Source organism: Erwinia sp. 009765445, from assembly GCF_058137865.1.
In genome coordinates this window covers 111102-168646 of the sequence record NZ_JBYUWC010000011.1, presented here as the reverse complement: position 1 = coordinate 168646, position 57545 = coordinate 111102, and the positions used below count along the sequence as shown (strand labels likewise).

General features: G+C 53.6%; 53 protein-coding genes and 1 pseudogene (2 of these 54 cut by a window edge). 43 read left to right on the top strand and 11 right to left on the bottom strand.

Annotated elements, in window-relative coordinates:
• The 5 genes from AC3Y5R_RS14150 to rlmB form a co-directional block, all read left to right on the top strand.
• Window positions 1-3 carry the final stretch of a DUF2065 domain-containing protein gene (locus AC3Y5R_RS14150; RefSeq protein WP_158781176.1) on the top strand. Its footprint begins 198 nt before the window's first position, so 3 of the gene's 201 nt are visible here — the last part of the coding sequence; the start codon falls outside the window, past its left edge; its stop codon occupies window positions 1-3.
• A gap of 110 nt (window positions 4-113) precedes the next feature.
• Window positions 114-1412: an adenylosuccinate synthase gene (locus AC3Y5R_RS14145; RefSeq protein WP_489921871.1), complete on the top strand. Its 1299-nt coding sequence runs from the start codon at window positions 114-116 to the stop codon at window positions 1410-1412.
• 195 nt (window positions 1413-1607) lie between these two features.
• Window positions 1608-2045 (top strand): nitric oxide-sensing transcriptional repressor NsrR, encoded by a 438-nt coding sequence (gene nsrR, locus AC3Y5R_RS14140; protein WP_489921870.1) that lies wholly within the window; start codon window positions 1608-1610, stop codon window positions 2043-2045.
• Window positions 2046-2064: 19 nt separating this feature from the next.
• A complete protein-coding gene (gene rnr / locus AC3Y5R_RS14135) occupies window positions 2065-4512 on the top strand; it encodes a ribonuclease R (RefSeq protein WP_489921869.1) in 2448 nt (815 codons plus the stop codon).
• A gap of 113 nt (window positions 4513-4625) precedes the next feature.
• Window positions 4626-5360 carry a 23S rRNA (guanosine(2251)-2'-O)-methyltransferase RlmB gene (rlmB, locus tag AC3Y5R_RS14130; RefSeq protein ID WP_158781184.1) on the top strand — a complete coding sequence of 245 codons (735 nt, stop codon included), beginning with the start codon at window positions 4626-4628 and terminating at the stop codon, window positions 5358-5360.
• A gap of 38 nt (window positions 5361-5398) precedes the next feature.
• On the opposite strand, the gene AC3Y5R_RS14125 is transcribed toward rlmB, so the two are convergent.
• Entirely contained in the window at window positions 5399-6271 is an 873-nt protein-coding gene (locus AC3Y5R_RS14125) for a helix-turn-helix domain-containing protein (protein WP_489921892.1), read from the bottom strand.
• A gap of 174 nt (window positions 6272-6445) precedes the next feature.
• Here AC3Y5R_RS14125 and AC3Y5R_RS14120 point away from each other — a divergent pair, with 174 nt between their 5' ends.
• The 6 genes from AC3Y5R_RS14120 to AC3Y5R_RS14095 are packed head-to-tail and all read left to right on the top strand — an operon-like array spanning window position 6446 to window position 13242.
• A complete protein-coding gene (locus tag AC3Y5R_RS14120) occupies window positions 6446-8158 on the top strand; it encodes a solute:sodium symporter family transporter (protein WP_489921868.1) in 1713 nt (570 codons plus the stop codon).
• Window positions 8158-9657, top strand: coding sequence for a sulfatase-like hydrolase/transferase (locus AC3Y5R_RS14115; protein WP_489921867.1), 1500 nt, complete (start codon window positions 8158-8160; stop codon window positions 9655-9657). Before AC3Y5R_RS14120 ends, AC3Y5R_RS14115 begins: the two co-directional genes overlap by 1 nt.
• A gap of 44 nt (window positions 9658-9701) precedes the next feature.
• Window positions 9702-10049, top strand: coding sequence for a YidH family protein (locus AC3Y5R_RS14110; protein WP_489921866.1), 348 nt, complete (start codon window positions 9702-9704; stop codon window positions 10047-10049).
• Entirely contained in the window at window positions 10039-10392 is a 354-nt protein-coding gene (locus AC3Y5R_RS14105) for a DUF202 domain-containing protein (protein WP_158781193.1), read from the top strand. The genes AC3Y5R_RS14110 and AC3Y5R_RS14105 overlap by 11 nt, the downstream gene beginning before the upstream one ends.
• Entirely contained in the window at window positions 10389-11564 is a 1176-nt protein-coding gene (locus AC3Y5R_RS14100; RefSeq protein ID WP_489921865.1) for an anaerobic sulfatase maturase, read from the top strand. Before AC3Y5R_RS14105 ends, AC3Y5R_RS14100 begins: the two co-directional genes overlap by 4 nt.
• A 46-nt stretch (window positions 11565-11610) precedes the next feature.
• Window positions 11611-13242, top strand: coding sequence for an isovaleryl-CoA dehydrogenase (locus AC3Y5R_RS14095; RefSeq protein ID WP_489921864.1), 1632 nt, complete (start codon window positions 11611-11613; stop codon window positions 13240-13242).
• Here AC3Y5R_RS14095 and bsmA read toward each other — a convergent pair.
• Both bsmA and AC3Y5R_RS14085 read right to left on the bottom strand, forming a co-directional pair.
• On the bottom strand, window positions 13216-13542 hold the full coding sequence (bsmA, locus tag AC3Y5R_RS14090; protein WP_489921863.1) for a biofilm peroxide resistance protein BsmA: 327 nt from the start codon (window positions 13540-13542) through the stop codon (window positions 13216-13218). The genes AC3Y5R_RS14095 and bsmA overlap by 27 nt on opposite strands.
• A 53-nt stretch (window positions 13543-13595) precedes the next feature.
• Window positions 13596-15530 (bottom strand): methyl-accepting chemotaxis protein, encoded by a 1935-nt coding sequence (locus AC3Y5R_RS14085; protein WP_489921862.1) that lies wholly within the window; start codon window positions 15528-15530, stop codon window positions 13596-13598.
• A 173-nt stretch (window positions 15531-15703) separates the two neighbouring features.
• Between AC3Y5R_RS14085 and yjfP the strand changes: the two genes are divergently transcribed.
• Window positions 15704-16453, top strand: a complete 750-nt coding sequence (gene yjfP, locus AC3Y5R_RS14080) for an esterase (RefSeq protein WP_489921861.1) — start codon at window positions 15704-15706, stop codon at window positions 16451-16453.
• A gap of 38 nt (window positions 16454-16491) precedes the next feature.
• On the opposite strand, the gene AC3Y5R_RS14075 is transcribed toward yjfP, so the two are convergent.
• Entirely contained in the window at window positions 16492-16701 is a 210-nt protein-coding gene (locus AC3Y5R_RS14075) for a hypothetical protein (protein WP_489921860.1), read from the bottom strand.
• A gap of 366 nt (window positions 16702-17067) precedes the next feature.
• Here AC3Y5R_RS14075 and rpsF point away from each other — a divergent pair, with 366 nt between their 5' ends.
• From rpsF to rplI, 4 genes are read left to right on the top strand one after another with little or no spacing between them, the layout of a single operon-like run.
• On the top strand, window positions 17068-17463 hold the full coding sequence (rpsF, locus tag AC3Y5R_RS14070) for a 30S ribosomal protein S6 (protein ID WP_158781206.1): 396 nt from the start codon (window positions 17068-17070) through the stop codon (window positions 17461-17463).
• Window positions 17464-17469: 6 nt separating this feature from the next.
• Window positions 17470-17787, top strand: coding sequence for a primosomal replication protein N (gene priB, locus AC3Y5R_RS14065; RefSeq protein WP_489921891.1), 318 nt, complete (start codon window positions 17470-17472; stop codon window positions 17785-17787).
• A gap of 4 nt (window positions 17788-17791) precedes the next feature.
• A complete protein-coding gene (gene rpsR / locus AC3Y5R_RS14060) occupies window positions 17792-18019 on the top strand; it encodes a 30S ribosomal protein S18 (protein ID WP_002210155.1) in 228 nt (75 codons plus the stop codon).
• Between the two features lie 39 nt (window positions 18020-18058).
• Window positions 18059-18511, top strand: coding sequence for a 50S ribosomal protein L9 (rplI, locus tag AC3Y5R_RS14055; RefSeq protein ID WP_158781208.1), 453 nt, complete (start codon window positions 18059-18061; stop codon window positions 18509-18511).
• 103 nt (window positions 18512-18614) lie between these two features.
• On the opposite strand, the gene AC3Y5R_RS14050 is transcribed toward rplI, so the two are convergent.
• Window positions 18615-19289 (bottom strand): OapA family protein, encoded by a 675-nt coding sequence (locus AC3Y5R_RS14050; protein WP_489921859.1) that lies wholly within the window; start codon window positions 19287-19289, stop codon window positions 18615-18617.
• Between the two features lie 183 nt (window positions 19290-19472).
• Between AC3Y5R_RS14050 and bamJ the strand changes: the two genes are divergently transcribed.
• On the top strand, window positions 19473-20093 hold the full coding sequence (gene bamJ / locus AC3Y5R_RS14045; protein ID WP_489921858.1) for a BamJ family beta-barrel-assembly machinery protein: 621 nt from the start codon (window positions 19473-19475) through the stop codon (window positions 20091-20093).
• 324 nt (window positions 20094-20417) lie between these two features.
• On the top strand, window positions 20418-20708 hold the full coding sequence (locus AC3Y5R_RS14040) for a hypothetical protein (RefSeq protein ID WP_489921857.1): 291 nt from the start codon (window positions 20418-20420) through the stop codon (window positions 20706-20708).
• 109 nt (window positions 20709-20817) lie between these two features.
• Here AC3Y5R_RS14040 and AC3Y5R_RS14035 read toward each other — a convergent pair whose 3' ends face one another.
• The gene (locus tag AC3Y5R_RS14035; RefSeq protein ID WP_489921856.1) at window positions 20818-22755 is read right to left on the bottom strand and encodes a bifunctional 2',3'-cyclic-nucleotide 2'-phosphodiesterase/3'-nucleotidase; all 1938 of its coding nucleotides are present in this window, start codon (window positions 22753-22755) and stop codon (window positions 20818-20820) included.
• A 388-nt stretch (window positions 22756-23143) separates the two neighbouring features.
• Between AC3Y5R_RS14035 and cysQ the strand changes: the two genes are divergently transcribed.
• Complete coding sequence (cysQ, locus tag AC3Y5R_RS14030) at window positions 23144-23884, top strand: 3'(2'),5'-bisphosphate nucleotidase CysQ (RefSeq protein ID WP_489921855.1); 741 nt, start codon at window positions 23144-23146, stop codon at window positions 23882-23884.
• Window positions 23885-23938: 54 nt separating this feature from the next.
• Here the strand turns inward: cysQ and AC3Y5R_RS14025 are convergent, their stop codons facing one another.
• Entirely contained in the window at window positions 23939-24505 is a 567-nt protein-coding gene (locus AC3Y5R_RS14025; protein ID WP_489921854.1) for a YtfJ family protein, read from the bottom strand.
• 314 nt (window positions 24506-24819) lie between these two features.
• On the opposite strand from AC3Y5R_RS14025, the gene AC3Y5R_RS14020 reads away from it, so the two are divergent.
• The gene (locus AC3Y5R_RS14020) at window positions 24820-25026 is read left to right on the top strand and encodes a DUF1107 domain-containing protein (RefSeq protein WP_052898849.1); all 207 of its coding nucleotides are present in this window, start codon (window positions 24820-24822) and stop codon (window positions 25024-25026) included.
• An 87-nt stretch (window positions 25027-25113) separates the two neighbouring features.
• Here AC3Y5R_RS14020 and paeA read toward each other — a convergent pair whose 3' ends face one another.
• Complete coding sequence (gene paeA, locus AC3Y5R_RS14015) at window positions 25114-26442, bottom strand: polyamine export protein PaeA (protein ID WP_158781229.1); 1329 nt, start codon at window positions 26440-26442, stop codon at window positions 25114-25116.
• Window positions 26443-26999: 557 nt separating this feature from the next.
• Between paeA and tamA the strand changes: the two genes are divergently transcribed.
• The 3 genes from tamA to AC3Y5R_RS14000 are packed head-to-tail and all read left to right on the top strand — an operon-like array spanning window position 27000 to window position 32841.
• Window positions 27000-28715: an autotransporter assembly complex protein TamA gene (tamA, locus tag AC3Y5R_RS14010; protein ID WP_489921890.1), complete on the top strand. Its 1716-nt coding sequence runs from the start codon at window positions 27000-27002 to the stop codon at window positions 28713-28715.
• Complete coding sequence (tamB, locus tag AC3Y5R_RS14005; RefSeq protein WP_489921853.1) at window positions 28712-32485, top strand: autotransporter assembly complex protein TamB; 3774 nt, start codon at window positions 28712-28714, stop codon at window positions 32483-32485. Before tamA ends, tamB begins: the two co-directional genes overlap by 4 nt.
• A gap of 2 nt (window positions 32486-32487) precedes the next feature.
• On the top strand, window positions 32488-32841 hold the full coding sequence (locus tag AC3Y5R_RS14000; RefSeq protein ID WP_158781233.1) for a gamma-glutamylcyclotransferase family protein: 354 nt from the start codon (window positions 32488-32490) through the stop codon (window positions 32839-32841).
• 61 nt (window positions 32842-32902) lie between these two features.
• Here the strand turns inward: AC3Y5R_RS14000 and ppa are convergent, their stop codons facing one another.
• Window positions 32903-33433 carry an inorganic diphosphatase gene (gene ppa, locus AC3Y5R_RS13995; protein ID WP_158781235.1) on the bottom strand — a complete coding sequence of 177 codons (531 nt, stop codon included), beginning with the start codon at window positions 33431-33433 and terminating at the stop codon, window positions 32903-32905.
• 324 nt (window positions 33434-33757) lie between these two features.
• Here ppa and AC3Y5R_RS13990 point away from each other — a divergent pair, with 324 nt between their 5' ends.
• On the top strand, window positions 33758-35320 hold the full coding sequence (locus AC3Y5R_RS13990; protein WP_489921852.1) for a methyl-accepting chemotaxis protein: 1563 nt from the start codon (window positions 33758-33760) through the stop codon (window positions 35318-35320).
• A 363-nt stretch (window positions 35321-35683) separates the two neighbouring features.
• Window positions 35684-35905 (top strand): annotated as a pseudogene (locus tag AC3Y5R_RS13985) (Tar ligand binding domain-containing protein); the annotation flags it as partial.
• A gap of 148 nt (window positions 35906-36053) precedes the next feature.
• On the opposite strand, the gene fbp reads toward AC3Y5R_RS13985, so the two are convergent.
• A complete protein-coding gene (gene fbp / locus AC3Y5R_RS13980; RefSeq protein ID WP_158781239.1) occupies window positions 36054-37052 on the bottom strand; it encodes a class 1 fructose-bisphosphatase in 999 nt (332 codons plus the stop codon).
• A gap of 168 nt (window positions 37053-37220) precedes the next feature.
• Here fbp and mpl point away from each other — a divergent pair, with 168 nt between their 5' ends.
• Entirely contained in the window at window positions 37221-38576 is a 1356-nt protein-coding gene (gene mpl / locus AC3Y5R_RS13975) for a UDP-N-acetylmuramate:L-alanyl-gamma-D-glutamyl-meso-diaminopimelate ligase (RefSeq protein WP_489921851.1), read from the top strand.
• 118 nt (window positions 38577-38694) lie between these two features.
• Here the strand turns inward: mpl and yjgA are convergent, their stop codons facing one another.
• Entirely contained in the window at window positions 38695-39237 is a 543-nt protein-coding gene (gene yjgA / locus AC3Y5R_RS13970) for a ribosome biogenesis factor YjgA (RefSeq protein ID WP_158781243.1), read from the bottom strand.
• A 165-nt stretch (window positions 39238-39402) separates the two neighbouring features.
• Between yjgA and pmbA the strand changes: the two genes are divergently transcribed.
• The 17 genes from pmbA to AC3Y5R_RS13885 all read left to right on the top strand — a co-directional run.
• Window positions 39403-40743 carry a metalloprotease PmbA gene (gene pmbA / locus AC3Y5R_RS13965; RefSeq protein WP_489921850.1) on the top strand — a complete coding sequence of 447 codons (1341 nt, stop codon included), beginning with the start codon at window positions 39403-39405 and terminating at the stop codon, window positions 40741-40743.
• Between the two features lie 435 nt (window positions 40744-41178).
• Window positions 41179-43749, top strand: coding sequence for a BapA/Bap/LapF family prefix-like domain-containing protein (locus AC3Y5R_RS13960; protein WP_489921849.1), 2571 nt, complete (start codon window positions 41179-41181; stop codon window positions 43747-43749).
• A gap of 93 nt (window positions 43750-43842) precedes the next feature.
• On the top strand, window positions 43843-45531 hold the full coding sequence (locus AC3Y5R_RS13955; RefSeq protein WP_489921848.1) for a TolC family protein: 1689 nt from the start codon (window positions 43843-43845) through the stop codon (window positions 45529-45531).
• Between the two features lie 25 nt (window positions 45532-45556).
• Window positions 45557-47683, top strand: a complete 2127-nt coding sequence (locus AC3Y5R_RS13950) for a type I secretion system permease/ATPase (protein ID WP_489921889.1) — start codon at window positions 45557-45559, stop codon at window positions 47681-47683.
• A gap of 12 nt (window positions 47684-47695) precedes the next feature.
• Window positions 47696-48991: a beta-barrel domain-containing protein gene (locus tag AC3Y5R_RS13945; RefSeq protein WP_489921847.1), complete on the top strand. Its 1296-nt coding sequence runs from the start codon at window positions 47696-47698 to the stop codon at window positions 48989-48991.
• 34 nt (window positions 48992-49025) lie between these two features.
• On the top strand, window positions 49026-49481 hold the full coding sequence (locus AC3Y5R_RS13940) for a phage tail assembly chaperone (RefSeq protein ID WP_489921846.1): 456 nt from the start codon (window positions 49026-49028) through the stop codon (window positions 49479-49481).
• Between the two features lie 173 nt (window positions 49482-49654).
• Window positions 49655-50038: a cytochrome b562 gene (gene cybC, locus AC3Y5R_RS13935; RefSeq protein WP_489921845.1), complete on the top strand. Its 384-nt coding sequence runs from the start codon at window positions 49655-49657 to the stop codon at window positions 50036-50038.
• A 430-nt stretch (window positions 50039-50468) separates the two neighbouring features.
• A complete protein-coding gene (locus AC3Y5R_RS13930) occupies window positions 50469-50807 on the top strand; it encodes a glycine dehydrogenase (RefSeq protein WP_489921844.1) in 339 nt (112 codons plus the stop codon).
• A 68-nt stretch (window positions 50808-50875) separates the two neighbouring features.
• Window positions 50876-51238: an SFCGS family glycine-rich protein gene (locus AC3Y5R_RS13925; protein ID WP_489921843.1), complete on the top strand. Its 363-nt coding sequence runs from the start codon at window positions 50876-50878 to the stop codon at window positions 51236-51238.
• A gap of 3 nt (window positions 51239-51241) precedes the next feature.
• On the top strand, window positions 51242-51538 hold the full coding sequence (locus tag AC3Y5R_RS13920; RefSeq protein WP_489921842.1) for a DUF4312 family protein: 297 nt from the start codon (window positions 51242-51244) through the stop codon (window positions 51536-51538).
• A gap of 69 nt (window positions 51539-51607) precedes the next feature.
• A complete protein-coding gene (locus AC3Y5R_RS13915; RefSeq protein WP_158781281.1) occupies window positions 51608-52384 on the top strand; it encodes a DUF4311 domain-containing protein in 777 nt (258 codons plus the stop codon).
• Between the two features lie 13 nt (window positions 52385-52397).
• Window positions 52398-53042 carry a DUF4310 family protein gene (locus AC3Y5R_RS13910; protein WP_158781284.1) on the top strand — a complete coding sequence of 215 codons (645 nt, stop codon included), beginning with the start codon at window positions 52398-52400 and terminating at the stop codon, window positions 53040-53042.
• A gap of 77 nt (window positions 53043-53119) precedes the next feature.
• A complete protein-coding gene (locus tag AC3Y5R_RS13905) occupies window positions 53120-54253 on the top strand; it encodes an amidohydrolase/deacetylase family metallohydrolase (RefSeq protein WP_489921841.1) in 1134 nt (377 codons plus the stop codon).
• A complete protein-coding gene (locus AC3Y5R_RS13900; RefSeq protein ID WP_489921840.1) occupies window positions 54237-55358 on the top strand; it encodes a DgaE family pyridoxal phosphate-dependent ammonia lyase in 1122 nt (373 codons plus the stop codon). Before AC3Y5R_RS13905 ends, AC3Y5R_RS13900 begins: the two co-directional genes overlap by 17 nt.
• Window positions 55355-56095: a 2-dehydro-3-deoxy-phosphogluconate aldolase gene (dagF, locus tag AC3Y5R_RS13895; RefSeq protein ID WP_489921839.1), complete on the top strand. Its 741-nt coding sequence runs from the start codon at window positions 55355-55357 to the stop codon at window positions 56093-56095. The genes AC3Y5R_RS13900 and dagF overlap by 4 nt, the downstream gene beginning before the upstream one ends.
• Window positions 56096-56159: 64 nt before the next feature.
• A complete protein-coding gene (locus AC3Y5R_RS13890) occupies window positions 56160-57305 on the top strand; it encodes a lactonase family protein (protein ID WP_489921838.1) in 1146 nt (381 codons plus the stop codon).
• A gap of 144 nt (window positions 57306-57449) precedes the next feature.
• On the top strand, window positions 57450-57545 hold the start of the coding sequence (locus tag AC3Y5R_RS13885) for a BglG family transcription antiterminator (RefSeq protein WP_489921837.1). 1815 nt of this gene lie beyond the right edge of the window; the window shows 96 of its 1911 coding nt (coding positions 1-96); the start codon lies at window positions 57450-57452; the stop codon falls past the right edge of the window.

Genomic DNA, 57545 nt, shown 5'->3' with positions numbered 1-57545 from the left:
TAAAACTGCGCACAGCTCCGCGGTAAAAAAGTCCGCAATCGTATGCTAAAAGAGCTGAAAGACGTGTTTTACGGTGGTAGAATCCATTTTTAAGCAATCGGTGATTTTGAGAAATGGGTAAGAACGTCGTCGTACTGGGCACCCAATGGGGTGACGAAGGTAAAGGAAAGATTGTTGACCTCCTGACTGAACGTGCAAAATATGTTGTTCGCTATCAGGGCGGCCATAATGCTGGCCATACGCTAGTCATCAACGGTGAGAAAACCGTCCTCCACTTAATTCCCTCTGGCATCCTGCGTGAAAACGTGACCAGCATCATCGGCAACGGTGTGGTGCTGTCTCCTGCTGCGTTGATGAAAGAGATGAAGGGTCTGGAAGACCGCGGCTTCCCTGTACGCGAACGTCTGTTCATTTCTGAAGCCTGCCCGCTGATCCTCGAATATCACGTAGCACTCGACGTGGCTCGTGAGAAAGCGCGTGGTGCGAAAGCGATCGGTACCACCGGTCGTGGTATCGGCCCGGCTTACGAAGATAAAGTAGCGCGTCGTGGCCTGCGCGTAGGTGACCTGTTCAACAAGGAAACCTTCGCCGCCAAGCTGAAAGAAGTGATGGATTATCACAACTTCCAGCTGGTTAACTACTACAAAGAAGAAGCGGTTGATTACGACAAAGTGCTTGGCGATATGATGGCAGTAGCCGATATCCTGACCGGCATGGTGGTTGACGTTTCCGACCTGCTGGACAACGCGCGTCAGCGTGGCGACCTGATCATGTTTGAAGGTGCACAGGGTACGCTGCTGGATATCGACCACGGTACCTATCCGTATGTCACCTCTTCCAACACCACTGCGGGTGGCGTGGCAACAGGTTCAGGTATTGGTCCACGTTACGTGGATTACGTGCTTGGCATCGTGAAGGCCTACTCCACCCGCGTGGGTGCAGGTCCTTTCCCTACTGAGCTGTTCGATGAAACCGGTGAGTTCCTGTGCAAGCAGGGTAACGAGTTTGGTGCTACTACCGGTCGTCGCCGTCGTACTGGCTGGCTGGATGCGGTTGCCGTGCGCCGTGCGGTGCAGATCAACTCCCTCTCCGGCTTCTGCATGACCAAACTTGACGTGCTGGACGGCCTGAAAGAAGTGAAAATCTGCGTGGGCTATAAAATGCCTGACGGACGTGAAGTAACCACCACCCCGCTGGCAGCAGAAGGTTGGGAAGGCATTGAGCCAATCTACGAAAGCATGCCGGGCTGGTCAGAGACCACTTTTGGTGTGAAAACGCTGGAAGACCTGCCACAGGCAGCGCGTAACTACATCAAGCGTGTTGAAGAAGTGACTGGCGTCCCGGTTGATATTATTTCGACCGGTCCGGATCGCAGCGAGACAATGATCCTGCGTGACCCATTTGACGCATAAATGCTGTCTTCAGGGCCGGAGCAATCCGGCCTTACTCATTCCTCCACGTTTTCCTGCCCTGCATTCTCTTATCTCTTGCTTGCTGAAATAAAATGGCCTCGAATGCTAAGGCTGGTTTATCATCATTTATAACACACTCATTTTTGAGCGGATTACGGCGACTTTACCGGCGCTGGTCAGGCTTTTGAGGTAACTGTGCAGCTAACGAGTTTCACCGATTATGGTTTACGTGCGCTGATCTTTATGGCCGTACTCCCTGCAGGTCAGATGACCAGTATTACTGAGGTTACAGAGGCTTACGGTGTCTCACGTAATCATATGGTCAAAATAATCAATCAACTTAGTCGTGCAGGCTATGTAGCCGCAGTGCGTGGAAAAAACGGCGGCATCCGGCTGGGTAAAGCGCCGGGCGAGATTGTGATTGGTCAGGTGGTTCGGAATATGGAGCCGTTGCTGCTGGTGAACTGTGAGTCCTGCCTGATCACCCCGGCCTGCCGCCTGAAAAAGGCGCTGAATGACGCCGTGCAGAGTTTCCTGGCCGTACTGGATGACTACACGCTGGCCGACCTGGTTACCGACAACCATCCGCTCTACCAAATATTGCAGATTGAACGTCCTTCAATCCGCAACTGATGACAACGGAGGAACCGCAATGTCAAAAGATCCTTTTAAGGAACGGGAAGCTGAGAAATACGAAAATCCCATTCCCAGTCGCGAATTTATCCTGGCACACCTGGATAAACGCGAAAAACCAGCCAGCCGTGAAGAACTGGCTGCTGAGCTGTCTATTTCCGGCGAAGAGCAGACTGAAGCGCTGCGTCGCCGCCTGCGCGCCATGGAGCGTGACGGACAGCTGGTCTTCACCCGCCGGCAGTGCTACGCATTGCCAGAACGTCTGGATCTGCTGCGCGGCAAGGTAATCGGCCACCGCGATGGCTTCGGCTTTTTACGCATTGAAGGCAGCAAAGACGACCTGTACCTCTCTGCCGAGCAGATGAAAATGTGCATGCACGGCGATGTGATCCTCGCCCAGGCTATGGGTGCCGATCGTAAAGGCCGCCGTGAAGCGCGCGTTGTTCGCGTACTTGAACCGCGCAATAACGAGATTGTTGGCCGTTACTTTACCGAAGCGGGCGTTGGTTTTGTGGTGCCGGATGACAGCCGACTGAGCTTCGATATTCTGATCCCACAGGAAGAGCTGATGGGAGCCAGAATGGGCTTTGTGGTGGTGGTGGAGCTGATGCAGCGTCCAACCCGCCGCAGCAAAGCAGTCGGTAAAGTGGTGGAAGTGCTGGGTGACAACATGGGTACCGGCATGGCCGTCGAAATGGCGCTGCGCACCCATGATATTCCTCACAGCTGGCCGGAAGCGCTTGAAAACCAGATTGCCAGACTGAAAGAGGAAGTGCCGGAAGAGGCGAAAATTGGCCGGGTGGATCTGCGCGATCTGCCGCTGGTGACCATTGATGGTGAAGATGCCCGTGACTTCGATGATGCTGTGTTCTGTGAAAGGAAACGCGGCGGCGGCTGGCGCTTGTGGGTGGCTATTGCCGACGTAAGCTACTACGTGCGTCCGGGCACGCCGTTGGACGATGAGGCGGTTAACCGGGGGACATCAGTCTACTTCCCATCGCAGGTTGTGCCGATGCTGCCGGAAGTGCTGTCTAATGGCCTGTGTTCGCTGAATCCGCAGGTAGACCGTCTCTGTATGGTCTGTGAGATGACCATCTCCGCCACCGGTAAACTCACCGGCTATAAACATTACGAAGCGGTGATGAACTCATGGGCGCGTCTGACCTATAACAAAGTCTGGAGCATTTTGCAGGGCAACCAGGAGCTGCGTGAGCAATACGAGCCGCTGGTACAGGACCTGGAAGAGCTGCACCGCATGTATCTGGTGCTGGAGAAGTCCCGCGAGCAGCGCGGCGGCATCTCGTTCGAAACTGATGAAGCCAAGTTTGTCTTCAACGCCGATCGTCGCATTGAGCGCGTGGAGCAGGTTTCCCGTAACGATGCGCACAAACTGATCGAAGAGTGCATGATCCTCGCCAACATCGCTTCGGCTCGTTACGTTGAGAAGAACAACGAACCAGCGCTGTTCCGCGACCACGACCGTCCAAGTGAAGAGAACATCAAGAGCTTCCGCTCGGTGCTGAACGAGCTGGGGCTGACGCTGGGCGGCGGCAACAAACCGCATCCGCTGGATTATGCCGGACTGTTGACCCAAATCTCCAGCCGTCCTGACGCTGAGATGCTGCAAACCATGCTGCTGCGCTCAATGAAGCAGGCAGTGTACGATCCGGAAAACCGTGGCCACTTTGGCCTGGCGCTGGCCTCGTATGCCCACTTCACTTCGCCAATCCGTCGCTATCCGGATCTGCTGCTGCACCGTGCGATCAAGTATCTGCTGGCGAAAGAGAATGGCACTCTGCAAGGCAATACCACGCCGACCGGCGGCTTCCATTACGACCTGCAGCAGATGTTGCAGTTCGGTCAGCACTGCTCGATGACCGAGCGCCGTGCCGATGAAGCCACGCGCGACGTGGCCGACTGGCTGAAGTGTGACTTTATGCAGGATCAGGTGGGCGAAACCTTTACCGGCGTGATCTCCAGCGTGACCGGCTTTGGTTTCTTTGTGCGTCTGACCGACCTCTTTATCGATGGGCTGGTGCATGTCTCCACGCTCGACAATGACTATTACCGCTTTGACGCGGTTGGGCAACGTCTGATCGGCGAGTCCAGTGGCAAAACCTACCGCCTGGGCGATACGGTCGAAGTGCGTGTTGATGCTGTCCATATGGATGAGCGCAAAATCGACTTTGCTCTGATTTCAGGCTCACGTAAACCGCGTGGCGAAGGTAAAACAGAGCGCGAACGGGCGAAAAAGAGCGCACCGCTGCAACAAGGTAAACGTCGTCGTGACCAGGCTAAGAAGGCGAACTTTGAGCCGGACAGCGCCTTCCGTGCAGGGAGCGGTAGGCAGGATGCCAGCGCGAAGAAAGATAAAAAACCGAAAAAATCTTCGGATAAAACCCGTAAAATTGCAGCCGCGACCCGCTCCAAACGCGCAGCGAAGAAGAAATCTGACACAACGGCCTGACATCTGATGTCCTCCGTGGGGGAAGAAATGCGTCCCCCGTGGGGGCGAAGATCGTTGCAGGGGCGGAATTTATTCCGCCTCTCTGTAAAAATTATCTACTGAGTACTTGATTAATGAGTGAGATTGTTTTTGGACTTCACGCCGTGCAGGCGCTGCTCGATAGCGACCCGCAGCGCTTTCAGGAAGTGTTCATCCTTAAAGGCCGTGACGACCGTCGTCTGCAGCCGCTGGTGAAGGCGCTGGAAGCCCAGGGGATCGTCATCCAGCTCGCCAGCCGTCAGTGGCTGGACAGCCAGGTGGAAGGAGGCGTGCACCAGGGGATCGTGGCGAAGGTGAAAGCCGGTCGTCAGTATCAGGAAAACGACCTGCCGGACCTGCTGGCCAGCCTGGATTCACCGTTCCTGCTGATCCTGGATGGCGTGACCGACCCGCATAACCTCGGAGCCTGCCTGCGCAGTGCTGATGCTGCTGGTGTCCACGCGGTTATCGTCCCTCGTGACCGTTCTGCGCAACTGAATGCCACGGCGAAAAAGGTCGCCAGTGGTGCAGCCGAGCATGTGCCGCTGATCCGCGTGACTAACCTGGCGCGCACTATGCGCCTGCTGCAGGAAGCAAACATCTGGATCGTGGGCACGGCTGGCGAAGCCGACCATGATGTCTATCAGAGCAAAATGACCGGCCCGATGGCGCTGGTGATGGGTGCGGAAGGGGAAGGCATGCGTCGTCTGACCCGCGAACACTGTGATGAACTGATCAGTATTCCGATGGCGGGCAGCGTCTCCTCGCTGAACGTTTCGGTGGCGACCGGGGTCTGCCTGTTTGAGGCGGTGCGCCAGCGCAAAGCCTGATCCTCTGACCGGCTGCCTCTGGCGGCCGGTCTGCTGCTTTACAGCGCTGACTGACGAAGCGTGATCACGGCGGAAGGGGTATAACCAAACTTCTGTTTAAACGCTTTGCTGAAGTGAAAAGAGTCAAAAAAATTCAGTCTTTCGGCCACCAGACTGACGCTGTACCCTTCCTGCTGCAACAGCGACTGGGCCAGCTCCAGCCTCGCGTCCAGATAATACTCTTTTGGTGATTTACCTGTATATTTCAGAAATAGTTTCCGCAGATATTGTTCGCTACATTCCATCCATTCCGCCATTTCCGTTACGCTCCAGTGTTTTTGTATATCGGCGTGTAGTATCGAGAGCAACTTCTCAATTTTAATTAATTTTGTGGGCTTAATCCCATTTTCTGCAATAAGACAAATCCACTGGTAAATCATTTTAGTCAGAAAGGCCACCGCCAGGTTCTTTTTATTCGAATTTTGATTCCCCAACAGTTCTCCAACTTCCAGCAATTCCTGGTTATAACCGTCACCATTGTGAATAACGGCTTTTTGCCTTAAAGGAATATCCATTGCACAATTCGGTATAAACTCCATCCAGTATTGTTCCCACACCAGCCCTTCGCAGTGATAGGAAAGGATATCGACAGGTTTAAGAAAGATCACACAGTTACCGTTTAGCGTAACCTCCTCGCCGCCGTGCAGCAGGATCTTGCCGCTGCCCTGCAGGGTATAGATCGCCACCCATGAGCTGGCAATCAGCGGCTTCTTTTTATCCTGTGGCCAGAAAACACGATAGGTTTTATCGGCAAGAGTGTGCCAAAGGGAAAGCAGAATAATGCCGCTGGAGATCACATTTTCTTCAAGAACCAGCGGAATATTATAGGTGGTTTCGTTTTTTACATCGGAAAGGGCGTTTTTTCCATTCATTTTATTCTCCCTCCAGTCAATGATGACGCGAACCCAAATGTGAAATTTAGCAAAAAAAATCTCCGTCGGGTAAACAGGATGCATTATCTGTGATTTCAAACCGCCTCGACCCGAGTGCTGCAATATTCCTTTGTGCCGTTATTGCATCGGGACATAATAATCTAAGGGCATGAAATGAATATTCAGCAAATTGTGAGCTTCCTGGCTTTCACCTTTCTGGTGGCGTTTATCACCTGGTGGAAGCTGCGAAAGTCTGACACCCAGTCACAACAGGGGTACTTCCTCGCCGGACGCTCCCTGAAAGCGCCCATTATTGCTGCTTCGCTGATGCTGACCAACCTGTCGACTGAACAGCTGGTTGGTCTGACCGGGCAGGCATACCGCAGCGGGATGTCGGTCATGGCCTGGGAAGTGATCTCCGCTATTCCCCTGATCTTCCTTGCGCTGATCTTTCTGCCCCGCTATCTGCAGCGCGGCATTGCCACCATTCCGCAGTTCATTGAAGAGCGTTATGACAAAACCACCCGCATCATCGTCGACTGCTGCTTTCTGATCGCCACCGGGATCTGTTTTCTGCCGGTAGTGCTTTACTCCGGAGCACTGGCTTTTAACAGTATCTTCCATATCAGTGAAACCTTTGGCATTTCGCAGTCGGACTCGATTTGGACAATGGTGGTGGTACTCGGGCTGTCGGGGATCCTCTACGCGGTCATCGGCGGCATGAAAGCGATTGCTATCGCCGATATGATCAACGGCATCGGCCTGGTGATTGGTGGCCTGATGGTGCCGGTGTTTGGCCTGATGGTGATGGGTGATGGCAGCCTGCTGAAAGGGCTGGATCGCCTGACCACCGACCACAGCGAGATGCTGAATTCGATTGGTGGGGCTAACGATCCGGTGCCGATCGGGGCCGCGCTGACCGGGCTGGTGCTGGTGAACACCTTCTACTGGTGTACCAATCAGGGGATCGTGCAGCGCACGCTCGGCTCGCGCAATCTGGCCGAAGGACAGAAGGGCGCATTGCTGACGGCGGTGCTGAAAATGCTCGATCCGCTGATCCTGGTGCTGCCGGGGATCATCGCCTTCCACCTGTTTCGTGAACTGCCCTCAGCGGACATGGCCTATCCGGCGCTGGTCAACCGGGTAATGCCGCTGCCGCTGATCGGCTTCTTCAGCGCCGTGCTGTTCGGGGCGATTATCAGCGCCTTCTGCGGCTTTCTTAACAGCGCCTCCACGCTGTTCAGCCTTGGCATCTATAACCGCATCATCAATCAGGACGCCTCTTCGGAGAAGCTGGTGAGAGTTGGCCGTCAGTTCGGTCTGGTGGTCACCATGATTTCGGTGCTGGTCGCGCCGTGGATTGCCCACGCGCCCGAAGGACTCTACTCCTGGATGAAGCAGCTGAACGGTATTTATAACGTGCCGCTGGTCACCATCATCATTATGGGCTTCTTCTTTCCGCGTATTCCTGCGGTGGCCGCGAAAGCCGCGCTGCTGTTCGGCATCTGCAGCTATATCGTGATCAACTATCTGGTGGATCTGCATTTCCACTTCCTCTACACGCTGGCATTCACCTTTTGTATCAACGTGGTGCTGATGCTGACCATTGGCTGGCTGTGGCCGCAGGCGGAGCCTTTCCGCTTCCGTGATGCTTTTGCGGTGGATATGACGCCGTGGAAAAACGCCAAAATCGCCTCTGTCGGCGTGCTTTTCGCGATGATTGGCGTCTATTCCGGCTTTGCCCGGTTTGGCGGCTATAACAGCCACCTGCTGACGGTGTTCTGTTATCTGGTGGTGGCGGGTGTGGTGATTTACCTCTTTGTGGACAGCCGACGCCAGCGTCGCGTGGCTTCTGCAGTCCCTCTTTCTGAAGCTAAGGATGACTAATGCAACGTCCCAATATCGTTTTGATCATGACCGATACCCAGGCCACCAATATGGTGGGCTGTTACAGCGGTAAGCCACTGAATACCAATCATATTGATACCCTGGCGGAGGAGGGGATTCGTTTTAACTCGGCTTACACCTGCACGCCAGTCTGTACGCCAGCGCGTGCCGGGCTGTTTACAGGCATTTATGCCAACCAGTCCGGGCCGTGGACCAACAACGTCGCGCCGGGGAAAAACATCAGCACTATGGGGCGCTACTTTAAGGATGCGGGCTATCACACCTGTTTTATCGGCAAGTGGCATCTCGACGGGCATGACTACTTCGGCACCGGCGCCTGCCCGCCGGAGTGGGATGCCGACTACTGGTTTGATGGCGCTAACTACCTGGCGGAGCTGAGCGAGGAGCAAACTGGGCTGTGGCGCAACGGGCTGAACAGCGCGGAAGATATCCGTGCACATAATATTGATGAAACCTTCACCTGGGCCTGGCGGATCAGCAAACGGGCGATCGACTTTGTCCGGCGTCCGGAACGGGAAGAGCAGCCGTTCCTGATGGTGATCTCCTATGATGAGCCGCACCATCCTTTTACCTGCCCGGCTGAGTACATCGACAAGTACGAGGATTTTTATTACGACCTTGGCCCGCGCGCGCAGGACGACCTGCGGAAGAAGCCGGAGCACCATCAGCTCTGGGCAGATGCCATGCCTTCGCCGGTCGGTGAGGATGGCCGCTACCATCACCCGCTCTATTTTGCCTGCAACGATTTCGTCGATGACCAGATTGGTAAGGTCGTGGCGGCATTAACCCCGGAGCAGCGTGAGAACACCTGGCTGGTTTACACCTCCGATCACGGTGAGATGATGGGCGCGCACCAGTTAATCAGCAAAGGGGCCGCGATGTATGACGATATTACCCGCGTGCCGCTGATTGTCTGCCCGCCGACGGGTGAGCAGCCACCGCGTCAGGTGGATACACCTGTCAGCCATATCGACGTGCTGCCAACCCTGATGGCGCTGGCAGGTATTGAGCAGCCCGATATTCTGCCAGGCGGCAACTTCCTGCAGGTGGAAGGGGATCGCGGCGTGATGGTGGAGTTCAACCGTTACGAAATCGAACACGACAGCTTCGGCGGTTTTATTCCGGTGCGCTGCTGGGTCACCTCGCGCTTCAAGCTGGTGATCAACCTTTTCACCAGCGATGAGCTGTACGATCGCGACGCCGATCCGGAGGAGGTCTGTAACCTGATTGACGATCCCCGCTTCGCCACAGAGCGCAATCAGTTGCATGATCAGTTGCTGAATTATATGGAGCGCATCCGCGATCCGTTCCGCTCTTATCAGTGGGCATGTCGTACATGGAGAACAGATGCAGAGCCGCGCTGGATGGGGCCGTTCCGCCCACGTCCGGAGGATGGCTATTCGCCGGTGGTGCGCGACTATGACACCGGGATGCCGACCCAGGGTGTGAAGATGGAAGAGAAAAAACAGAAGTTCTGAGGTTGTCCGGGTCCGACAGCATGGCCCCGAAGCAAGGAGAAAAGATGAATCTGTCACGGATTGGTGAAGCGCCGGATTACCGTTTTTCACTGGCGAATGAGCGGACGTTCCTGGCGTGGATCCGCACGGCTCTGGGGTTTCTGGCCGCCGGAGTGGGGCTGGACCAGTTTGCCCCGGACATTGCCACACCACCGGTTCGTCAGGCGCTGGCACTGCTGCTGTGCCTGTTTGCCGCGCTGCTGGCGGCGATGGGTTACCTGCGCTGGCTGCGCAACGAGCGGGCAATGCGTCTGAAGGAAGATTTGCCTTACACGCGCATACTGCAACTGGTGGCACTGGCGATGGTTGCCGCGGCCGTGGTGCTGACAGGTGTGCTGCTCCATGCCCGCTAAGCGCCACGCCCGGCGACTGGCCGACCCGGGATTGCAGCCGGAAAGAACCTCGCTGGCCTGGTTTCGTACGCTGCTCGGCTGCGGGGTGCTGATGGCCCTGGCGCTGCGGCATCATCGCGAACTTTCCGGCCCGCCGTTCTGGAGCGTGATGGCCGTTCTGATCGGCATCTGGCTGATGCTGTGCGGCTACACCCGGCAGCGTGGAAGAATGGATATTGCGCACGATTTCACCGGCTGGCCAGCCCGGATGGCGAAACTGGGGATTGCCCTTGCTGTGCTGCTGCTGGCACTGCTCTTTTGCTGCCGTCATCTTTTGCAGCTGTTGTCCGGTGGTCTGCGATGAAGGGCTGCCACGTTATGGCGAAACCGGCAGGCTCGCGTTGCAACCTCAGCTGCCACTACTGTTTTTATCTTGATAAGCCTGCGCTGCCGGTGATGGATGACGAAACGCTGCGTCTGTATATCAGCCAGCACATCGCCGCGCAGCCTGGTGAAGAGGTGGCGTTTGCCTGGCAGGGCGGCGAACCCACACTGTGTGGTTTGCCGTTCTTCAAAAAAGTGGTGGCGCTGCAGGCGCGTTATGCAGCAGGAAAGCGCATCCACAATTCTCTGCAGACTAACGGCCTGCTGCTGAATGATGAGTGGTGCGCTTTCCTGCACCAACATCAGTGGCTGGTGGGGTTGTCGCTGGATGGCCCGGCAGAAATGCATGACCGTTATCGGGTGACGCGGCGCGGATTGCCGTCTCATCATCGGGTGATCGCTACCCTTAATCGCCTGCACGAGCATAAGGTCGCCTTTAACCTGATGGTGGTGGTGAACCATCTTAACGGCCAGCAGCCGGAGCAAATGTATGTGTATCTGCGCCAGCTGGGCACGCCGTGGCTGCAGTTTCTTCCGCTGGTGGAGTGGGATGCAGCGGGAAATCTGACGCCGGAATCGGTCACCGCTGAAGTGTGGGGAAGCTTTCTGACTGACGTTTTTATGCGCTGGGGCAGGCAGGATATTGGCCGCATCCATATTCAGCTGTTTGAATCCACGCTGGGGATCTGGAATGGTTTTCCGTCACAGATGTGCGTGCTGAGTGAAACCTGTGGCCATGCTTTTGCGCTGGAAGCGAATGGTGACCTCTACCAGTGTGACCATTTTGTCGGGCCGCAGTGGTTTGTGGGCAATTTGCACCAGACGCCGCTGAGTCAGCTGAATACCAGCCAGCAGGTTATCACATTTGGTATGGACAAAAAGGCGCAGCTGCCAGCGGAATGCCTGACGTGCCGGGAGCGGCCTTTCTGCCACGGTGACTGCCCGAAACACCGGCCACCCGGCGGAAAAAGTGCGCTGTGCGGGGGCTATCGCCGCTTTTTCCGCGAGAGCGCGCCATGGATGGCGATGATGCGTGATTTGATTCGCCGCCGACGCTCGCCAGCCGAACTGATGGGAGCATTTCCGGAACTGACCGACTCGCGGGGACAGGTTGTGATCCCCTGCACAAATTCTCATCAGGGCCAGGCATAACCCTGCCAGGCTCCCATACTTACCCTGAATGTGAAAGGGTGCAGATATGGACTGGAAAACCCACAGCGTATTTAATCAGCCCCGCCCTCTGGCGAACAGCAACCTGTTTCTGTCGGACACGCCGCTGCGCGAAGCAGTGCAGCGCCAGGGCGCAGGTTGGGACAGCAATCTGCTGGCTTCGGTCGGTCAACAGTTGGGGAGCGCTGAGTCGCTGGAGTTAGGGCGTCTGGCGAACAGCAATCCGCCGGAGCTGCTGCGCTTTGATCCCTGCGGCGAACGGCTGGATGACGTGCGCTTTCACCCGGCCTGGCATTTGCTGATGCAGGGCCTGTGCGCCAACCGCGTGCACAACCTTCCCTGGCAGGAACAGCCTCCTCCTGCGGCATTTGTTGCCCGCACCGCCCGCTTTATCCTTCATACTCAGGTTGAGGCGGGCACTCTCTGTCCGGTGACGATGACCTTTGGTGCCATTCCACTGCTGCAAAAGTACCTGCCTGCTGAATTTCGTGACTGGCTGCAGCCGCTGCTTTCCGACCGTTATGACCCACATCTGCAATCCGGCAGCCTTAAGCGCGGCCTGCTGATTGGCATGGGGATGACCGAAAAGCAGGGCGGGACTGACGTGCTGAGCAACACCACGCGGGCAGAACCGGTGGCCGGGCGGGGAAGTGGCGCAGCCTATCGCCTCACCGGCCACAAATGGTTTTTCTCGGTGCCGCAAAGTGATGCTCATCTGGTTCTTGCTCAGGCACAGGGAGGCATTTCCTGCTTCTTTTTGCCGCGGGTATTGCCGGACGGTGAGCGTAATGCCGTCCATATCGAACGGCTGAAAGACAAGCTAGGCAACCGCTCAAATGCCAGCAGCGAGGTCGAATTTTTTGCCGCCACCGGCTGGTTGATCGGCGAAGAGGGAGAGGGCGTCAGGCAGATCCTTAAAATGGGTGGTTACACGCGCTTCGACTGCGCACTGGGCAGCCATGCCATGATGCGGCGGGCATTCTCTGTTGCGCTGTATCATGCTCATCAGCGGCAGGTACTGGGTAAAAACCTGGTCGATCAGCCGCTGATGCGCCAGGTGCTCAGCTCTCAGGCGCTGCTGCTGGAAGGGCAGACGGCAATGCTGTTCCGGCTGGCACGTGCCTGGTCATCGGTGAGTGAGGAAGAGGGGAAAATCTTCAGCCGGTTGTTTACCCCGGCGGCTAAATTCGCCGTTTGCCGGCGAGGTATGGGTTTTGTGGCCGAATCGATGGAAGTGCTCGGCGGCATTGGCTACTGCGAAGAGAGCGAACTGCCGAGGCTGTACCGTGAAATGCCGGTCAACAGCATCTGGGAAGGATCGGGAAACGTGATGTGCCTGGACGTGCTACGGGTGCTGACCCGGCAACCGGGCACTCTGGAGCTGCTGACCAGAGAGTTTGACGTGGTGAAAGGGCAGAACCGGCATTTTGACAGCCGCTGGCGACAGCTAAAGCTGATGTTACGCAAACCGCAGGAGGGGCAGGCGCGTCACCTTTGTGAAACGCTGTTTACTCTTGCCAGCAGCGTGGAGGTGATGACCAGCCTGGAACCGGGGATTGCCGATGCCTGGTGCCGCCAGATGTTGGATCCGCGCGGCGCCAGTACCCTGACGGAAAAAGTCTGTGAGCGGCTGTTACTTCGCGCCGGTGGCGGGAACTGACGGGCCATAGAGGATCGCCGTGGAGTACCAGTTGCCGGGCATTACCGTTTCGCTGACCATCTGGATAACATACCAGGTAGCCCCGGCGGCATTAGCCTTATCGGCGATGGCCCGTTCTGCATCATCAGGCGAGCCGCGCACGGTAACGCTGATGGTTCCCAGCCGGTTGAGGGCCGTACTCTGCGCCCGGGTGATCTCCTGAGCCTTCGGCCCTGCTGGTGGCGGTGGTTCGGGGGTAGTTTTAAACTGGCTGCAGCTTGCAAGCAGCAGAGTGAACAACAAAGGCAGTAACCGGCGCATCATCATGTCTCAGCAGTGGGATAGCTTGAAGTGTAAGCTATCCCGGCTTTTTTTTAAGCTTTTACGGTAAATACCTGTACCAGCTGGGTGAGGTGGCGGCCCTTGCGGCTCAGTTCCTGCGCTGTCTGTTCAGAGTTGCCAATCAGCTCGCTGCTCTGATGGGTAGCATGACCAATCTGGTTCATCGCCAGATTCACCTGGCCAATTCCCGCAGACTGCTCCTTCGAGGCAACGTTGATTTCACTCATCAGCACCTTAACCTGCTCAATCCGGCCGACGATATCCTCCATCGCCTGACGGGTTTGTTCAGACAGGTCATGCCCCTGAACCACTTTACTCAATGAGTTTTCGATCAGGCCATCAATCTCTTTGGCCGCCTGTGCACTGCGCTGAGCCAGCGCCCGCACTTCAGCAGCGACCACCGCAAACCCTTTACCATGCTCACCCGCACGGGCGGCTTCCACCGCGGCATTGAGCGCCAGAATATTGGTCTGGAATGCAATGGATTCAATGACCTGGGTGATGTCGGCGATGCTCTGCGAAGCATTTTTAATGTCGCTCATCGTCACCACGGATTGCGAAACGGTTTCTCCCCCATTCTCTACCGCGCTGGCTGCTTCACCGACCAGCGTCAGCGCCTGCGAAACGTTGGCAGCATTCTGCGCAACGGTGGCACTCAGTTGCTCCATGCTGGCCGAGGTTTCTTCCACGCTGCTGGCCTGCCGGGTGATCTGCTCGCTGATGTTTTCACTGCTCAGCGCGATGGCATCAGTGCCGCTGCTGATATCCTGGGCGGCTTCGCGTACCTCAGAGACAATGCGGTTCAGGCCGTCGCCGATGCCGTTGATGGCCACAATCAGTTGCCCAACCTCATCATGACGGCGAGTGTGCAGCATGGCCTGCAGGTTGCCTGCGGAGTAATGGCGGGCCAGCTCGATGACCTGCTGCAGCGGCCTGCTCAGCCAGATGCGGGTGGTGAGCACAAAGCTCAAAGCGAACAGCAGTACCAGTGCGGCACCCAGCGACAGGAACAGATTGCGCGTATGACGGATTGGAGCCAGCAGGCTGGCTTTATCCACTTCACCCAGGATGATCCAGTCCCAGTCCGGCAGATGTTGCCAGGCCATGATCTGCATTTCACCGCTCTGATCGGGCGCTTCAATCGTACCGCTGTTCTGGCTTAATAACTGCTGCTGCAGCGAGTCCGGCCAGGTGGGCAGCTTGCCTTCTTCGGTGGGATGGAACACAAAATGCCCGCGATTTTTACCTTCGGCATTATTCAGCACGGTGAATCGTCCGCTGTCGCCCAGTGTTTTCGACAGCACCTTATCGCGGATTAATGCATATTGCTTGGTGATGTCGACGCCGACAAACAGAATGGCGATAACGCTGCCGGAGCTGTCTTTAACGGGCTGATACTGAGTGATATAGCGTTTACCAAACAGCATGCTGACACCCTGGTAAATCTCCCCGTTCAGCGCCCGCTTCCAGGCCGGACTGCTGTGATCTAGGCGGGTGCCAATGGCACGTTCACCATCCTGTTTGCGCAGAGAGGTGGAGACACGGACAAAATCATCGCCCATGCGCACAAAGATGGTTGAGATGGCCGCTGTTCTCTGCTGGAAGTCGTCCACCAGCACCTGATCCAGGTTCAGCGTTTTCAGTCCGGCGCGCAGAGTTGGCGTCTGCTCATCGCCCACGGCGATGATTTGCGAGTCATCAAGGGAAAAACGCTTCGGCAAAAAGCTCTGGAACAGCGCTGTATAGTTGGCGACCTCTTCGCTCAGCGTGCTGTTAAACATAGAGGCCATATTGCCAATGCCGCTGACCTGGTTCTCCATGTTTTCCAGCGTCAGCGATTGCAACTGTTTTGCGGCGTTCTGGGTCAGTGCCAGAGTCAGGATCAGGAACAGAATGGCAACGGTTGCCGAGGTGATCACTGACAGCTTGACCCCCAGGCTCCAGCGGCGAAAAGATAAAAGTTTCATTGGCAGGCTCATTATATTTATACGATGGGTTATAACGGTTAACGGCAATGCGGCTGAAACATTTAGTCCTTAATTTTGTGAGCAGGCTAACGATTCTGACCTTAAACTCAGCGTAGTGCGTTGTTAAACCCCTGCTCAGGGGCTGACTCAAATCATAAAATCAGGGAGATACCATGATTGAAATTATCACCGGGACTTTTGCCGATATTGATTGCCTGCAGGCTACTCCGGCCGGTAAACGTCACGATCCTCTGCCAACCATCCTTTTTTATCATGGCTTTACCTCGTCTAAAGAGGTCTATTCCTACTTCGGTGTGGCGCTGGCGCAGGCCGGATTCCGCGCGGTGCTGCCCGATGCCGATCTGCACGGTGCACGCTACAACGGGGAGACCGAATACCGCTTCAGCCATTTCTGGGAAATCCTGCGCAGCAATATTGATGAAGTGCCGCTGCTGGAGGCCGCTCTGCGGGAACAAAACCTGATTGATGGGCGGCGTATTGCGGTGGCGGGTGCCTCAATGGGCGGTATGACCGCACTGGGCGCGATGGCGCGGAACCCCCATTTTGCCAGCGTTGCCTGCATGATGGGATCGGGTTATTTCACCTCGCTGTGCCACACGTTGTTCCCACCGCTGGTGGCGAAAACGCCAGATCAGAAGAAAGAGTTTGCAGAGCGCACGGCCCCGCTGGCTGACTATGATGTCAGCAGCAGACTGGAGAATATTGCCGATCGGCCGCTATTGATCTGGCATGGTGAAGCGGATGAGGTGGTGCCTCTCGCGGAGAGCGTCAGGCTGGAAAAGGCGCTGAGGGAAGCGAAACTCGATACCCATCTGACGTACATCACCGAGAAAGGTATCGGGCATCGCATTACACCGCCTGCGCTGGATGCATTAGTGACTTTCTTTAAACATCATTTATAGCTCTGTTTTGGCGGGGCGAAATTTATTCCGCCAGGCTTCTACAGCTGTTTAGAAAGCTGCTCTGCGGCAGTGGTCGGCACTTTAGTGGCTGACTTATCAATCGGGGACGCGATACGGTTAACAAAGACGTAGCTGTTCGCCGCTTTGCTGGTGTAGCTTTTCACCTGCTGCGCGTTACCAAAATTGCTGGCAAGGGCGGACGTGGAAAGTAAGAGACCGAGTAGAGTGGCGATTGCGATGGTTTTCATGGTTCAACTCCACAATCAGGTAATACATCTGACGCGGACGTCAGGGTCGTGTCATAAGCAACTTCTCTAGTTTAGTCTGCCTTCTGCTAAAAGGTATTAGTAATTCTTGCTCATTTCGAACAGGAAATTTGAACGATATTTCACCTAAGTGGATGATCTTCATCCGTTAGCACGGAATGCTCACCAGAATGGCCCGGAAAATAACAAATAATGTCCCCTCCCCGGTGACTTTGCCTTGTGTTATCCCCCCGACGACAGTATGATTATGCGTCAATTTTTCGGCCGCACAAACATACACGTTCCTTGCTTCCATGGGCCGCGGCTGACCCTGACAGGAGGCTGAATAATCCGTAAGGAGCAAATTCGATGCGTCATTACGAAATCGTATTTATGGTTCATCCTGACCAGAGCGAACAGGTTCCTGGCATGATCGAGCGTTACTCTGCCACCATCACTGGTGCAGAAGGCACGATCCACCGCCTGGAAGACTGGGGCCGCCGTCAGCTGGCTTACCCGATCAACAAACTGCACAAAGCCCACTACGTTCTGCTGAACGTTGAAGCTCCGCAGGAAGCGATCGATGAGCTGGAAACTAACTTCCGCTTCAACGACGCCGTTATCCGCAGCATGGTTATGCGCGTTAAGCACGCGGTAACTGAAGCATCTCCGATGGTTAAAGCGAAAGATGAGCGACGTGACCGTCGTGAAGATTTCTCTAACGAAACCTCTGATGATGCAGATGCTGGGGATTCTGAAGAGTAATTGACCGTGACGGCTAATCGGCTGACGTTGTCTGGCACTGTGTGCAAGACACCGATGCGTAAAGTAAGCCCGTCAGGTATTCCACACTGCCAGTTCGTGCTTGAGCACCGTTCGGAGCAGGTGGAAGCCGGTTTTAGCCGGCAAGCCTGGTGTCGGATGCCGGTGATTATCAGCGGCAAAGCCCATCAGGCCATTACTCAAAGTATAACGGTCGGCACGCCTCTAACCGTTTCAGGTTTTATTAGCAGCCATCAAGGTCGCAATGGACTGAACAAAACGGTGTTGCATGCCGAGCAGATTGAATTGATAGATTCTGGAGACTAGCCAAATGGCACGTTATTTCCGTCGTCGCAAGTTCTGCCGTTTCACAGCGGAAGGCGTTGTTGAGATTGATTACAAAGATATCGCAACGTTGAAAAACTATATTACTGAAAGCGGTAAAATTGTCCCGAGCCGTATTACCGGTACTCGTGCAAAATACCAGCGTCAGCTGGCTCGCTGCATCAAGCGTGCTCGCTACCTGTCCCTGCTGCCATATACCGATCGTCATCAGTAATCGGCCGCTGTCTATTAACGACTTTAAGAGGATAAGGTAATGCAAGTTATTCTGCTTGATAAAGTAGCAAACCTGGGCAGCCTGGGTGATCAGGTTAACGTTAAAGCGGGCTACGCTCGTAACTTCCTGGTTCCACAGGGTAAAGCTGTTCCTGCTACCAAGAAAAACGTTGAGTTCTTCGAAGCACGTCGTGCAGATCTGGAAGCCAAACTGGCTGACGTTCTGTCTGCGGCTAACGCACGCGCTGAGAAAATCAACGCACTGGGCACCGTTACCATCGCGTCTAAAGCAGGCGACGAAGGTAAACTGTTCGGTTCCATCGGTACTCGCGACATCGCTGACGCTGTAACTGCAGCTGGCGTTGAAGTGGCCAAGAGCGAAGTTCGTCTGCCGAACGGCGTTCTGCGTAATACCGGTGAGCATGAAGTGGACTTCCAGGTTCACAGCGAAGTTTTCGCGAAGCTGACTGTAAGCATCGTTTCTGAAGCTTAAGTGCAACAGTAACGAATAAAAACGCCGGCCTCGTGCCGGCGTTTTTGTTTTTGTGCACAGAAAGATTGCCCGATTCATGCGCCCGTGAGCCGCAGGAAAAAACTTACTGTGCGCGGATGAAAGATCCATCCGGCTGGCGGGTAAACAGGATCTGGCCGTTATCGGTATCAACGGTTAACCCGGTCACCACCCCCTGAGCATTCTGCCTGATTTTCACCGCCTGCCCGGTTTGCAGATTGCTGAGCGGCTTGTCATTCCCCTCGACCTGCGCCATCGCGAATACGTCATTTACCGGCAGATTATTGTCGCGGAACAGCTGCGCCAGCGTCTGGCCTGAAGCGATCTGATAGCTCCGCCACTGCCCCTGTGAATCGGCAGACGGCTGAGCGGGCTGTCGGGCGTTGGTGTCCGGCTGGCGGTCACTCAGCTCAGCCTGCATTGGAATGTTGGTTCCCGTTGAGTGTCCGGCGTTCACGGGTCTTGCGGCCTGCTGAGGAGCAGGAGAAGGCCAGAGGAAAGCCAGCAAAATGACCACCACGGCAAGAATGATACCGCGGCGGTGGAAAGGTGGAAGGGGATCCATCCAGCTCACCGAATCCGGCAGATGCCAGATCTGGCTGAACAGTTGCGGTACTCGTGCTGCTGAAGACGCTTTGGGCATGGCGTCATCCTCCTGGCGCGAACCTCGCGCGAATAGTGAGCTTTTACTTAACCGTTGCAACAACCCGTTTAGTGAAAGCGGCTGGCTTTTCCGTCGCCTGCGGGCAAGATGGCCCATGTTGACCTCGATATAAAATATAGCTGATAAACCCTTGTCCGTGCGGAGTTAATTCCGTCATCGGGATCCGGGTATTGTTTCCTTTTGCCGGGGAAAAGTCACCTAAAGAAGATGGCATTTTACGCCCGTTGCCTGCGCTGTTATGCTTCGTCTTCGGTTTTATCAATGATGAAAGGAAAATCCATGACTACCCCTTCTTTTGACAGCGTAGAAGCGCAAGCAAGTTACGGTATCGGTTTACAGGTTGGCCAGCAGCTGCTGGAATCTGGATTGCAGGGTCTGCAGCCAGAAGCATTGCTGGCGGGTCTGCGCGATGCGCTGGAAGGGAACGCTCCGGCAGTACCTGTTGATGTGGTGCACCGTGCGCTGCGCGAAGTCCACGAGCGTGCCGATGCCGTTCGTCGTGAGCGTCAGCAGGAGATGGCCGCTGAAGGTCAGAAATTCCTGGAAGAGAACAGACAGCGTGAAGGCGTGAGCAGCACCGAATCCGGCCTGCAGTTCAGCGTGATTTCTCAGGGTGAAGGCCCAATCCCATCCCGTCAGGATCGCGTTCGTGTTCATTACACTGGCAAGCTGATCGATGGCTCCGTGTTCGACAGCTCTGTACAGCGTGGCGAACCGGCTGAATTCCCGGTCAGTGGCGTCATCCCGGGCTGGATCGAAGCGCTGACGCTGATGCCGGTGGGTTCCAAATGGGAGCTGGTTATTCCTCAGAATCTTGCCTACGGTGAGCGCGGTGCTGGTGCCTCAATTCCCCCTTTCAGTACGTTGATTTTTGAAGTCGAGCTGCTGGAAATTCTGTAAATTCAACCAGCTGGCAGGACGCAGTGGAGAGTGAAACTCCGCTGTTTCTTAAATGTGATACATAATATTTTTGGTATTATGCATCACATTATTAACTCAATGATTTGGATTTAATTAACTGGTATTTATTTATTACAATTTAACTCTTATCTTATCGTAATCTATCGCTTGTTTTTTTAATTAATGCCGTTATTTCGTGGTTAATTCTGATTCCTTTTTTTATATTTAAGATGTGTTTGATTTATCAATTTTTGTGAAATATATTATCTTTGCGGCGAAGGAAGCCGTTTTTTAGGTAATGTATATTTTATAAAGGGAATAATCATGCGTGAATTAAATAATACTGAAATTGAATCTGTAGCAGGTGCCTGGCTTTTTGCTGATATCGGTTCAGCTATCGGTTTTGTTGCCGGCTCACTGATCAACTCAGGTGCCTCTTCAGGCGGCGTGACCATTGATTCAACCACGGCTTCACAGCAGATTGGTTCTGGTATTGGTAAAATTCTGGAACTGAACCTGTCAGGTGCTCTGAGCGACCTGGGACAGGGCGTTATTGGACTGATCAAAGTAGCTTCTGATGCTATCAGCCAGGCTACCGCTACGCCAACAGCGTAATAGCCCGGTCGTTAATATTTTAATAGCTGAATAAACAAAGCCAGCCTTTGGGTTTGCATACCGGGGCTGGCTTTTTTTCAGGTTAATATTTTTCTCTCTTTAAAAATTATTAATTGAGTTTTATCTGATATACAGCAAAGCCAATATCATCGTGACTCACTTTATGAGCAGGATAAACAGCATACTGTTTGATAAATGCGGCAGCTTTCTCCGTGGGTGACGTTTCAAAGCGAATATCCAGTGGTGTTTTACTGTCAATACTGGTCAGCTGCCAGTTATTGTCGGCCTGCGGCCTCACTTCGCCGTGTGCTTTGGTCTGGGCCTCAATATAAGCGGCGACCACTGAACGGTTCTCATCTGGTGAGGCAAAGGCTACGTGGCTTTCTCCTGTACCAGCGAACTTCCCACCGTAAGCACGATAGTTGTTGGTCGCCACCAGGAATATGGCATCAGGATCTATCGGTTTGCCTTTAAATGTCAGATCGCGGATGCGTGAGGCTTTACTGTTAATCTGCTGGCATTCAGCGTCATAGCGGGCGGGCTGTGTGACATCATTGCGGTAATTCACTCCGTCAATCACGTCAAAATTATAGGTGCGGAAGTCCCAGTTAATCAGCGCCTGCGGCTTGCTGCTGCTCGGGTCAATCTGGTTGAACTGCCCCGCCGAGCACTCAAGCCACTCTTTCACTTCCCTGCCTGTCACCTTCATTACCACCAGCGTATTCGGGTAGAGGTAGAGATCGGCGGCATTGCGGAAGGTCAGCTGGCCTTTTTCAACTTCGACATAGCTGGCCGGGTCGTTTTTACGGCCACCGGCTTTAAAAGGTGCAGCGGCTGAAAGCACCGGCAGGTCTGCCAGATCCGGATCGCCCTGGATAAAGCGTTCAACGTAGTCGCGCTGAGCATTGTTAACGATCTGCACGGTGGGATCGTCCTGAACCAGTGACAGATAGCTGTACATCACGTCCGCTGATTTGCCGATCGGTTTGCTGACAAATTCTCGCGTGGCTTTATGGTCATGCTCCAGCACTTTCACCAGGGCGGGATCTTCCGCGGCGAGCGATTTCTTTGTTGCAGCGTCATAAATGGGGCGGGCTTCCGCTTTTGCACTGCTTACCTGCCATTTCCCTGCCTCATTATTCAGCACCAGATCGACCACGCCGAGATGGTCTCCCCACATGCCGGGCATCACGGCAGGGATGCCATTCAGCGTGCCTTTGGCGATATCAGCCTCTTTGATATTGGCAAAATCTTTGCCGGGGAAGACGGCATGAGCGTGACCAAACAGGATGGCATCAATACCGGGTACCTGACTGAGGTAATACACCGAGTTTTCCGCCATCGCCCGGTAAGGATCTCCAGACAGGCCTGAATGCGGGATGGCAACAACCAGATCGGCTCCCTGTTTACGCATTTCCGGCACCCACTTGCGGGCGGTTTCGGTGATGTCATTAACGGTGATTTTGCCGCTGAGATTCTTTTTATCCCACACCATAATCTGCGGCGGGACAAAGCCGATGTAGCCCACTTTCAGCTGATGCGTTTTCCCTTCGCGGTCGGTGACTTCAACGGCTTTAATCAGGAAGGGGGTGAACATTGGCTTGCCGGTTTTACTGTCGATAATGTTGGCGTTGACGTAGGGGAAACGGGCACCGCTGAGGGCTTTGTGCAGGTAGTCCAGCCCGTAATTAAACTCATGGTTGCCCAGATTACCTACGGTATAATCCAGCGTATTCATGGCCTTATAGACAGGATGTACTTCGCCCTGCTGCAGGCCTTTTGCCGCCATATAATCGCCCAGAGGGCTGCCCTGAATGATGTCGCCGTTATCCACCAGTATGCTGTTGCTGGCCTCTTTGCGGGCTGCTTCAATCAAGGTGGCGGTACGAACCAGGCCAAATTTCTCGGTTGGCGTATCTTTGTAATAGTCAAAGTCCATCATATTGCTGTGCAGGTCGGTGGTTTCCAGCAGGCGAAAATCCACCGTGGCGGCATGCAGAGCGGAACTGACCAGCAGCGCAGCCAGTGTAAAAGAAGGCTTAATCATCATTTTTTCCTTAAAATCAGATGCCAAAGATCCCTAACATCTCAAAGAATTGTAAAATTGTTATGTTATGTCTCACAAATATGTGAGCTGGTACAAATATTTACTTCTTATGCGCGCTTCCGCAGGCATCCGCCAGCATCAGGCGTACACTCGAGCGGACAGAGGCTCAAAAACAGCAGATTCTGCGGAATGAAATGAATTATGCTTTTGATAATTAAGGCTGACATGTCAGGGGTTCCTCTGATCAGACAGGAGAGATCGTGTGATAAAGGTCAGTGCCGATCTGCTGCTATGATCAATAAAGGTTTTTTTGCCGGGCGAAACCCGGCTGAGACAGGTCCCTCAACCGGCGGTAGCCGGGATCCAGATGCTAATCAAGAGGTGGAAAATGCTAGATAAAATTTGCCAGCTGGCACGGGATGCGGGCGACGCCATCATGAAAGTTTATGACGGGCAGGCACCGCTTGATGTCTCCCATAAATCCGATCATTCGCCGGTGACTGCTGCGGATATCGCCGCTCATAAAGTGATTGTGCAGGGGTTGTCTGCTCTATACCCGGATATCCCGGTAATCTCAGAGGAAGATCCTCCCGCCTGGGAAATCCGTCAGCACTGGCAGCGCTACTGGCTGGTCGATCCGCTGGATGGCACTAAAGAGTTTATCAAGCGTAACGGCGAGTTCACCGTTAATATCGCGCTGATTGACAACGGCAAGCCGGTGCTGGGCGTGGTGTATGCGCCGGTGCTGGGCGTGATGTATTCCGCCGTCGATGGCAAAGCCTGGAAAGAGGAGGGCGGCCATAAAGCACAAATTCAGGTCCGTGAAGCGCGGCCGCCGCTGGTGGTGGTCAGCCGCTCGCATTCGGGTACCGAGCTGGAGGATTACCTGAGCCAGCTGGGCGAACATCAGACCACGGCAATCGGCTCTTCACTGAAGTTCTGCCTGGTGGCGGAAGGCAAAGCGCAGCTCTATCCCCGTTTTGGACCCACCAATATCTGGGATACCGGTGCCGGTCATGCAGTCGCCATTGCCGCCGGAGCGCATGTGCACGACTGGCAGGGCAAAACGCTGGACTATGCTCCGCGTGAGTCGTTCCTCAATCCGGGCTTCCGCGTTTCTATTTTCTGACGTTTAGTTTCTGGCCTGAAGAGGCTTCGGGCCAGAGATTCGCTTCGGGTCGAATCAATTAGACCCTTGCAGCAGCTTCTGCACCAGCGCAACCACCTGTTGCACCTCATCCTGCGTCAACGCGCCGTCTTTGGCGAAGCGCACTTTCCCTTCCTTATCCAGTACCACTATCGCCGAACCTTCGTTCTCCAGCTGCCAGGCCTTTTTCGCCACGCCAGTGCTGTCGACAATAAACTGTGACCAGGGAAACTGTTTCTTGTTGCTCTCTATACTGCTGCGCACGAACATCCCGGTGCCGGGGATGGCGTCATCGGTATTGACCAGCGTGGTAGTCTGGTAACGGTCGTGCGGAAACCTGGCGGCCTTGATCGCCTCAATCAGCGCGGCATTTTTCTCTTTTGAAGAAGAGCGCCCGGCAATATGCTGGATCACCCGTACTTTGCCAGGCAGCTTCGCGCTGTTCCAGTTCTGATAGCTGAATTTATCCTGCTGCAGGATCAGCTCACCTCTGTCGTTGATCCCCACTGGCGGAACACGCTTCCCCTCAACAAAGTTGTGCGCACCGGCGGCAAGCGGCAGCAGCAGGACAAAAAGAGTGAAAAATGAGCGAAAAGTCGTCATGGCAGCGCCTCATGTAAGTGATCAGACCAGTTAGTCATGTTCCTGCAATAATAAGCGCAGAAGATGCTGCTGTCGCATCGAAATAACATCTTTGCAACACACTGCACAATTCCCTGAGGATTGAAGGTTTATACTGTTATCTCGTGTCCGGATGACAGAGCATACTGTCATAATATGTAAACACAGTAAAAAAATTCAATTTCAGACTTCAGGAAACCGATATTGGTCTATAGTGAATGCAGTTTGCGCTGCAAGGATTCGTACCGAGTTTGGACACGACGCAGCACGCATCATTTTTCAGGAGTAGAACCAGAATGAAAATCTTTCAGCGATATAATCCGCTGCAGGTAGCCAAATACGTGAAGACCCTGTTTCGTGGCAGGTTGTACATCAAAGACGTAGGCGCATTTGAATTTGATAAAGGTAAGATTCTGATCCCACGCATTAAAGATAAACAGCACTACAGCGTGATGTCAGAAGTGAATCGTCAGGTGCTGCGTCTGCAGACCGAATTTAACTGATAAAACTAAGGCGCGAAACTTCGCGCCTTTTTGTCAGGCTGTTCAGCCTCTCACTTCATACAGACCGAATGGCAGGCAATCATTCCGCTACTCTTCCGCCGTTTTACTCAGCACCGCACTTGCCGCCGTCGGGCGGGCCTCAATACGGGTTACCAGCAGCTGATCGATACGGTAGCTATCGATATCCACCACCTCGAACTTATAGCCGTGGAACTTAACGAAGTCGGTACGCTTAGGGATTTTACGCAGCATAAACATCATAAAGCCGCCGATGGTTTCGTAGTTGCCGGACTGCGGGAATTCGTCAATGTCCAGCACGCGCATCACGTCATCAATTGGCGTACCGCCTTCCACCAGCCATGAATTCTCGTCACGCGCGACAATCTGCTCTTCCATGCCCTGCCCGACCAGGTCGCCCATCAGCGTGGTCATCACATCGTTCAGGGTGATGATGCCCACCACCAGCGCGTACTCATTCATAATCACCGCAAAGTCTTCACCGGCGGTTTTAAAACTTTCGAGCGCTTCTGACAGCGTCAGCGTGTCCGGCACTATCAGCGCCGAGCGGATCTGCACGCCGCTGTTCAGCGCCATGCTCTGATTCCCCAGCACCCGGAGCAGCAGCTCTTTGGAGTCAACATAACCAATAATGTGGTCGATATCTTCGTTACAAACCAGGAACTTGGAGTGCGGATGGTTGGCAATTTTCTCCTTCAGGCTGGCCTCGTCTTCGTGCAGGTCAAACCACACCACGTTCTCGCGCGAGGTCATGGAGGAGGGCACGGTACGGGATTCCAGCTCGAACACGTTCTCAATCAGTTCATGCTCCTGCTTACGCAACACGCCTGCCAGAGCGCCGGCTTCAAACACGGCATAGATGTCATCTGAAGTGATGTCGTCCTTGCGCACTAAGGGAATTTTCAGCAGGCGGAAAATAATGTTGGCACCGCCGTTAAAGAACCACACCAGCGGACGGAAGACCAGCAGGCAGAAGCGCATCGGGTTGATGATTTTCAGCGCGACAACTTCCGGGGCGATCATCCCCAGACGCTTTGGGAAAAGGTCAGCAAACAGAATAAACAGGCTGGTGACCAGGGTGAAGGAGCAGATAAAGCTCAGCTGTTCCGCCAGCTCCGCGCTGACTCTGCCTTCAAATAATTTCTGGAATACCGGTGAAAAGGCAGAGTCACCCACGATACCGCCAAGGATAGCGACCGCGTTGAGGCCAATCTGCACCACGGTGAAAAACATGCCCGGTGTTTCCTGCATATTCAGCACGCGCTGGGCGTTGATGTTCCCTTCATCCGCCAGCAGCTTCAGCTTGATTTTGCGCGCTGCTGCCAGAGAGATTTCTGAAAGGGAAAAAAATGAGCTGACCGCGATCAGCAGTAAGATGACAAGCAAGCTGTCTAACATAAAACATCCATAAAATGGCTCATTCAGTCGCTTTCAGGGGAAAACGCCGTGGCCCTGGGTTAATCACTTGTCATTTTTGGCCTGGGCAGCGTGTGAGGATCTGCGTAAGTTTGTCCCGTTCAGTGAATATGGGCTATCCGTGCCAAAAATGTCTGCCCTGTTCGGCTGACGCGCCGGGGCAGAATTCAGACAGACCGTCAGGCGGCCTGTGTGGTGGAGTATAGCTGTGGAGACGATTGCTTACAATTGCGGCGCTTAACTGCGAATCAATTCTCACCCGGAACTGGCAAAGGCACCAGGATTAATCCGACTGTAGGACGCAAAAGGTCCTGGCGTTACATTCGGTCACGATCCTGTGTTGTATCGTGTCGATTCTTTGCACACAATATGTCAAAAATTTGGCTTTACCAGTAAAAAGAGGTCCGGGTCGGCGAAAACATTGTCAGGCTTAGGATCCCAGGCCATTTTGATCAAATTACAGAAGACGTTGTGCCCATCTGGAATCAGGGCCGGCCACAAAATCAGGAGTTAGCGTGCCACGAATTCATGTGTATTGCATGTTTTGTCTGATCGCCGCTGCACCCGTCGCTCAGGCAGCGACCGTGCGTTTGCAGGTGACTGGATTATCTGGGGAATTACAAAGTAACGTCCGTGCGCGGCTCTCCACTATCTCCAGCGATGAAGTTTCTTCCGACGGGCGTTTTCGTGCGCGCGTCAGCGAAGCCGTTAAAGAAGGCCTGAAGGCGCTGGGCTATTACGAACCGACCATTGAGTTCGAGCTGCAGCCTCCGCCTGAGGGCGGTAAGCGTCCGGTTCTGCTGACAAAAGTCACACCGGGCGAACCAGTCAAGCTGGCGGGAGAAACGGTGATTTTCCGTGGTGGGGCGAGCAAAGATCCAGACTACCTGGCGCTGCGGAGCACCGGCCGCGGCAAAATCGGCAAGGTACTGAATCATGGCGACTATGACAGCTTTAAAAGCTCTCTGAGCAATATGGCGCTGCGCAAAGGCTACTTCGATGCCGACTATACCAAAAGCCAGCTTGGCGTTTCCGTCGACCGGCGGGAAGCCTTCTGGGATATCGATTACAACAGCGGCGACCGCTACCGCTTTGGCGATGTCACCTTTGAAGGTTCGCAAATCCGCGAAGAATATCTGCAAAACCTGGTGCCTTTTAAAAAGGACGATTACTACAGCTCCCGGGACCTGGCCGAGCTTAACCGCCGCCTGTCTGCCACCGGCTGGTTCAACTCCGTGGTTGTCGCGCCTCAATTCGATGCAGGACGTGCAATCAAGGTCCTGCCGCTGCACGGTGTGGTCAGCCCGCGCACGGAAAACACCATTGAAGCCGGGGTAGGCTACGCCACCGACGTTGGCCCGCGAGTGAAAGCCACATGGAGAAGGCCGTGGGTTAACTCTTATGGTCACAGCTTCAGCACCAGCGCCAATATTTCTGCCCCTGAACAGCAGCTGGATTTCAGTTATAAGATCCCACTGCTGAAAGCCCCGATTGAGCAGTATTACCTGCTGCAGGGCGGCCTGAAAAGAACCGACCTTAACGACACCAAAGCCGACTCCTCAACTCTGGCGGCTTCCCGCTACTGGGAATCTTCATCCGGCTGGCAGCGTGCCATTAACCTGCGCTGGAGCCTCGATCACTTTACCCAGGCCGACGTCACCAACACCACGATGCTGATTTACCCTGGCGTGAGCATCAACCGTACCCGCTCACGCGGTGGCCTGATGCCGGACTGGGGAGATTCGCAGCGGTATTCAGTGGATGTTTCTGACACCAGCTGGGGATCGGATATTGATTTCACTGTGGCGCAGGCCCAGAACGTCTGGATCCGTACGCTGGCTGAAAAACACCGCTTTGTGGTGCGGGGGAACCTCGGCTGGATTGAAACGAATGACTTCGATAAGGTTCCGCCGGATCTGCGTTTCTTCGCCGGTGGTGACCGCAGCATTCGTGGCTACAAATACAAAGGCATCTCCCCAAGGGATGATGACGGCAAGCTGACCGGGGCCTCCAAACTGGCCACCGGCTCGCTGGAGTATCAGTACAACGTGACCGGCAGGTGGTGGGGCGCGGTGTTTGTCGATTCCGGAGAAGCGGTGAACGATATCAGACAGAGTGATTTCAAAACCGGTGCCGGTTTTGGCGTGCGCTGGCAGTCACCAGTCGGGCCAATCAAGCTGGATATCGCGCGGCCGATTGGCGATGACGAAAACCGGGACATACAGTTTTATATCGGATTGGGGCCTGAACTATGAGTCGCTGGAAAAAGGTTCTGATTGGCATCCTGATCTTCCTGCTGGTGCTGCTGGGCGGCATCGCGTTTTTAATTGGTACCACACCAGGTCTGCACCTGTTGCTGAACGGGGCGGCACGCTGGGTGCCGGGTCTGTCAATCAAACAGGTGGAGGGCGGCTGGCGAGACCTCCGGCTGACGGGCGTGCAGTATGAAATGCCCGGCGTCACGGTCAATGCGGGTGAGTTCCGTCTCGCTGTCCGGCTGGGATGCCTGAAAAACAGTGCGTTCTGCGTTAACGATCTTTCGCTGAAGGACGTCAACGTGGTGGTGGATAGTAAGAAGATGGCCCCTGCGGCTCCAGCGCCGGTGGAACAGGAGAAATCCTCCGGCGATCTGAGCACGCCTTATCCCATCACCCTGCGCAACCTGGCTCTGCATAACATCAACGTGAAAGTGGACGACACGGCGATTTCGCTGGCGGATTTCACCTCCGGTATCAGCTGGCAGCAGCGTGCGCTCACCCTGACGCCAACCCATATTCAGGGGCTGCTGATTGCCTTGCCAAAAGCGGCCAAAGTGGCAGAGGAGCAGGTGGTACAGCCGAAAGTGACGCAGCCAAAACCGGAGGAACCACCGCTGGGCGAGACGCTGAAAGCGCTGTTCGCCAAACCGCTGCTGCCGGGCCTGCCTGATTTCAAAATGCCGCTGGATGTGGATATCCAGCAGATCCTCGGCGAACAGCTGCGCATTACCGGCGATACCGATATTGCGGTGAATCGCCTGTTAGTGAAGGCCAAAACCCAGGATCGTCTGCTGCATCTGGAAACGCTGGACGTGGACTCGCCGCAGGGGCAGCTGAATGCTCAGGGGCAGGCGACGCTGGCGGATAACTGGCCGGTCAGCTTCACGCTGTACAGCACGGTAAACCTCGACCCGATCAAGGGCGAAAAGATCAAGATGACCCTGAATGGCGGCCTTCGTGAGCAACTGAACATGGCGGTGAATCTCTCCGGCCCGGTCCGTGTGCAGCTTGACGCCAATACCCGGCTGGCCGAAGCGGGGCTGCCGTTGTCGATGACGCTGCAAAGTCCTCAGCTACGCTGGCCGCTGACCGGAGAAACGCAATATCAGGCAGATAACTTCAACTTCAGCTTTAAGGGTAAAGCGACGGACTACGTGATGTCGCTGAAGACCGCGCTGAAAGGGCAGGCGATCCCGCCAGCCACGCTGGCGCTGGACGGCAAAGGGAACGTTGAACAATTCTCGCTGGATAAACTGCACCTGGCCGCGCTGGAGGGCAGTACCGATCTGACGGCGCTGGTGGACTGGAGCAAAGCCATCAGCTGGCGCAGTGAGCTGACGCTGTCCGGCATTAACACGGCGCGGCAGTATCCTGACTGGCCAGCGAAGCTGGAGGGCAAAATAACCACGCGCGGCAGCCTTTACGGCGGCAGCTGGCAGGTGCGGGTACCGGAACTCAAGCTGCGCGGCAACGTGAAGCAGAATGCAGTGACCGCCGATGGCTCCCTTTATGGCAACAGCTATAACCAGTGGGATATCCCCGGCATCAAACTGGTGCTGGGAAGGAACAATGTTGACCTGAAAGGCTCTCTGGGCGACAAGCTGAACCTGGACGCTAATATCGATGCGCAGCATCTGGATAACGCGCTGCCAGGCTTGGGCGGCGTGGCGAAGGGCACCGTCAAAGCGCGTGGCGACCTGAAGACGCCGCAGCTGCTGGTTGACCTGACCGCAACCGGTTTGCGCTGGCAGGCGATGAGTATCGGCCACGTGGCCCTGCAGGGCGATGTCAGTTCCGGCGAGCAGATCCAGGGCAAACTGGCGCTGCGTGTCGATCAGCTGAAACAGGATGCACTGGAGATTTCACAGCTGAGTCTGGACGCCAGCGGCAGTGAAAAGCAGCATCAGCTGAAACTGACGCTTGAGGGCAAACCGGTGGCCGGGCAGCTGCAGCTTAACGGCAGCTTTGACCGACAGGCGCAGCGCTGGCAGGGCACTCTGAATAATACACGCTTCGATACGCCAGTCGGCGAATGGCGCTTAACGCGGGCAATAGCGCTGGATTACCTGAACAGCAAACAGACCGTCTCAATTGGCGCTCACTGCTGGCAGAACCCTAACGCCCAGCTTTGCGTGCCTCAGACCATTGAAGCCGGTCCTTCCGGCCATGCGAAAGTGGTGCTCAGTCGTTTCGATCTGGCGATGGCGAAACCGTTCCTCGGTGATGCAACCAAACTCAGCGGCGTGTTTACCGGCGATGCCGATGTCAGCTGGACCGCGGACGGTGCGCTGCCACAGGGGCGTGTCTCGCTGAAAGGCAACGGTGTGAAGGTTGAACAGGATGTACAGGGCAACACGCTGCCGGTAGCGTTTGATACTCTGAATCTGAATGCAGTGCTGCGCAATGGCAAGGCGCAGCTGGACTGGCTGATCCGCATTGCAAAAAACGGTCAGCTGGATGGCAACGTGCAGATTGCCGATCCGCAGGGCAAGCGGACGCTCTCCGGTAACGTTAACATCGCCAATCTGGATCTGGGGCTGCTTAATCCTGCGCTGATGCAGGGAGAAAAAGTCGCCGGAATGCTGAACAGCAACCTTCGTCTGGGCGGCAGCCTGCAGAAACCGCAGGTGTTCGGCCAGCTGGGGCTGAAAAATGTCGATGTGGAAGGCAGCTTTATGCCTGTCGACCTCACGACTGCCAGCGTGAACATGATCTTTAACGGCATGAGTTCAACGCTGGAAGGGCTGATCCAGACTTCTCGTGGGCAACTGACGCTGAATGGCGATGCCGACTGGAGCCAACTGGATGCCTGGCGGGCACGTATTGCCGCCAAAGGAGACAAAATCCGCGTGACCGTGCCGCCGATGGTGCGCATGGATGTCTCGCCGGATTTGGTGTTTGAAGCCACGCCGGAAATGTTCAATCTTAACGGTCGCGTGGATATTCCGTGGGCGCGTATCACCGTGCAGGAAGTTCCGCAAAGCGCGGTGGGTGTCTCGCCTGATGAAGTGCTGCTGGATAAAAACCTCAAGCCGATTGCACCGAAGAGCACCTCAATCCCGATCAACAGCAACCTGGTTATTCACGTTGGCGATGACGTGCGGCTCAGCGCATTTGGCCTGAAAGCCAAACTGAACGGCGATTTGAAGCTGGCGCAGGACCGGAGGGGACTGGGCCTTAACGGGCAGATCAATATCCCGTCGGGCCGCTTCCATGCTTACGGGCAGGATCTGATTGTGCGTAAAGGGGAGCTGCAGTTTGCCGGGCCAGCCGATCAGCCTTACCTGAATATTGAGGCGATCCGTAATCCGGAAGCGACCGAAGATGATGTCACTGCCGGGGTCCGCGTGACCGGGCTGGCGGATGAACCAAAGGCGGAAGTGTTCTCTGACCCGGCGATGTCGCAGCAGGAAGCTCTGTCATATCTGCTGCGTGGACAGGGCCTTGGCTCCTCCGGCAGCGACAGCAGCGCATTAACCTCAGCACTTGTTGGATTGGGGCTTGCACAAAGTGGGCAGGTTGTGGGTAAAATCGGGGAGACTTTCGGCGTGAGTAATCTTGCCCTGGATACGACTGGCGTCGGTGACAGCCAGCAGGTTCAGGTCAGCGGCTATGTGCTGCCGGGTCTACAGGTAAAATACGGTGTTGGCATATTTGATTCACTGGCGACCTTAACCTTACGTTATCGCCTGATGCCCAAACTCTATTTGGAAGCGGTGTCTGGCATAGACCAGGCCCTCGATGTGCTCTATCAGTTTGAGTTTTAGCAATGCGAATAATTGTCTACGGTAGCCTGAGGCGTAAGCAGGGCAACAGTCACTGGATGACCAACGGCCAGTGGCTGGGCGATCACCAGATCGACGGCTATGAGCTGTACAGTCTGGGCCATTACCCTGGTGTGGTCGCGGGCAACGGGCGGGTTTATTGTGAGGTTTACCGGATCGATGCCTCGACCCTTGGTGAGCTGGACGCGCTCCGGACTAAAGGCGGAGAGTACAAGCGCGAGCTGGTACAAACGCCTTACGGCAGCGCCTGGCTCTATGTGTACCAACGTCCGGTAGCAGGAAAGCTTCGCATAGAGAGCGGCGACTGGCTGCTCCGCGATCAACAGGATCCTGACTGACGTCTTCCGGCAAATAAAAACACCGCTCATTGAGCGGTGTTTTTATTTGCCGGAAGAAAACTTATTTCTTCGCAGCGCGTTCGAAAGAGGTCACGATTTCAGCTTTAGCCGCTTCAGCGTTGTCCCAGCCTTCCACTTTCACCCATTTGCCTTTTTCCAGCGCTTTATACTGCTCGAAGAAGTGAGTGATCTGCGCGCGCAGCAGTTCTGGCAGGTCGTTCACATCTTTGATGTGATCGTACTCTTTGGTCAGTTTGGTGTGCGGAACCGCAACCAGTTTGGCATCTTCGCCAGACTCGTCGGTCATTTTCAGCACGCCAACCGGACGGCAACGGATCACGGAGCCTGGCTGCAGCGGATACGGAGTTGGGACCAGCACGTCTACCGGGTCACCGTCCAGAGACAGGGTGTGGTTGATGTAACCGTAGTTGCACGGATAGAACATCGCTGTAGACATAAAACGGTCAACGAACAGGGTGCCGGAATCTTTGTCGACTTCATATTTGATCGGATCGGCATTGGCCGGGATCTCGATAACGACATAGATATCTTCTGGCAGATCTTTACCCGCTGGAACCTGGTTCAAACTCATGGTCAATTCCTTACATAGCAGTCTTGGTCAAGTGACGCTCATTATAGCCAACTGATTCTGAAAGTATCCCCCCTTTTTGGCCTTTAGGAATGCTCCAGTACCGTGCCAATCGCTGCCCGGATGATTTCAGCCGACCCGCTGCGATCGGGCAGCCGGGCATGGCTGATTTGTCTTAATCATTATTGAAAATTGATCCGGATCAACGTTCCGCCAATCAGCGTCTCTGCAGTCCCGATGGTCTCTAAAGGTCACGATCGTCGGTCCGATAAGCCAATTGTACTAATGGATTCTGCAACCGTTACCTGATTAAGGACCCTTCAGATCATGATTAAAAAACTTTCAATACGCACAGGATTGATGATCCTGCTGGCCACGATGACGCTGATGTTGTTGGTGGTCAGTCTGATGGGAATTACGGCCATCAGCAAAGGCAACAGCTCGCTGGATGTGGTTAACCGTATCCAGAGCACGGAGCTGAACAGCCTGTTCAATGCCAGCACTTACCTGTTACGAACCCGCACTATCTCCGCTTTAGCCGCCAGGAACCTGGAAAAAGGCAATGCTGACCAGGCCATGTCAGTGATCGGCAGGGCGGATGGTTTCGTTAAAGTGGCAAACGAAGAGATCAAACTCTTCACGGAAGCCGGGACGGTGACTGCCAGGGGCAAGGTCCTGGCGGATGCGTTGCTGACCAATTATCACAAGTATCTCTCAGAAGGGATCGATCCAATGATCGATGCCCTGCAGGCCAGCAATCTCGATGCTTATTATCAATTGCTGGAGCAGAAACTGACGCCGCTGAATGCCCTTTTTACTCAGTCTGTAGAAGAGTTTCGTACCTTTGCTGACGAAACAACCGAGCAGAAACTGGCCGAAGCGGCATGGAACAAGAAACTCCTGACCGCATTGATCGTCTTTTGCGGCATTCTGACGGTAGTCCTGCTGGTCGGATCATGGATAGTGCTGCGTGAAATCCTGCTGAAACCGCTGGATGTGGCGATTGGGCGTCTGGAATTTGTCGCTTCAGGTGACCTAACCCAGGAACTGCCTGAAGGCGGTAAAAATGAACTGGGGCGCCTGAATTCCGCGCTGGCGGAAATGCAAACCGCCCTGCAATATTCGGTGGGGCAGGTTCGCGATGCCAGCCTGCAAATCGAGGTAGGCAGCCGTGAAATTGCTGCCGGGAACCTGGACCTGTCGCAGCGGACGGAAGAGTCGGCGGCTTCTCTGGAGCAGACCGCCGCGAGCATGGAACAGCTGACGGCCACCGTGAAGCTCAATGCGGATAACGCCAGCCAGGCGCACCAGCTGGCGCGCTCCGTCTCTTCCAGCGCCGATCGTGGCAGCGAAGTGGTCAATTACGTGATGGAAAAAATGCAGGAGATCTCCAACAGCTCGAAGCGTATTGGTGACATCCTTGGCGTGATTGATGGCATCGCCTTCCAGACCAACATTCTGGCGCTGAACGCCTCCGTGGAAGCGGCCCGCGCCGGTGAGCAGGGCAGAGGCTTCGCAGTGGTGGCCGGTGAGGTCCGGACTCTTGCCCAGCGCAGCGCGACGGCGGCAAAAGAGATCCGCGAGCTGATCGCCGAATCGCAAAGCAGGGTCAGCGAGGGCTCCCAAATGGCGACCAAAGCTGGAGAAACCATGGATGAGATTACCAGCGAAGTATCGCGGGTGACGGTGCTGATGAAAGAGATCTCCAGTGCTTCCCAGGAGCAGAGCCTCGGTATAGAGCAGGTTAACGTCGCGGTTACTCGAATGGATGAAATGGCGCAGCAAAATGCGGCGCTGGTTGAACAGGCTGCTGCAGCGACTCAGTCGCTGGAGGAGCAGTCGCAGCAATTGGTACAGACCATGGCAGTCTTTAAGGTCACCGCCGCGTAGTACCAGTAGTACCCTCTCACTGTGTTTATCATCCCTTTTGGGCGATCGAAAGATCGCCCTTTTTTGTTTCAGACTGGCGTAATCGCCAGAAATCTCCAATAAATTTGCCTTACATTGCACTGTTAAGCATTTTTGTGGTTAGGGGTGTTGTCAGTGATATTCACTATCATTGGCAACGATTACATCACATTAATTCTGATAAATTGTTACTTTCATCCCATGATTATCCGCCGGGTCGCCTTCAGGCTCTGTCGCGGCGGAGGAGTTTACATTACTGGTGCTGAATGTTTAAACCACCCCTGCCGATAATCTCTTCGCTTTTTTGGGAATAGGGATAATCAGCCTGTCGGGGGACGCCAAATCATGCTTAAAAGGATATCAATACGCACCAGTTTGTTAGTTTTATCAGCGCTTATGACGCTGATGCTGTTAGTGGTCAGCATTATGGGCATTATTGCCATCAACAAAGGGAACCGTTCTCTGGACGTGGTGAATCGGATTCAGGGAATTGAGCTGAACAGCTTATTTCTTTCCAGCAACAGCCTGCTTCGTGCGCGAACCACGGCCACTCAGTCGCTGGAGGAGCAGTCTCAGCAACTGGTGCAGTCGATGGCGGTGTTTAAAGTCAGTATGGCGTAGGTTTCTGGCGGAGGTAAAAAAGCCCTGTAAGCATGAAGCTGACAGGGCCGGGGCGACCCTCTTCAGGGCGATTTTTCAATCGCCCACTCTTGCTTTATGCGTCCGGGAATTCACGCAGGAAGCGTTCCTGATCGTCCACCATTTCGGTATTGCCGACAAAGAACGGCGAGCGCTGGTGCAGCGTTTCCGGCACGAGGTCCAGAATACGGTTTGCGCCATCACTGGCTTTGCCACCAGCCTGTTCGGCGAGGAACGCCATCGGGTTGCACTCATACAGCAGGCGCAGCTTGCCTTTCGGGTGGCTGGCGGTGCTTGGATAGAGATAGATGCCGCCCTTAAGCAGGTTGCGGTGGAAGTCCGCCACCAGCGAGCCGATATAACGTGAGGTATAAGGGCGGTGGGTGGGCTGATCTTCTTCCTGACAGAACTTCAGGTATTTTTTCACGCCCTGAGGGAAACGAATATAGTTTCCTTCGTTAATGGAGTAGGTATAGCCCTTTTCAGGGAACTCCATTTTCTCCGCGCTCAGGCAGAATACGCCCAGTGACGGATCGTAGGTAAAGGCATGCACACCACAGCCGGTGGTGTAAACCAGCATGGTGGACGAGCCGTAAACCACATAGCCTGCGGCCACTTGCTGGCTGCCCGGCTGCAGGAAATCTTCCTCAGTGACCGGCGTGCCTGGCGGGGTAATGCGGCGATAAATGGAGAAAATTGTTCCGACAGATACGTTTACGTCGATGTTGGAGGAGCCGTCCAGAGGATCCATCAACACCACGTACTTCCCGTTTTCAACGCCTTCGAAGATCACGATCTCATCTTCTTCCTCTGACGCAATCCCTGCCACAATGCCGCGCGCTTTCAGAGCAGCTTTGAGTTTTTCATTGGCAAACAGATCGAGTTTCATCTGCTGCTCGCCCTGAATGTTTTCAGCGCCACTGGCTCCCAGAATATCGACCAGTCCGGCTTTATTGATGTCGCGATGAATAATCTTCGCGCCCAGCTTGATGGCTGAAATCAGTGCCGTCAGTTCACCTGTGGCGTGAGGAAAGTCGTGTTGCTTCTCGACGATGAATTCGCCTAACGTTTTCATAACACAATCCCTGAATCTGCGGTTGAACAGCAGCTCGTATAACAAACTGCCAACGTATGCGTACGCAGTTTAGCCGAATGAACGGCAAAGAACATAGGGCAAATCCGTTTCTTCCTCTCGATGAGGACGGTACACTGTGCGCCGAACATTCCAGTAAACGGACCTTTTATGCGTATTCATATCCTCGGTATCTGCGGCACTTTTATGGGCGGTCTGGCAATGCTGGCCCGTTCTCTGGGCCATGAAGTCACCGGCGCTGATGCCAACGTTTATCCGCCGATGAGCACGCTTTTAGCGAAGCAAGGCATTGATTTAATTCAGGGTTATGATGCTTCGCAGCTCGATCCTGCTCCCGATCTGGTGATTATCGGTAACGCGATGACCCGCGGAAATGCCTGTGTTGAAGCGGTGCTTGAGCGCAACATTCCTTACCTCTCCGGGCCGCAGTGGCTGCATGATTTTGTGCTGAAAGACCGCTGGGTTCTGGCAGTAGCAGGAACCCACGGAAAAACCACTACGGCGGGGATGGCGGCATGGATTTTACAGGCTTGCGGCCTTGAGCCGGGCTTTGTGATCGGTGGTGTACCGGGAAATTTCGACGTTTCGGCAACTTTAGGAAAAAGCCCATTCTTCGTGATTGAGGCCGATGAGTACGACTGTGCCTTTTTCGACAAGCGTTCCAAATTCGTGCATTACTGCCCGCGTACGCTGATCCTCAACAATCTTGAATTCGATCACGCGGATATTTTTGACGATCTGCGGGCCATTCAGCGTCAATTCCATCATCTGGTGCGTATCGTGCCGGGAAGCGGCAAGATCCTGGTGCCAGAGCACGACGCCAACCTGAAACAGGTGCTGTCGATGGGCTGCTGGAGCGAGCAGGAGAGCGTCGGCGATGGCGGCCACTGGCAGGCGAAAAAGCTGACGCCGGATGCTTCCCGGTGGGAAGCCTGGCTGGATGGCGAGAAAGTGGCTGAAGTGAACTGGGCGCTGGTGGGCGAGCACAACATGCATAACGGCATGATGGCGATTGCCGCAGCGCGCCACGTCGGCGTGAAGCCGGAAGATGCCGGACGTGCATTGAACGACTTCATCAACGCCCGCCGTCGCCTTGAACTGCGTGGCGAAGCCAACGGCGTGAAGGTTTATGATGACTTCGCTCACCACCCGACCGCTATCCTGGCAACCATGACCGCCTTGCGCAGCAAGGTTGGCGGAACGGCGCGGATCCTGGCGGTGCTTGAGCCTCGCTCAAACACCATGAAAATGGGGATCAGTAAGGATGACCTCGCCCCGGCACTGGCCCGTGCGGATGAGGTGTTTCTGTTCCAGCCGCATCACATTCCCTGGCAGGTTTCAGAAGTGGCGGATGCCTGCGTGCAGCCGGCACACTGGAGTGCCGATGTGGATACGCTGGTGGAGATGATCGCCAAAACAGCGCAGCCTGGCGATACCATTCTGGTAATGAGCAACGGCGGCTTTGGCGGCATCCATCAGAAACTGCTGGACCGGCTGGCGAAGTAGGGGGAAAAGCGGGGGGCGAAAGCATTCAGCCCCGCAACGGCCGTAAGAGCGGAATTTATTCCGCCCTTACGAGATAGTCACACGGGTGGGATGCAGTAACAGATCCCGCCCGTGTCGATCACTCCTCAGCCAGCTCGCGCAGATACTGGAAGATCTGGCGGTAAGCTTTCGGTGGCTTATTGGCTTCTTTCTCTTTCTGGGCGTTACGGATCATCTGGCGCAATTGCTGACGGTCAGCATCAGGATACAGATTCAGCACGTCCGGCATGGCATCGTCACCTTCTGCCACCAGACGGTCGCGCAGCATCTCAAGTTTGTGGAACAGCGCAACCTGCTGGTTGTGACGGTTCTTCAGCTTGTCCAGCGCCTGGCGGATCGGATCTTCATCGCGCGAGCGCAGCATTTTCCCGATCAGCTGCAGCTGACGGCGGCGGCCTTCCTTCTTGATCTTCTGCGCCAGCTCAATAGCAGTACGCAAATCTTCATCCAGCGGGATCCTGTCTAGCGCATTTTTACTCAGATCCACCAGTTCGGCACCCAGGCGCTTCAGCTCCTCGGCATCACGTTTGATTTCACTCTTACTGACCCAGATAATCTCATCGTCTTCTTGTTCTTCGTTATCCGGTACATCATCGAGCCAATCGTCGGGCTGTTTGGTCATGGGAGGCTCCCTAAAAAAGAGGCTAATGCTATCAGGTTACGAGGCTACTGCGAAATTGTTCTCTGAGTCTGTTAGACTCAAATGAACCCTAAACACTGAAGAGTCCGGAAATCTGGCAGTCTGACGCACGCCAGAGAAGCCCTCTGTTAATTATATGGTAGGTCGATGAAATTACTCTCCCAAGTTGCAGAACAGCGTAAAACCCTCGAACAGGCGGTAGCGACAGCACTCGAACTGGCAAAAGCCAGCACCGATGGGGCGGAAGTCGCCGTGACCAAAACCACCGGTATCAGCGTCAGCACCCGCTATGGCGAAGTGGAAAACGTCGAATTTAACAGCGATGGTGCTTTAGGCATCACCGTTTATCACCAGAATCGTAAAGGCAGTGCCTCTTCCACCGATTTGAGTCCGGATGCGATTAAGCGCACAGTGCAGGCGGCGATCGACATTGCCCGTTACACTTCACCGGATCCTTACGCTGGCGTGGCGGATCGCGATCTGCTGGCATTTGATGCGCCGGATCTGGATCTGTTTCATCCCACCGAACTGGATCCGGATCGGGCAATTGAGCTGGCAGCGCGCGCCGAACAGGCTGCCCTGAAAGCCGACCCGCGCATTACCAACACCGAAGGTGGCAGCTTCAATAGCCATATCGGTATGAAAGTCTTTGGCAACAGTCACGGCATGCTCCAGGGGTACTCTTCCAGCCGCCACTCACTCTCCGGCAGCGTAATTGCTGAAGCAGATGGCGATATGGAACGTAACTACGCCTACACCATCGGCCGTGCGTTTGAGGATCTGAAGTCTCCAGAGTGGGTCGGGGAAGAGTGCGCACGGCGGACGCTTTCACGCCTCTCGCCGCGTAAGCTTTCCACCATGAAAGCACCGGTTATCTTCGCTGCCGAAGTGGCAACCGGCCTGTTTGGCCATCTGGTCGGCGCGATCAGCGGTGGCAGCGTCTACCGCAAGTCCACCTTCCTGCTGGATTCGCTGGGCAAACAAATTCTGCCAGAGTGGCTGACCATTCAGGAACAGCCGCACCTGCTGAAAGGGCTGGCTTCCACGCCTTTTGACAGCGAAGGGGTGCGTACCAAACAGCGTGAAATCATTAAAGATGGCGTGCTGCAAACCTGGTTGATGACCAGCTACTCAGCTCGCAAGCTCGGTTTACAAAGCACCGGTCACGCAGGTGGCATCCATAACTGGCGTATTGCCGGACAGGGTGACAGCTTTGAGCAGCTGCTGAAGAAAATGGGGACCGGGCTGGTAGTGACAGAACTGATGGGCCAGGGCGTCAGCGGCATCACGGGTGATTACTCCCGGGGTGCAGCCGGTTTCTGGGTGGAGAACGGCGAGATCCAGTACCCGGTCAGCGAGATCACTATTGCCGGTAACCTGAAAGATATGTGGCGCAACATGGTCACTGTCGGCAGTGATATCGAAACCCGCAGCAATATCCAGTGCGGCTCAGTGCTTATTCCGGAGATGAAGATCGCCGGGCAGTAAAAAAATCATAAGCCAAATAAAGGGAGGCTGTTGGTCTCCCTTTTTTTATGTTTATCGGATTTAATGGTCCATTTATTTTCTTATTATTTCCAAATTATTCTATAAATAATAAATTTTATCACTGCTGATTACCATGCTGATTTCAGTACGGAATTTATACTTAAGTAAAATTACTATTGATAAATTTCAATAGCCTGTTTTAATTTCGATTTGGGTCTCAAAAAAACACACCAAAAGTTAATTTAACAATATTTAACCCCTTAAAAAGGACAGAAGTAACTCTCGTTCTGTTATTTTCAACATGATGTATTTAAAGGTTTTTTACCTTATTCTGGGCTATATTCCTAAAATTTATTCGGACGATTCCTATTTATTGGCGCGTACGTTAGTATCGTCGGTGCAATAATTACCATTGTTAACGAATAGGAAATGAAAATGTATAAGGTGAAAATTATTCCCGCTAAAGGGAAAATATCTTCGTTATCCACAACCAGTCATGATGTTAAGGTTTTAAGCCCTGGTTCGACCGTTAAGGTGTCGCTGGCAAAAAGCGAAATCGTTGGCGTTAAACAGATTGATGACAGTCTCGTTATTCTGCAAAAGAATGGTGAAGACATCACGATTGAAGAGTTCTTCAAAGCGGGTGCTGAAAAAAACAAACTGGTTATCGATGACGGCGGCGTTCTTTACCAGGCACAATATGATGCCGATAACTTCGCGGGGATGAATTTTACCAAAACCCCCGGTGCTGAAGACGTTGTCAGTGAAGGGGCTGATGCGCCACTGGCTGGCTGGGTAGTACCGGTAGTACTTGGCGCAATAGGTGTGGCAGGTGTGGGCGCGCTCATTGCCAGCCAAAGCGGTGGTGGCGGTAAGTCAAAATCCTCTGACAGCAGCGATGAAAGCAGTGGTGGCAGCAGTGAAATCAACGATGAGCAGTTAACTCAGGCTCAGGTCGAACTGGCAAGCAGCAAAAATACGCTGGATCAGGCTACTGTGCAGGCCGAAGCAGCCTTAAAGGCATTGAGCGACACGCCAAACAGCACAACGCAAACGGCCGCAACGAATGCGGATGCTGCACTGAAAGGGGCTGTTACTGCATACCAGCAAAGTTATCAGCAACTTAGCGACGCTGTTAAAGCGGCATCGGCCAAAGGAATGGATACCAAAAACGCCGAAGCCGTACTCAAACAGATGAGCGATGCTGATAAAGGCAGCGATGTAGTGATCGAAAAATTAGCGGCCACGCAGGATGCCATGAAAGCTCTGCTGAGTATGCAGACACCGGAAATCAGTGAGTTATCCAGTGCAGCGCTAAACGCAGCAACGCTGGCAAAAACCCACCCTGGCCAGGCTAACATTGATGCTGCGCAAGCCAGTCTTGCGGCGTTTAAAGCCGTATTAACCCCCTCAAAAGAAGCGCTGCAGCAAGCAATTGCCACTGCTGAATCGCTGGGTGTGGATACCGCTAATATCAATGCTGCCGGTGATGCTATTTACCAGAGCGTTCTCAATGCTATCGACGATGCACTGAACGAAGCACGTGAGAATCTGGAGGCTCTTGACGCGGCAAATACAGCCATTGAACAAGCCAATGCCGCATTGCAGTCTGCGGAACAGGCCCGTGCGAGCGCAGAAGCTAAATTAGAGGCGGCATTAGCAGCTAAACAGCAGGCTCTGGATAACAATCAGCACGACCAGATTGGAAGTGTTAATCAGGCGATTAAAGAGGCTAATCAGGCTGTTGAAGAAGCCAGAGCCGCCGTTGACGCTGCCAACGAGCTGGTGAAAACTGCCAATGAAAGCATTGATAAAATCAACGACGACGTGGCTGACAAACCTGCCCATCTCGATACTGTTGAGATGAACGGACTGGATGCGATCGACAAAGGATTGTCAGATGAGCAGCCTAAATCCATCCTTGAAGCTATTACCGATTTTGGTAAAAACCTGATTGCCGTGGTGACTGACATTGCCGATCAGATTAAAGGCTCCACTCTGGTTAAAATGATCAGCGACTTCATCAGTAAGACGATGGACACCGTTGACGGCGTTCCTGGTATGCTCTGGGATATGGTCAATGCTCCTTTTGCTGCGATGGGTGTTGTCACCAAAAGCATTATCAAGCTGTTCACGGACGTGAAGGGCGATATCTGGGAAGTGATTACGACAGTCATCGATACGGCGAAAGACATTGTATTCTCTCCTTTTGCTGATGTTTCCAAAGGGATCATGAGCGGCATTTCTGAAGCCGTTTCTGAGATGGGACTCTTTGACTGGATTAACCCGGTCAAATGGATCGGACTGGCAAAAGACGTGGTGGTAAACAGCTTCAATAACGCCGTGGAAGCGCTTTGGAACTCTGTAACATCCATTCCAGGTAAGATCATTGATGCGATTAGCGATGTTATTGGTACGGTGACCGAGGGGATTGCTCAGGATCTGCAGACAATCAAGACAGGTTTCCAGGACGTTATCGATATTTTCTTTGAAGCCTTCATTAAAAACCCATTTGAACTGTTGGTTAAACCGATATTTGATGATGTGTCGAGTCTCCTTTCCGATCCGCTTGGTGCTATTAATAACATCATTTCTACGATAGGCACCATCTTCAAAGAAGGTGTTGATATTATTAAAAGCATTTTCGAAGCGCCAGGAAAAGCATTTGATGTCATAAAGGAACTGTTCAGCGATGTTCTAAACTCCTTCTCTGAAGGTAAAGTGACTGAAATCAGTCTTGATGATATTAATGCGATCGTTAAAGCCACTCAGGAAATATTCTCTTCTCAGGACATAAAAAATACTGAGAGCGAAGACAATACACTAGTGAAATCTCTGCTTGAATCCTTTTCTACTAAAAATGGCGATGTTAACCTGGATGATATTGTTTCTGAAAGTAGCAGTAATACGCTCAGTGACAATAATGGTAACGAGCACGTTGCCGAAGCTACTGTCCAGACATTTATTCTTCATGAAGATGTCATTGACACCGCCTTAATTTCATAAGGTGATATAAAAGTGTGCCGTAGAGATATGGCACACTTTCATGAATAATAACGTGTTATTTAACGGCATGCATATGAAAAGGAATTTTCAAAAATGCAAGGGGCTACGCTAAGATATTTATATGCTGTCATAATAGCATTATCTTTTATGATATCATTTGGCATTAATGCATCATTAAATTCTCAGGAATATTCCGGGGGCAATAAAGTATTCCCCGTTAGTTTTGATGATGGCGATGAAGTAAAGCAGAGTCATTCAGAACAGAAAAGTAATGTTAAAGTTAAGGGAGTGACGGCCGATAATAATAAAAAATCTGTTGTTATAAACAGCGTAAAACCTTCTGAGACAGTCACTGAAGGTAATGTAAAAAAAACGGAACGATTTTGGGTGAATGCAGTTGCGTCGCCCGTGCCAGGAGCAATGCCCGTCAGGCGTGAATCTCCAGATAGCAGTAGCCTGGGGAAGCTGCAAAGCAGCATGGCTGCTAAAACGGGAAGTAGCAGAGTACAGGACTCACGGGTACCGGAGGGGGCTGGTGAGACAGGTTTCATCGAATCTCTGAGGCAATCTGTTCGCTGGCATCCACTGATCAAACGGGCACAGCAGGAACTGGCGCTGACCGAAGAGTCGGTGAATGAAGCGCAAGCCGCCTGGTATCCCGTGCTGGATGCAGGCGTGAAGTCTGGTTTTGAAGAAAATAATTATACCAATGAAAATGAAAGAACCAGTAAAGCTGTATTAACCGCCAGTCAGATGATCTACGACTTTGGTAAAACCAGAAGCCGGGTAAATATCGCAAAGTCAAATTCATCGCTGTCTGGTGCCAGCTTGCATAAAAATATCAATGAAATACTTTATGAGACGGCCACGGCCTGGCTCCAGGCGGACAGATTAAAAAAAATGATCGTTATTGCGCGGCAACAGGTTGAAGGTTTCAAAGCCATCAATGAGATTGCCAAAAAACGCAGAGCGTTAGGGGCCAGTGCGGAATCTGAATATTCCCAGTCTAAAGTGAGACTGGCATCAGTGACCTCACTATTACAGGATTATTCTGCGCAGTATAACAAATGGGTTTCAACGCTGAGTAGCCTGGTGAACAGAAAAGTCACAACTAATAACCACAGCGATCTTTCAGTCTTGCTGGGCAAGGAATGTTATCGTATCGATACGGAGCATTTGATCTCCCCCGCGATAAAAATGGCTGATAATCAGGTGGCGATAGCAAAAGAGCAGATATCAGCAATGGAATCTGCGCAGTACCCCACTATTTCATTAAGTCCGACTTATGAATACAGAATTTATGATGACAGAAAATCTTACAGTAAGACGGACAAGAGTGGTGAGTTCGGTGTTTTTATTAATATAACAGCCCCAATTTTTCAGGGGGGCGCACAGAATTCGAGAATCAAACAGGCGCAGCAATCACTCTCCGCGGCGCAATATAACCTCGATGTGGAAAAAAAAGAGGCAGAACGTAAGATTATTGAGGCAAGAAGCCAGATTGAGAACACCACTTACAGCCTTGATGCAAAAAAGGTGCGCGAACACGAGGCGGTGCAAACACGTAACCTCTACAAATTACAATATATTGAGTTAGGCACACGTTCATTCTCAGATTTACTGTCCGCAGAATCCGAAATACACCAGACCCGGATGGATATCATTAACGGTGATTTTACCATAGCGAGTTTCTCGCTGGATTGTCTGTATTTGTCAGGGCAACTGGAAAGCCGTTTTACAGGAAACACAGACGAGACCGGGAGAGGGAATTTTGAACACTAATTTTTATGCAGAGAACGGGGAATGCCTGCTACCTGAGGACAGCACGGACCAGGATCGCTATACCAGTCTGCTGGCCTGGAAAGTAACTATTATCGAACTGGCGCACCATTACCGCCTGGATGTTTCTGAAGAAAACATCAACATCATTGCACTGTGGCATAAAGACCTGAGCGAAGATGAAGTCATAAAAATGATGGCCAAACGGGCCGGATTTGCACTGAAGAAAACAGATATTGCCCGCTTCAGATTTAACAGCTGGGTGCTGCCTGTCGTGGTCAGTATGAAAGACGGGAAAGTGGCGCTGTTAAAAAATATCGAAGTAGATGACAGCTATCTGGTCTCGTTTGCCGAAGATCAGGGATTGCTAACCACCCTGAGCAAAGATGAGATTTTCGGCGAAGGCAACAGTGTGTATACCCTGAGGCCAATCAAAAATTCGCCAGATCCCCGCGTGGATGACTATATCAAACCCCGCGAGAAACACTGGATCTGGCGTATTGTCTTCAGAAATATGAAGCCGTATTACATTGTGATCCTTGCCGCACTGTTTATTAATCTGCTGGGGCTGGCTGGGATCACCTATTCCATGCAGACCTATGACCGTGTCATTCCGGCGCAATCCTGGCCCACGATGTGGGTGCTGTTTGCCGGGGTAAGTCTGGCGTTCGTATTTGATTTCGTGTTACGGCTGATGCGTTACGGCGTGATTGATATTTTGGGCAAACGTGCCGATCTGCGGATCTCCGATCGCGTTTTTGGCCATGCTTTGCGTATTAAAAACGGCCACCGTCCCCAGTCCACCGGTACCTTCATCTCGCAAATCAGAGAGCTGGAGCAGGTCAGGGAGATGATTACCTCTTCAACCGTGGTGGCGATTGCCGATCTTCCGTTCTTTTTTCTGTTTCTTTTTATCATTTACACCCTTGGTGGGATCGTCTTCCTCGTTCCTCTTTGCGGCATGTTTTTAATGGTGCTGCCGGGGCTGTTAACGCAGAAAAAGCTGGCACGGCTGGCTCGTGCCTCCATGCGAGAGTCCACACTGCGCAGCGCGATGCTGGTCGAGGTGGTGCAGGGCATGGATGATATTAAATATCTTCAGGCTGAACACCGGTTCCAGCAGCAGTGGCTTCATTACACCTCGACCACGGCAGAGAGCAGCCTGGAGCTGAAACATCTGACGCACAAGTTAACTTCCTGGTCTTACACCATCCAGAATGCCGTTTTTGTCTGCGTGGTTCTGGTCGGCACGCCCTTTGCCATGACCGGCGATTTGTCCACCGGCGCACTGGTTGCTTCCTCCATACTCAGCTCGCGGATGATGGCCCCGATTTCACAAATTGCCGGCCTGCTGACCCGCTGGCAGCAAACGAAGGTGGCGATTGCCGGACTGGACAGCATTATGGATTTGCCGACCGATCATCCGGAAAACGTCAGGCGTGTTCATAAGGCGGGGCTATCGGGCAACTACATGCTGAACAATGCGGTTTTCAGGCATCACGCCGCCAGCCGTCAGGTCGCGCTCAGCGTCAGTGATTTGCAGATAAAGGCCGGAGAAAAGATCGCGATTCTGGGCCGGAATGGCTCAGGCAAGTCTTCGCTTCTTAATGCGCTGGCCGGTACGATGCTCCATGAAAGCGGAGTGATCACCCTGGACAATATCAGGATGGATAATATCGACCCGGCCGATCTCCGCCGCGATATTGGCTATCTCTCGCAGAAATCCCGCCTGTTTTTTGGTTCAATCCGCGAAAATCTGATGATGGGAATGCCTCTTGCCAGCGAGCGGGAGTTGCTGGAGGTGATCACCCGAACCGGCGCGATCGATTTTATCAATTCGCTGCCTGATGGCCTTGATCATCAACTGATGGAGGGCGGACTGGGATTATCCGGCGGGCAACAGCAGATATTATTGCTGAGCCGCTTAATGCTGAGAAACCCGGATATTATCCTGCTGGATGAGCCGACGGCTTCCCTGGATGATGTTACCGAACAGGCCTTCGTTGAGAATATGAAACCCTGGCTGACGGGCAGAACATTTATTGTCGCCACCCATCGGAAAAAGATCCTTGAACTGGTAGACAGAATTATTGTTATCTCCGACGGGCGTATTGTTCTGGACAATCCCAGAGATCAAATAATGGATTCACTTTAACAGGGCGGTTAAATGTTTAAGAAAATTAAAAATTTCTATTGCCTTATTATGGAAAAAGTAACCTCTGTAGCAGAGTTCTGTTGTCTGGTGCTTTTCAGGAAGAATAATACGGAATTATACAATTCAGATGATGGAATTGATGAAGCGGTGACCTTCAACCTGCAAAATGACGTCACGCTGAGCCGCTCTGTCAGGATCATTTATTGTATTATCTTTTTTATCACGCTGATTATACTGTGGGCGACTTTTTTCAAAATTGACGAAGTGTCTAAAGGTAACGGAAAGATCATTCCCAGTTCTAAAGAACAGGTTATTCAGTCGCTGGACGGGGGGATCCTGAAGAAAATCTACGTCAATGAGGGAGACGTGATTGAAGCGGGTGCAGTTCTTGCCCAGCTGGATATCATCAGGACGCTCTCTACGGTTGATGAGTCGGAATCAAAATATCGTGCCCTGTTGGCCCAGAGAGACCGGCTTTACTCGGAAGCAAATGATATCCCACTGAAATTTTCCGTCGTACTGGACGATTTTCCCGAACTGAGAAAAACGGAAAGGCGGCTAAAGGTGTCCCGTAAAGAGCGCTATGACGCCTCGTTAAAAAGCATCATAGATTCGAGGCGATTGATTAATAACGAGCTGGCTATTAACAGAAAGCTTGCCCGCGCAGGGGCATCCAGTTCGGTTGATGTGATCCGGTTAGAGCGCCAACTCGTCGAGCTGAGCGTGAAGGAGGCAGAGCTTAAAGCGGAGTTCACGGTAAAAGCCAGGGAAGAAATGGTTAAAATTAATACCGAATTGTCTTCGCTAAAAGAAATTGTCAAAGGCAGGAAAGACTCATTGTCGAAAATGACCATTACTTCACCGGTACGTGGCATTGTGAAGGAAATTGTCAATAGTAGTATTGGCGGTGTTATTGCCCCTAATGGTGTTTTAATGCAAATTGTTCCTCTTGATGATAATTTGGTGGTGGAAGCCAGAATCTCACCCAGGGATATTGCTTTTATTCATCCCGGCCAGCATGCTAAAGTTAAAATTACTGCTTATGATTACTCTATTTATGGCGGGCTGGATGGCGAGGTGGTCACCATTTCTCCTGATACCATTAAAGACGATCAAAAACCCGATATGCTCTATTACCGGGTATACATCCGTACTCAGGAAGACTATCTGCTGAATAAGAGAGGTAAGAAGTTGTTTATCTCGCCAGGTATGGTTGCAGCAGTCGATATTAAAACAGGAAGTAAAACTGTCGCGCATTATTTGATGAAGCCTTTTAATAAGGTGAATGAAGCATTAACAGAAAGATAGTTATTTTTTATATTCTAATTTGTCGAGGGAATTTATGACTACAGAAATCAAAAACATTATTGTTGGTGGCAACGGGTTCGATATTGTCAAAATCGATGCGTGGCGCAGGCTGACTTTTGTTGCCGATCTGCAGAAAGAGTTTTTGCTGCCTTTGCTCAAGTCGACGGAAGGTAGCGAACTCCAGTCCCTGCTTGAGGAGAGTGCGGAGAAGAAGATCGACATGATGACCATCCTGTCGGGCTTTTCCAATGCGATTGACGGTAAAACGCTGGAGAAGTGGACCAAACGTATTCTGTCAGATGGCCTGGTAACCTATACGCGCCCCGATCAGCAACGGGTGAAACTGGGCTTTTCCGAAATTAATAAGTTTTTCGCTAACCCGACAGATATCATCTTGTTGATTAAAGAAGCCATTATGTTCAACGTTGAAGGGTTTGCTGACCTGATGAAAACCTTTGCGGCTTCAGGCGACAAGAAAACCATAAGCTGACATTACCGGGTACGGGCACGCCAGGGGAAACCAGGCAGTACGCTGCCAGCAGCCTGCCCGGAAAATGATGCGCATCAGAATGCCAATTCTTCACATTTCCGTACTATTATCAGGGTGACCTTTTGGTCACCCTTTTTGCTGTGCCTTTTGACATAAAAATAAGGAACTGAGCGATGCGTAAGACTCTACTTGCAATGTTGACTGCAACTTTGTTGTGCTCCAGCCTTTCGGCGATGGCCGATCTCGAAAACGATATGGATACGCTGAAAGGAGCATACCGTACCGTGACTAAAACAGACGACGTGGCAGAATTCAAAAAAGCGCTGACCGATATGCGCGGTGCAGCTGAAGATGCCAAAAAACAGACGCCGGATAAGCTGAAAGGTCAGTCACCGGACAGCCCGGAGATGAAAGATTTCCGTGCCGGTCTGGATACGCTGATTGGTCAGATTAACGCCAGCATGAAGCTGGCCGATGCCGGAAACCTGGCTGGCGCGAAGGAAGAAGCGAAGAAATTTGCCGCCACACGTGACACCAATCATAAAAAATTCCGCTAATGTCGTCGGGCTCAAATGAGCCCTTTTTTTAACGATGTTAATTTATCCAGGTATTCAGGCATAACAGGTTACATGCCGCAGATTTAAAGGGCTGCGCCGCTTTTTACCCCGTTTTTCCCGCGTTAAATATTTCCTTCTATAAGTTTTCCCTATATTTCCAGACAGAAAATACCCGCCGTTGCTGAGATTTTCCCCTGATATTGCATTGGGTTAGCAGATCAATGCCTTTTTTTGTGATTTTTCTCCAATCTTTAGGCCTCTGATGCACAAAATAACGTTTTTGTGGATCAGATCTCATCTCACGCTGCTATTTCCACTTCAAAGTGGAAAAAGTCGGCCTACACACTCAGGCCGTCGGGCGCTAATTTATTTTCATCGCGAATAAACTGTGTTTCGTGCCTGAGCCGAAACGGAAAATAAGGGGCATAGCGTGAACAATGGAGCGGTATCGGTGAATACGGCAGACGGTGACCAGGCAATTCAGGCGCTGGCAGACAAGGTGATGGGGCAAATTGCGGGCCTGTTTGCCGCCAGAAATATTACGCCTAATGCCGTGCAGCAGCAGATGCTGGCCTCGCACGTGCGGGCAATGGCGCTGCGCTCCCTGACCGGAGAGCCACTGCCGGAAGTGGAAGAGGAGCTGTTTGAAGACATCTCTCCTGAGTCCATGTCACTGGCGCAGCAGGTGGTGGATCTGTTTGGCAACCTGCCAAGAGAAGAGGCCTGGCTGCTGTCCGTCCACTTCGAAGTGGCGAAAGAGAACGAGTAAACGCCGCAGGGCGAATAAATTTTAATCGGGGCGAATGAATTCGCCCTCTACAAATTAAGGAACACAACATGTCACAAGTCATCGTAGTTATCGGCGATCGTTTAGGTAAAGGCCAGAAAGTTGCAGCAGGCGTGGAAAAAGCGGGCGGTAAAGCCGTCGTGGTGCCGGGCGTGGCGGCAGATATGAAGCTGGGCGACGTGATGAAAGCAGAAGGTGCCTCTTTCGGCATCTCCTTCTGCGGTAGCGGCGGCGCGGGTGCCATCACCGCTCAGAACAAATATGGCTATAAAGCTAAACATGGTATGCGCTCCATCGACGAAGGCGTAACCGCTATCAACGAAGGCGCGACTGTGCTGGGCTTTGGCTTTATGGATAAAGAAGAGCTGGGTGAGCGTCTGGTGCAGGCGTGGACCAAAAAGCACGGTGCCTGACTGATGAAGGAGCAATTCACTACCACGGTAACCGTCAGCGGCAAGGGCGACAGCAAAGCCAGAGCCTTTGCCGACGCGCTTTCCAGGGTACAGAACACGCTGCTGAAATCGACCAACAAGGTTCTGCTGCGCATTGAACCGCAGGATGTGAAGGTGGTTCAGGCACGGGAGAGCGTCAGGAAAGAGAAGTTTCTGTTCTTCTTCCTGGCGAGAGAACGACGGAGTTACAGCATTGAGCTGGAGATTACCGTCAACGTAAGCGTTATCGACGTTGATAAGGTCGATTTCATTACGCAATAAAGCCCTGCCCGCAAGGGCAGCAATAACCATGACTTAAAAACGTTGGCGTAAGCCTGAAAGGAAAGACTGATGTTTTTAATTATTCTCTTTAAGTCGCTCATCATCGGCGGTCTTGTCGGTGTGGGTGTTGGCGCAGGTGCTGCGCGAATGTTTCATGCACCAACGACGCAGGGGATGGGGGCGTTTCGTACACTGGGTGAACTGAATTCCTGTGAAGGCGATCCGGCTTCTCACTTCTCTTTCGGCCTGGGTTTCTTCTTTAACGCCTGGGCTTCTTCCGTAGCTGCGGGCTCGTTCACTCAGGACGTTGACCACCGCATCATCCCACACTGGGGGGCCGCCGCGCTGATGGTGAAAAACCGCAACGTGGCTGAAACCCTGCACGACCCGAAAAAAATGGCCATTGCCTGCGGCATCATCGGCATGATCGTGGTCGCTTTCCTTAACTCCACCGCCTCGGCTGTGCCTGCTGCTTTGCAGGTGACGGCGGTTAAAGTGCTGGTGCCTGCGGCTAACCTGCTGGTGAACACCGTGATGCCGGTGATCTTCTGGCTGGCGGCGATTGATGCCGGTAAGAAGTCGGGCTTCTGGGCCACCATCTTCGGCGGCCTGGCGCAGCTGATCATGGGGAACGCCGTACCGGGTCTGGTACTGGGTATCCTGATCGGTAAAGGCGTGGAAGAGAGCGGCTGGAACAAGGTCACCAAGGTGATGATGTTTGCCATCGTGCTGCTGTTCGTGCTCAGCGGGTTCTTCCGCGGCTTCGACATGAAAGTGCTGCAGTCCTTCCAGCTGGGTGTCCCGGGCTGGCTGGAGATGATCCACAACACCCTGAGCGGTAAATAAGAGGACCATGCAAATGGAAGAATCTAAAAGCGGTTTCTGGTATGCCGACTGGTCTTTCCCGATTTTTGTCGGGCTACTCTCAGCCGGGGTGTTTGCCGGTACGCACATGTACTACGTCTACGGCCTGGGTGCCTTTAATGAAGTGGCTTTCGTCTCGATGCTGCGTTCGGGGATGGAAACCGGCGTCTACGGCGCGGTAGCGGCCTTCGGTGCCAGCTTCCTGTTTGCCCGTATTATCGAAGGATCGCTGGTAGGGATCCTGGATATCGGCGGCGCTATTCAGACCGGTATTGGTCTGGGCGTACCGGCTCTGCTGCTGGGCGCGGGCATTGTCTACCCGGTGGCGAACTTCGCTGCTTCGCTGGTGACCGGCCTGGTGCTGGGCGTGGCAATTGGCTACGTGATTATCCTGGCACGTAAGTTCACCATCAATAACAGCGACTCCACCTACGGGGCTGACGTGATGATGGGCGCAGGTAACTCATCCGGTCGCTTCCTCGGGCCTTTGATTATTCTGTCGGCAATGACCGCATCGATTCCGATTGGCCTGGGTTCACTGATTGGCGCGCTGCTGTTCTATATGTGGAACAAGCCGATTACCGGTGGCGCAATTCTGGGTGCGATGCTGTTGGGTGCTATTTTCCCGGTCGCTCTCTGAGGTAACGGCGGTTTGCCCAGAGGTGGGCAGACCGCTTTGACGGATGCTTTGAGTATCCGGTGATACAGGAGTTTGTCATGTTTGATCTCATCATCCGCCGGGCGCGTCTCTCTGACGGCCGCCTGACCGATATCGCAGTCTGCGACGGTAAAATTGCCGCGCTGGGCGAGGTAGAAGGCAGCGCCACGCAGGAGCGCGATCTCGCAGGACGCTACTGGCTGAGCGCGGGCTGGATCGATTCCCACGTGCACTGCTACCCGAAATCGCCCATCTATCATGATGAAGCGGACAAAATCGGGGTGGAGACAGGCGTTACCACGGTGGTGGACGCTGGCAGCACTGGCGCAGATGACGTTGACGAGTTTTATCAGCTCACCCGCAGCGCCAGCACTCAGGTGTATGCCCTGCTGAATATTGCCCGTACCGGCATCCTCACGCAGAACGAGCTGGCGGACATGAACCAGATCGATAAAGTCGGTGTGCGTGATGCAGTGCAGCGCCTGCCTGGATTTATCATCGGGATTAAAGCCCGTATCAGCAGCAGCGTGGTGGAAGCGAACGGCATCAAGCCACTGGTTCGCGCGAAGGAGATTCAGCACGAAAACGGCGATTTGCCGCTGATGGTACACATTGGCAACAACCCGCCGGATCTGGACGAAATAGCCGATCTGCTGAGCAGCGGCGACATCATAACCCATTGCTACAACGGCAAGCCTAACCGCATTCTGACGCCTGCCGGAGAGCTTCGTGCTTCGGTTACCCGGGCACTGCAGCGCGGCGTTCGCCTGGATGTCGGCCATGGTACCGCCAGCTTCAGCTTTGAAGTGGCGCGGGTGGCAATTGCTCAGGGCATCCTGCCGCACACCATCAGTTCTGATATTTACTGCCGCAACCGCATCAATGGCCCGGTCTATACCCTGGCCCATGTGATGTCCAAATTCTTCAGCGTGGGCATGACCCTGCCGCAAATCATTGACTGTGTCACGGTCAGCGCGGCGGAGGGCCTGTGCCTGCATGATAAAGGCCGGCTGGAAGTGGGTTACGACGCCGACCTGACCATTTTTGACGTCAAAGAGGAAACTTGCCTGTTCACCGACTCCGAAGGGCAGTCGGTCGCGGGTGAGAAGCAGCTGATGCCACTGGCCGCCGTGGTTGGCGGTCAGTGGTTTATTACCGATGAAGGGAAAAAACATCATGTCTTCGATCTATGAAAAATACGGCTTAAAACAGGTTATTAACGCCTCCGGCCGCATGACTATCCTCGGTGTTTCCACCCCGGCCGCCGACGTGGTCGATACGGTGAAGTACGGCCTCAATCACTATTTTGAAATTAAAGACCTGGTCAACAAGACCGGGTCTTACATTGCCAGCCTGCTTGGCTGTGAAGACGCGGTGGTGGTTTCCTGCGCCTCTGCCGGGATCGCTCAAAGTGTTGCGGCGGTTATCGTCAAAGACGACGACTGGCTGCTGGAAAATCTGCACGCCGCGCCGCTGGTGGTGCCGCACGACATCGTGGTGCCGAAAGGCCACAACGTTAACTTTGGCGCGCCAGTGGGCACCATGGTGGCGATGGGCGGTGGACGCCTGGTCGAGGCGGGCTACGCCAACGAATGCTCTGCTGACCAGCTCTCTGCTGCCGTTACGCCGCAGACTGCAGCGATCCTCTACATTAAATCCCACCACTGCGTGCAAAAAAGCCACCTGAGCGTTGAGCAGGCGGCAGTGGTTGCCCGCAAGCATGGCGTGCCGCTGATTGTCGATGCTGCTGCCGAAGAAGATCTGCAGTGCTACTACCAGTACGGTGCCGATCTGGTGATCTACAGCGGTGCCAAGGCGATTGAAGGGCCGACCAGCGGGCTGGTGATGGGCCGTAAACAGCACGTCGAATGGGTAAAACGCCAGTCGATGGGTATCGGCCGTGCGATGAAAGTCGGCAAGGAAGGCATTCTGGGCCTGACCCAGGCGATTGAAAACTATCTGGTGCAGGAGAAGGTTTCCGGTGCGCAGATGGTGGAAAAAATGACGCCGTTTATCGACAACCTGAACTCTCTGAATGGCATCAGCGCCCGCGTGGTGTGGGATGCAGCGGGCCGTGATATCGCCCGTGCGGAAATTCATTTTGACGAAGCGGTCATCGGCCACACCACCGGCGACGTGGTGCAGGCGCTGAAAACGGGCGAAATCGCTATCTACTTCCGTGGTTATAAAGCCAACGAAGGGATTGTGGAAGTGGATGTCCGCAGCGTCACGGCTGACCAGCTCAATACTATTTTTGTTTGCATCAAGGCCTTGTTATCAGGAGAGAAAAACGCATGAAGCTGAACCCAAAATTTTACAAGGACCGCGTGTGCCTGAACGTACTGGCCGGTTCTAAGGAGAACGCCCGCGACATCTGGCAGGCGGCGGAAGGCCACGTGCTGGTTGGCGTGCTGTCGAAAAACTATGACAGCGTGGCGAGCGCCGTGGCGGATATGCGTGAGTATGCTGCGCTTATCGATAACGCCCTGTCCGTGGGCCTGGGCGCAGGTGACCCGAACCAGTCAGCGATGGTCAGCGCCATCTCTGCAGAAGTTCAGCCACAGCACGTAAACCAGGTATTCACCGGCGTGGCAACCAGCCGTGCGCTGCTGGGTCAGGACCAGACCGTGGTCAATGGCCTGATCTCGCCTACCGGTACGCCGGGCATGGTGAAGATCTCTACCGGCCCGCTCAGCTCCAGAGCAGCCGATGCTATCGTGCCGGTAGAAACGGCGATCGCCATGCTGAAAGATTTTGGCGGTAGCTCGGTGAAATACTTCCCGATGGGCGGCCTGAAAGCCATTAATGAATTCAAAGCGGTAGCGAAAGCCTGCGCCGATCAGGACTTCTGGCTGGAGCCGACCGGTGGTATCGATCTGGAGAACTATGAAGCGATCCTGCAGATCGCGCTGGACGCTGGCGTCAGCAAAATCATCCCGCATATATACAGCTCAATCATTGATAAAGAGTCAGGCAACACCCGCCCGGCTGATGTCAGCACCCTGCTGGCAATGACCAAAAAACTGGTCGGATAACGCTTTCCCTGGCGGGCGTTCTGCCCGCCTTTTCTGATGTCCATCCTTATAAGCGAGGAGCACCATGCGTAACTGGTCTTTGATCTCCGCAGTGTCTTTAGCCCTGATGGCGGCGGCCCCTTTAACCGCCCAGGCGCAGTATGCTTATGTCGGTACCTACAATCCCAACGGTGAAGGGCTCTACCGCTTTCAGGTGGATCCAGCGGACGGGGCGCTGAGCGGTAAAACGCTGGTCAGCACTCTGCCCAACCCGGCGCAGCTCACCGTCGATGCTCATGGAAAGACGCTGTATGTGGCCAGCGAGAGCGAGAAGGGCGTTGTGGTGGCTTATGCCATCGCAGAGGATGGCAGCCTGAAAATGTTGAACCAGGTCAGTACTCATGGCGCCGGGCCGGTGTATCTTTCACTGACGCCCGACGGTAAATTCCTGCTGGTGGCGAATTACGTCAGCGGCAGCAAAGCGGTTCTGCCGGTGATGGCCGATGGTCATCTTGGCGAGGCAAGTGATACTCAGCAGGATCAGGGACCGGCTGGCGCAGCGAAACCGGCCGCGGCGGTAGAAGGCAGCTTTGCGGTCAGCGACCATAACGGCCCGCATGCGCATATGATCGCCACCGATCCTTCCGGAAAATTTGTGTTTTCTACCGATCTGGGACTGGATCGTGTCTACCAGTATCGTCTGAGCAGCGACGGCAAGCTGGAGGCGAATAAACCGGCGTGGATTGCCGCTTCATCGGCGGGCGCAGGTCCACGGCATTTTGTCTTCCATCCCAACGGTAAGTCGCTGTATCTTATCAATGAAGAGGCATCAACCCTGACGCATTATCTGTTTAATGCGCACACGGGGACGCTGACCGAAGCGGCAACCGTATCCTCACTGCCTGCGGGCTACAAGGGCACCAGTTTTGCCGCCGGGCTGGTTATTGATAAGGCCGGTAAAAACATTTACGTGGCGAATCGCCTGCATAACAGCATTGCGCACTTCGCCATTGAGACAAACGGCACGCTGAGCCACAAAGATGACGTCTGGACGCGCGGCGACTACACGCGAACCTTGACGCTGTCGCCGGATGGTAAGACTCTGTATGCCATGAACCAGCGCAGCGATAACATTACTCGCTTCCGTGTGGACGCAGCCAGCGGCGCGCTGTCGTTTACTGATGACTACACGGCGGTTGGTGCGCCATCACAGCTGGTGTTGACGCCGTAATGACAGGGCGGGATGACTTCCGCCATCATGGATGGTGCATATCATCGGACCGGGCGGAATAAATTCCGCCGCTGGAATTATTGTTTGTTCGCTGTACAGGGGCGAATTTATTCGCCCCATCAGTGATTAACCACAGGAAAAGCTTTGAGATTCCCAAACCAACGCCTTGCCCAGCTGTTTGATATGTTACAAAACGAGACGTTGCCCCAGGATGAACTGGCACGGCGTTTCAACGTCTCC

Excerpts from the sequence above, each read along its gene's own strand:
- AC3Y5R_RS13905 (WP_489921841.1), top strand. The coding sequence starts at position 53,120 with ATGTTTGATCTCATCATCCGCCGGGCGCGTCTCTCTGACGGCCGCCTG.
- AC3Y5R_RS14095 (WP_489921864.1), top strand. The coding sequence starts at position 11,611 with ATGGACTGGAAAACCCACAGCGTATTTAATCAGCCCCGCCCTCTGGCG.
- AC3Y5R_RS14120 (WP_489921868.1), top strand. The coding sequence starts at position 6,446 with ATGAATATTCAGCAAATTGTGAGCTTCCTGGCTTTCACCTTTCTGGTG.
- AC3Y5R_RS14040 (WP_489921857.1), top strand. The coding sequence starts at position 20,418 with ATGCGTGAATTAAATAATACTGAAATTGAATCTGTAGCAGGTGCCTGG.
- yjgA (WP_158781243.1), bottom strand. The coding sequence starts at position 39,237 with ATGACCAAACAGCCCGACGATTGGCTCGATGATGTACCGGATAACGAA.
- rlmB (WP_158781184.1), top strand. The coding sequence starts at position 4,626 with ATGAGTGAGATTGTTTTTGGACTTCACGCCGTGCAGGCGCTGCTCGAT.
- AC3Y5R_RS14025 (WP_489921854.1), bottom strand. The coding sequence starts at position 24,505 with ATGACGACTTTTCGCTCATTTTTCACTCTTTTTGTCCTGCTGCTGCCG.
- mpl (WP_489921851.1), top strand. The coding sequence starts at position 37,221 with ATGCGTATTCATATCCTCGGTATCTGCGGCACTTTTATGGGCGGTCTG.
- AC3Y5R_RS13940 (WP_489921846.1), top strand. The coding sequence starts at position 49,026 with ATGACTACAGAAATCAAAAACATTATTGTTGGTGGCAACGGGTTCGAT.
- cysQ (WP_489921855.1), top strand. The coding sequence starts at position 23,144 with ATGCTAGATAAAATTTGCCAGCTGGCACGGGATGCGGGCGACGCCATC.
- AC3Y5R_RS14035 (WP_489921856.1), bottom strand. The coding sequence starts at position 22,755 with ATGATTAAGCCTTCTTTTACACTGGCTGCGCTGCTGGTCAGTTCCGCT.
- AC3Y5R_RS13955 (WP_489921848.1), top strand. The coding sequence starts at position 43,843 with ATGCAAGGGGCTACGCTAAGATATTTATATGCTGTCATAATAGCATTA.
- AC3Y5R_RS14105 (WP_158781193.1), top strand. The coding sequence starts at position 10,039 with ATGCCCGCTAAGCGCCACGCCCGGCGACTGGCCGACCCGGGATTGCAG.
- AC3Y5R_RS14085 (WP_489921862.1), bottom strand. The coding sequence starts at position 15,530 with ATGAAACTTTTATCTTTTCGCCGCTGGAGCCTGGGGGTCAAGCTGTCA.
- AC3Y5R_RS14000 (WP_158781233.1), top strand. The coding sequence starts at position 32,488 with ATGCGAATAATTGTCTACGGTAGCCTGAGGCGTAAGCAGGGCAACAGT.
- AC3Y5R_RS13925 (WP_489921843.1), top strand. The coding sequence starts at position 50,876 with ATGTCACAAGTCATCGTAGTTATCGGCGATCGTTTAGGTAAAGGCCAG.
- pmbA (WP_489921850.1), top strand. The coding sequence starts at position 39,403 with ATGAAATTACTCTCCCAAGTTGCAGAACAGCGTAAAACCCTCGAACAG.
- tamB (WP_489921853.1), top strand. The coding sequence starts at position 28,712 with ATGAGTCGCTGGAAAAAGGTTCTGATTGGCATCCTGATCTTCCTGCTG.
- paeA (WP_158781229.1), bottom strand. The coding sequence starts at position 26,442 with ATGTTAGACAGCTTGCTTGTCATCTTACTGCTGATCGCGGTCAGCTCA.
- fbp (WP_158781239.1), bottom strand. The coding sequence starts at position 37,052 with ATGAAAACGTTAGGCGAATTCATCGTCGAGAAGCAACACGACTTTCCT.
- cybC (WP_489921845.1), top strand. The coding sequence starts at position 49,655 with ATGCGTAAGACTCTACTTGCAATGTTGACTGCAACTTTGTTGTGCTCC.
- bsmA (WP_489921863.1), bottom strand. The coding sequence starts at position 13,542 with ATGCGCCGGTTACTGCCTTTGTTGTTCACTCTGCTGCTTGCAAGCTGC.
- AC3Y5R_RS13890 (WP_489921838.1), top strand. The coding sequence starts at position 56,160 with ATGCGTAACTGGTCTTTGATCTCCGCAGTGTCTTTAGCCCTGATGGCG.
- rplI (WP_158781208.1), top strand. The coding sequence starts at position 18,059 with ATGCAAGTTATTCTGCTTGATAAAGTAGCAAACCTGGGCAGCCTGGGT.
- AC3Y5R_RS14125 (WP_489921892.1), bottom strand. The coding sequence starts at position 6,271 with ATGAATGGAAAAAACGCCCTTTCCGATGTAAAAAACGAAACCACCTAT.
- AC3Y5R_RS14050 (WP_489921859.1), bottom strand. The coding sequence starts at position 19,289 with ATGGGCCATCTTGCCCGCAGGCGACGGAAAAGCCAGCCGCTTTCACTA.
- AC3Y5R_RS14110 (WP_489921866.1), top strand. The coding sequence starts at position 9,702 with ATGAATCTGTCACGGATTGGTGAAGCGCCGGATTACCGTTTTTCACTG.
- rpsF (WP_158781206.1), top strand. The coding sequence starts at position 17,068 with ATGCGTCATTACGAAATCGTATTTATGGTTCATCCTGACCAGAGCGAA.
- AC3Y5R_RS13920 (WP_489921842.1), top strand. The coding sequence starts at position 51,242 with ATGAAGGAGCAATTCACTACCACGGTAACCGTCAGCGGCAAGGGCGAC.
- bamJ (WP_489921858.1), top strand. The coding sequence starts at position 19,473 with ATGACTACCCCTTCTTTTGACAGCGTAGAAGCGCAAGCAAGTTACGGT.
- AC3Y5R_RS14145 (WP_489921871.1), top strand. The coding sequence starts at position 114 with ATGGGTAAGAACGTCGTCGTACTGGGCACCCAATGGGGTGACGAAGGT.
- yjfP (WP_489921861.1), top strand. The coding sequence starts at position 15,704 with ATGATTGAAATTATCACCGGGACTTTTGCCGATATTGATTGCCTGCAG.
- AC3Y5R_RS14100 (WP_489921865.1), top strand. The coding sequence starts at position 10,389 with ATGAAGGGCTGCCACGTTATGGCGAAACCGGCAGGCTCGCGTTGCAAC.
- AC3Y5R_RS14020 (WP_052898849.1), top strand. The coding sequence starts at position 24,820 with ATGAAAATCTTTCAGCGATATAATCCGCTGCAGGTAGCCAAATACGTG.
- AC3Y5R_RS13910 (WP_158781284.1), top strand. The coding sequence starts at position 52,398 with ATGGAAGAATCTAAAAGCGGTTTCTGGTATGCCGACTGGTCTTTCCCG.
- AC3Y5R_RS13915 (WP_158781281.1), top strand. The coding sequence starts at position 51,608 with ATGTTTTTAATTATTCTCTTTAAGTCGCTCATCATCGGCGGTCTTGTC.
- rpsR (WP_002210155.1), top strand. The coding sequence starts at position 17,792 with ATGGCACGTTATTTCCGTCGTCGCAAGTTCTGCCGTTTCACAGCGGAA.
- AC3Y5R_RS13960 (WP_489921849.1), top strand. The coding sequence starts at position 41,179 with ATGTATAAGGTGAAAATTATTCCCGCTAAAGGGAAAATATCTTCGTTA.
- AC3Y5R_RS13900 (WP_489921840.1), top strand. The coding sequence starts at position 54,237 with ATGTCTTCGATCTATGAAAAATACGGCTTAAAACAGGTTATTAACGCC.
- AC3Y5R_RS14115 (WP_489921867.1), top strand. The coding sequence starts at position 8,158 with ATGCAACGTCCCAATATCGTTTTGATCATGACCGATACCCAGGCCACC.
- dagF (WP_489921839.1), top strand. The coding sequence starts at position 55,355 with ATGAAGCTGAACCCAAAATTTTACAAGGACCGCGTGTGCCTGAACGTA.
- rnr (WP_489921869.1), top strand. The coding sequence starts at position 2,065 with ATGTCAAAAGATCCTTTTAAGGAACGGGAAGCTGAGAAATACGAAAAT.
- ppa (WP_158781235.1), bottom strand. The coding sequence starts at position 33,433 with ATGAGTTTGAACCAGGTTCCAGCGGGTAAAGATCTGCCAGAAGATATC.
- tamA (WP_489921890.1), top strand. The coding sequence starts at position 27,000 with ATGTTTTGTCTGATCGCCGCTGCACCCGTCGCTCAGGCAGCGACCGTG.
- AC3Y5R_RS13990 (WP_489921852.1), top strand. The coding sequence starts at position 33,758 with ATGATTAAAAAACTTTCAATACGCACAGGATTGATGATCCTGCTGGCC.
- AC3Y5R_RS13945 (WP_489921847.1), top strand. The coding sequence starts at position 47,696 with ATGTTTAAGAAAATTAAAAATTTCTATTGCCTTATTATGGAAAAAGTA.
- AC3Y5R_RS14075 (WP_489921860.1), bottom strand. The coding sequence starts at position 16,701 with ATGAAAACCATCGCAATCGCCACTCTACTCGGTCTCTTACTTTCCACG.